Here is a 47,518-nt window from a genome sequence, read left to right as displayed (position 1 = left end):
TAGCTTGCCTTTCAAGAATAATAAGCTCTGATTCGTCAAAAGAACTACCTAATGACTTGACAACTTTATTGATTCTTCCCACTTTTTGGATAATCTGTACACTAAAGCTACCGCTGGAATTCTTTTTGCGTCTTACAAACATAAACTAAAAATAGTCCGAGACACCCAAAAATACAAAATCAAACAATCTAAGGCAATGAAATTCAAACACTTAATTTTAAACTAAAATACACCCGCACAAAACAGGAGCAGTTAGGTGGATTGGTTGGATTTAACCCCAATTGACGCTAGGAATTTTACAAAATTCACGAGAAGATGATTGCGGAAATATTCTTTGTACTACGCACTTCAAAGCGGCAATAGCCCTGTAATCTTCGCAGATAATGAATATGTGACCAATCCTATAGCGGCTTAGCACACATATCTTAATTCCTTAGAAATAATATTCTGCTAAAGCCAATAGGCGTGAATTAATATTTATATGGATGGGCTAAAGCACCATCCCAATTCAAAGAGGGTACTTTTTAGCCCCCCTAATTCTCGGCCTCAAAGAAAGAATGGTGTATTTGATTATTGACGATTTAAGATTGACAATTGGTAGGGATATAAGTTATTGTAATGATGAAAAAAGTTATGTTTTTATCGAAAAAAGTTGATTGGGTGAAAGATTATTTCACCAATCCTAAATTATACTTGTATAGTTAAATAAATTACCAACCAAATAAATTAAATTTGTTATGAGGGAGTTAAGTGTTTAAAAAATTGAGATAGTTAGTTGGGTAGTGTAAATTTCCCAGAAATGTATTTTGGATATTGTTTCAGTTTTTACTGGTGTCACTTTAGCTGGTGCTGTAGGTGCTTCCGCTGTGGTGGAACAATTTGCGGAGGTTTTGGTTTGGTTTGATTTCAAATTTGAAAAATAAATAGGATTGATCATTTTTAATATAATATCAATTCTTTTAACACTAAATATTTGAATCATGTATCTATCATTTGTAATTATTTTAAGTCTCTTTCTGAAAACTGAAATAAATGAACAGGTTTCAGTTAGTATTGATATATCAAAGGTTATGAATATGGAGGGTACTGTTGACTTGGTCGATTTAAAAGGAAATCTATTTAAAGAAATTGAATTATCTAATGAGGGTCTATCATTGGGAAATGTTTCTGTTGGAAAAGATGCTGGGGTTTATGCCACTTTAGATAACTTTCATCAAGGATTCAAATTCAACACCTCTTTGTCCAAACTAGAAAGCACTTCTCAGGGAAAATTGATTTTCAAAAGAAAAAGAAAGCCAAAAAATGGTGTTTTGTGGAAAAACAATAATTCGGAAACCATAGCCGCTACAACCAATATTGGAAAAGGGGAAGTGATTATCATCATCGACAAGTTAGATGACGAAGCTTTGTTAGCAATGATCTTAATGGAAAGAATTCATCATGCAAGATCATTGTTGTTAGCCAATACGACTTTCTTTTGAGCTATAAGGATCTTGTTGTTTTGAATTCGAATTGTCAAGTTTATGAACGCAAATTATTTAAAAATACTTATCCCACTATGGTCTCTAGGGATCATAGCTTTTATTATTTTAAGTCCAACTGAATTAAAAATCCTCCCTATGCTAGCTGTTATTTTTATGGCTACTGGAATAAATTATTCATTATTCAAATACCTCAAAGCTTTTCCTTCAGAAAAAAGTAATCTATATTATATGAATCCATTCAATCAATTTGAGAAAACTGTTAAAATAGCAAAGCCTTTAAGATTGGTTTAGTTTTTTTCATGTTTCAGATGATTCTATGGTTAGATATTATAGAGTTTGAATATGAGAGATATGTTTTTTTCTTTGTAGTTATTCCCTTGCTATGCTATATTTTCTTAGCTATTTACTATTATAATAGTAGGCAGAAATCCGAGGATTGAAATTATAAGGTCATATATTTCTATATTTAATTTCCTGTATTCTAACGATAACTCAAATTCCTTTAAGGCAATTTTATTAGAATTCGAATATTTATGTGTAAAAATTTTTATAATTTTATGTATAAAAAAGATTAAGGATGAGAACCAATATAGAGATAGACCAAAAAGTAATTGATGAAATTCTTGAAAAAACAAGTATCAAAACAAAACGTGAGGCAGTCGATTTGGCATTAAAGGAATTTCTCCGAATGATCAAGTTGAAAGAACTGTCTGAACTGGCTGGTAAAGTCAATTGGTCTGGAGATTTAGATGCCATGAGGACTGATTGAAATGGACAATGTATTGATAGATACTAGTGTGTGGATTAATTTTTTTGGAGGAAAAGACCAAAAGATTATCAGTGCCGTTCAGGAATTACTCTATCGAGATAAAGTGGTGATTTGTCCTCCTGTTTACCAAGAGATTTTGCAGGGAATCAAGTATCCCAAGGAATTTTTGGATATGAAGGATAGGTTTGGTGCATTGAAACAATTACATGCAGATCCATTTCAGGCAGCTGAAGGTGCAGCTCAGATATATTCTGTTTTAAGGTCAAAAGGTGTTACCATAAGAAAGAGCAATGATTGTTTGATTGCTTGGTATGCCATGACTTCCGATGCAGTTCTTTTTCATTTGGATAAGGATTTTGTACCAATTTCTGAATTTTTCAAACTCCGATTCTATCAGGTAAATTAAGGTGGTTTGAAATGTATCTATAATGAAAAATATAGCTTTAGCTATTTACCATTCCATTTGGTCTTTCGGACTCATTGTCTACTTTTGGTTGTAAAGGTTTTTTTATACACAGAAGATTTAAAACACTTGATGGTTGTCGAAAATAAGTTGAAGGTTATTGACCCAGTATTTAACATCTTAAATGTAGTTGAATTTTGACTTTATTTATTTCATCCATATAATCATGTATAAAAACAGCTATATTAAATTCATACCAAGGTTAATCGTATGCTCTATAGGCTTATTCCTTTTTTTCTATGACAAAACTTTAGCCAGATATTTTATTTTCCCAACACTCATAATTATGGGATTAATTGAGCTAGCCATGAAAAAAAGACAAAAAAATCAAGGCTGAATTTCATTGAGAAATTCTTTTTAGGATAGTTTCTTGGATTTTAAACCTGGGAAGGGAAATCTCCGAATGATTTTAATTCGATTATTCCTAAATTAACATCCGTGGTTACTGACCAACATGGTGTTAGACTTCTAACAATATCGGGTATTTAAAAAAAAACAATTACGAAAACAGCAAACTTTAAGTCACAAATGCTTTCTTATTCGATGATTATTACTTAAAAATCGGACCAAGTAGAACATTTCTTGATCTTGTCTATAACTATTGAAGAACACATACCAAGTTGTATTCTTATTTCTCTTGAAAGAAGTATAATGCATTCCCTTTCCATACTTTTCGAAATACTCTGGCGCAAGTTTTTTGGATTTATTCGGTAAATCTTTTTCGATTTCGGCAAAAAGATCATCAGCATAACGGTACGCATCTTCGAAAAAGCCGAAGTACTCCTTTTCATAAAGAATTAATGACAACTCTTCAAAGTATGCCCTGATTTCAGGAAGGAAGAGCACTTTCATTTATGATAGATTTTTTTCAAATCCTCCTCTATACCTTTCATTAGTTCACTTTTTGTGATCCCCCTATGAAAATCTTCAGGTAGGCCATTCTCCTCACCCGACTCCCTCAATCCAAGAACTTGCGCAAGCAAGGTGTCTACTAGGTTGTTCAAGCTTCGATTTTCTTTTTTTGCAAGGTACTCAAGCTTTTCTCTGACTGAGTCACTAAGCCTTAGTGATGTTGTTTTTCTTTTAGATGTGTTCATTTGTGTTTATTTGTATTCATTCGAGTTACAAATATACATTTTTTACTTTAATGGATTAAATCTAAGCTCTATAGGCTTATTCCTTTTTTTCTATGACAAAACTTTAGCCAGATATTTTATTTTCCCAACACTCATAATTATGGGATTAATTGAGCTAGCCATGAAAAAAAGACAAAAAAATCAAGGTTGAATTCCCTCCTGCATCAGCTGGAGGTTTAGGACAATGACAAAGGTTGAAGAAAATCACCCCAATTCTGCAAACCAAAATTTCTTCTCTATCTCCTTGCCTTCATCTGTCTTGAAATGATAAGATTTGCTGATAGTCTGTTTTTTGCTGACAGCAATTGGATGCTGAAAAATTGGACCATCATAACAAAAAGTATGGAATTCACCGTTTTCACCACAAGGGTCTATTTTGTATGGTAAGTTTTTAAGAAATTCCAAATTAAAGATACTCCCAACCCATTTTTCTTCTATCAAATCGGCATCTGCCGCACAGATCAACGTTTGAAAGCCAGCTGCAATAAAATCCCTTGCAGTTTGGGCAGTATCTTTCTTCCAAAGTGGAAAAATGGCTTTGAAGTCTCTTTTGGAAAGTTGTTGTTCTCGATAAGCTTTCAGGTCTTCCAGATAAATGTCCCCATAGGCAATGGTCTCTATTCCCTCTGTTTTGAGGGTGTCTAGATAAGAATTGATGGCTGTTTCATATTCCTTGTTATCACCACTAGCAGGATAGTAGATCTTATCAAGATCCATCCCAATAGATTCTGCTTGTTTCTCTATAAGTGATTCTTGGATGCCATGCATGCCCACTCTTCGGCTTTCTTCGCCGAAGGTGGTATGCAATCTGACTACTTCATATCGAGGGTCATTCATCAGTTTCCAGAGGGCAAAAGCACTGTCTTTGCCCCCTGACCAACTCATGGAAATCTTGATTTTTTTCATTTATCTTCTGAATATAAAACCTGATGGTCCTACCCCCGTCGGGATAGTTTTAACTTCAGCCCCACTTTGGTTGATGACTATGGATGTCCCAGATCCTTGGAAACCATTGTTCTCAGAGAGGTAGATGTTTTTATCAAAATTATCAAAACCAATTCCATAAAAACCATTTCCTTCATAAAAGGAGGCGTCAAGGACTTGGCCTGAAGTGATTGATATTTTTGAAACAGCATCATTGTAATCTGGCCAGCCAGTAGAAGTGATGATGTATGCCTCCCCATTTTCTCCCAAAGTTAACTTTGAAGTTGTGTTTGAAATATTTATCTCGGTAGAATTTGTAATACTGTAATCAGTTTTGTTGATTTCATGGAAAAATATACCACTTGAACTCCTTGAGAAAAGTAGTAGTTTGTTATCATGTTCTATGAATCTGACCGGAGTTCCTTCAACGTCAATACTTCTGTTGACAGTATCAATTCCTATTCTCATTACATCAATTTTTCGAGCAGCAGAGCATACAATCAGCAAATCATTATTGATTTTATGAAAATTTTCGGGGCGACTCGATGTCCTTGATTTTTTAAACACGTCACCTCCTGAAAGATTATTCACAATTGCAACATAAGATTTTGGATTTGCAAAAGTAGCATCATAAGGGCCCCAATCTGCAATGTAGATTTTGTTATCAGCTACAATAGCTGACCTAGGAATGTTTAATTCCGGGTCATTGTCATCTACAGTATTGCCACCTACAGAACCTAGGCTTTGAAATGTGTTCTTATTGACAATTTCAACCTTCCCAGTATTTGAAACCAAATAATAATAATCTTCAAATTCAACAACATCCTGTACCAATCCCGCAAAAGGTCTATTGTTGACTTTTTCAAAAATACTCTGTTGAACGTCTCCTGTGTTGAAGTTGTAATGGCTGATATCTCCGTCACGGGAACTGAAGTTCCCTTCATTGATGATCAATAATCCCTTCTCATACTCGCCCAAAGGACGCTCGTCCCTACTGCTGTCACAAGAGTAGATGAACAATGATAGGGCGAACAAATAGCCTAATAGTCTAAAATTTTTCATAGTGTTAAATTAATATTGATTAGATAATTTCTTCCGGGCATAGCTCTTAGCCTGAGAACTTGGTAATCGTTGTTTGTGATGTTATTTACTTGAAAGCCTATAGCGGCATTTACTTTTGGAATGAATTCAAGTTTTTTGCTAAACCCGACATCCAAAAGCCCATAAGGCGCTACAGCCGACATATTGTCGGTGTTGATAAACCTTTCACCGATCCAATGTCCATTGACAAAAGCGGAATTGGATTTATAGCTAAGGAGGAGATTCCCCTGTGCTTTGTGCTTGGGTGTATAGGGAAGTTGGTTTCCTTGTGACCTGTCATTCTCAGATAAGGTGTTGAGGATCGTGGCCAAGGTATAATTGTAACTTCCATTGAATTCAACTTGGATTTGATCAAAGGACTTCGTCACAGTGGCGAAGTATTCTAGTCCTTGATTTCTCACTTCCCTGATATTTTCAGGACTCCAAAAACCTCCTCTTGGTAGCCAAATGATCCAATTGTCCACCCACATACTGTAAAGATTAATTTGGTTGCTTAACCTGAATCCGTTGCTTGTATATTCTTGTTTGAATCCCAGCTCGGCACTGATACTCTCTTCGGATTCGATGTCTGGATTTCCTCCAGGTACCCAGAACCTATCATTCAGGGTTGGAATTTTGAAACTCCTAGATACAGATGCATGGGTGCTCAAACTGTTTTTATCATTTTTGAAAAATGTCCATTCCGAACCAATACTTGGGGTGAATGGAGCAAGATCACCATCGTAGATCATTTGTCTCAAATTCAAAGAAAATGCAATATTGGAAGCTGGAAGATAATTGATGGATTGATAGAGTTCAATTCTATCCTCAGTCGCTTCGTAGCTGCTTAGGTTCCCTCTTACATGATTGAATCTGATTCCAGATTTTGATTTGACTTTGGAGGAAATATTCCAATCCATATCAGTTGATAGCAGGTACTGGGAGGTTTTGTTGCTTCCACCATTGAAATTCAATTCATCTAGTATGACTCCTGTTTTGATGTTCCAGACAGTAGAAGAGGAGAATCTGTTATAGTCAACTACAGCTCTGAAATTTCTGTCTATCTGATGATCCTTGTCATTGGAACCCATGACAGGTTGGATTTGCCTGTCAGTATGATTCCACCAAATAGATGTACTGAGTTGCTGATGCTCGCTGAGATTCCAAGCCAAATCTTGCATAGCACCGAATTGCTCAATTTCAGCATTTTTTTGTCTCTCCTCCGGACTTCCAGCCCTTGCCAGATTGTTGAATTTGAAATTGTTTTTTGAGAAATTCCTATAAACTCGAGATCTGGTAGAGAAGTATTTGTTTGAATACGCATATTCAACTTGCTGATTCCATCTGCCAAAACTCCCAAGCGTACTGAGGATTTTGGTTTGGTGTCCTTTGCTGAATGTATTTTTGTTGTTGAGGTGAATGGCTCCTCCGATGGCATCTGATCCATACAGTGCACCACTGCTACCATAGTGAATGGTAGCTTCGTCAAATCCACCTACTGGCAAGATCGAAAAATCTGCCTGCCCAAGAGAAGGGCTGTTGATAGGAAGACCATTCCAAAAAACAGCATTGTGTCCAGCGGAAGTACCTCTCATTGTCAGGGATGCCAACATTCCTGGACCGTATTGTCTGAGGAACAAACCTGTTCGTTGTTGTAGCAATTCTGCCAAGGCTTGTCCTTGAAAATCCTCTAAATCTCTTGAATTCAAGGATTGTAGTGTTTGCCCAAAACTATATTTCTCTAGTGGGGCAGAATAAACTTCCACCAACTTTAGCTCCACAGTGTCTTGGGGGGACAATAAAGAAGTTTCTACTCCAATCGAAATTGAAGTAGCACATAAGAGACTAAGAAATAGCAATGCCTTTGAAATTAAATAATGAAAACCGATTATTTAATTCAAGTCATTCGTGGAATAAAATTGAGAGAATGGATCATGTTTTGGATTCTGGGAGTCTTCGCTTGCATACCAAGCGAATAAAGGAAACCAGAATCTATGACATTTTCTTTTCATCTCAGCCTTTCACCCGAAAGCTTTGAATTTGATTTGAAGAGGCAGGTCTCCTGGCTTCCTTGAGCTTTCCGGCCTTCTCGTCCCGAAACTTCGGGGCAATGGCAATGGAGGTGGAAAGCTACTATCTCGATAGTTTTCGAGATGAGGTTACAGTTGCGGGGACAGCTTTGGTATTTCACCAAATTCCCTTTTAATCCCGAGAGCCTGAATAAGGATCGGGAACCAATTCTGAGCGCAAACATAAGCAATCCAAACCTAGAATTTCAAATATTCTTTGGAATATTTATTTGATTCTGGAAATTGGCGCGGAATTATGAAGGTCTATTTAAAAAATCAGCTTTTTATTTCAAATTGCTTAAAAACGAATCCCATTTGTATCTTTGGAGCGAATTATCATTCAATCTTCAAAATAAAATGCGACATTTCACCCTTTTTAAATCACATTTAAATCTCTTCATTTCTTTGTTTTTTCTTTTTTCTTGTACAGAAAGAAATAGTAATGGAATTGTGGATGTTGAAGTTTTGGAAAATTCCTACGCTACAGGTTTTCAGGTTCTTAAAGGAGAAGGTTTTTGGGTTTTGGAAGTGACACAGGCATTTCCCGGGGAGCATGAACCATTCAGGTATTTGGTAATGGAGAATGAAAAAGCCTCTATTCCAGAAGGGGATTTTGATGCAGTAGTTACTTTGCCGATCGAAAAGGTTATTTTGACATCGACAACCCAAATCCCACATCTGGATCTTTTGGGTTGCACAGAAAAACTGGCAGGATTTCCCAATTTAAATTTGATTTCTTCAAAAAAAGCTAGGCAGAGAATTGGTGCTGGATTTGTAGAAGATCTTGGTTCAGGTGCACAGTCCAATGTGGAAATGATGATAGATTTGGCTCCTGATTGGGTGATGATTTCTACCTTGGGAGAGGATCTTAAAAATATAGATTTGCTAAAAGCTGCGAAAATCCCTGCTTTGATCAATGGAGAATATGTAGAACAACATCCACTTGGAAGGGCAGAATGGATCAAGTTTACAGGTGTTTTTTTGGGCAAATATGAGGAATCCAAAGCTGTGTTTGAAGAGATCGAAAATGAATATTTGAAGGCATTGGGTTTGGTAGCTAAAATACCTGAGCACACAAAACCATCAGTAATGGCGGGTGTGATGTATAAAGATATTTGGTATGTTCCCGGGAATGATTCCTGGGGAGCACAATTGCTCCAAGCCGCTGGAGGAAAGTATCTTTTCGAAGAGCAATCAGGCACGGGCAGTGCTCAGCTTAATTATGAATATGTTTTGGATAAGGCTCAGGAAGCTGATTTCTGGCTAGGAGCTTCTGATTTCGTTACTCTGGAAGCAATGAAAGGTGCTGATAGAAGATACTCGGATTTTGCTGCATTTCAGAATGGGAATGTTTATTCTTATACTTCCAAAAAAGGCGAGACTGGAGGGATAGAATATTTTGAATTGGGGTATATGAGACCTGATTTGATCCTGAAGGATTTGATCAAAATCCTTCATCCTAGTGTTTTGCCTGAGTATTCTTTATATTTTTACTCAAAACTGAATGAAAAATAAGCCGAATTATTTCCTTCTGTTTTCTGTGGGGATCATAAGCTGCATAGTGGTTTTTATGGTCAACTTGAGCATTGGGTCAGTAAGTATTCCTGTGTCCGAGATCGGTATGAGTTTTTTCGGAAATGAGTTTAGCAGAAAATCTTGGGAAATAATCGTGTTTGACTACAGGATACCAAAAGCATTTACAGCTGTTTTGGCGGGGATCACATTGTCAGTTAGTGGGCTTCAGATGCAGACTTTTTTCAGAAATCCATTGGCTGGACCATTTGTATTGGGGATTAGTTCTGGGGCAGGATTGGGGGTTGCATTATTGGTGATGGCAGGTTCTGCGTTTGGACTTAGCTTCTTCTCAGGAGGATTTGGGTTATGGGCTGTGGTGTTTGCGGCTTCAATTGGAGCTATTTTGGTGCTTCTGTTGATGAGCTTGACAGCCTGGAGGGTCAAGGATAGCATGACATTGCTGATTGTTGGTTTGATGTTTGGCAGCTTGGCTGGCGCAATAGTATCGGTATTGTCATATTTCAGCGACGCCAATCAGTTGAAGGTATATACTGTTTGGTCAATGGGGAGTTTGGGAAGCACCCATTCAGGGCAATTGGAATTATTTTTCTTTGCAAGCATACTTGGGATCATCCCCGTTCTTATATTCATAAAATCATATAATGCCATGTTACTCGGTGAAGCTTATGCAAAAAGTATGGGTGTCAATATCCATCGTTTAAGGTGGGCGATGATCATCAGTACGGGAATATTGGCAGGTTCGGCAACAGCATTTTGTGGGCCGATTGCCTTTATTGGGATAGCGGTACCGCATATGGCTCGGTTGATTTTCAAAACTGGAGACCATCGCATTCTTTTTCCTGCATCGGCATTGATGGGAGCGATAGTTTTGCTGATGTGTGATGCAATCAGCCAAATCCCTGGTTCTGCCCAGACACTTCCCATCAACGCAGTGACATCTTTGGTAGGTGCACCAATGGTGATTTGGTTGATTTTAAAAAGAAATTTCAGCAAAGAATTTTAATAGAAAGGTTTTGGGAGATAGGAAAATCATATTGAAATCAAACGGTCTGAATCTTGGGTACAAGAAGCAGGGTGAAAGCATAATCATTGCAGAAGATATAGATTTTGAGCTGAAAAAAGGAGCGTTGACTTGTCTCCTTGGACCAAATGGTGTAGGGAAATCAACATTGATAAAGACGATTATGGGGCAGTTGCCTGCACTGCAAGGATCTGTGATTTTGGACGATAGTCCTCTTGGAGATTATTCCCTAAAAGAGTTGTCAAAAAGAATAGCCGTTGTCCTAACAGATAAAGTGAGTTTGGGCAATGTGACAGTATATCAACTTGTTTCACTTGGGAGAATTCCGCATACTACCTGGCTGGGAAGTATGTCAAGTATGGACCATACGAAAGTTGAGAAAGCAATAGAGGTTACCCATATTAGCTATTTGAAGGACAAAGTGTTGAGCGAGTTGAGTGATGGGCAGCTTCAAAAAGTTATGATCGCACGTGCTTTGGCGCAGGATGGTGAGATCTTGATTTTGGACGAGCCTACAGCACATTTGGACTTGATCAATAGATTTGAGATAATGCATCTATTGAGAAAGATTGCAAAGGAAGAGAATAAGGCGGTATTGGTAGTGACTCATGATTTGGAGATTGCTATAGATACAGCAGATGAGTTTTGGTTGATGCAATGTGGTTTGCCTTTGGAGTGTGCCGCTCCAGAGGATTTGATTGTAAGTGGAAAAATAAACTTACTACTCCCGAGTGGAACCCTGAAATTCAATCCAATAACGGGAAAAATTCAAGATTCAACTCCCTATGATTATCCTATAATTCAAGGAGATGTAAAATTGACCAATTGGTTGAAATTGATCATCAGAAAAAACTCCTTAGTCTTCGATGAAGATTTGCAAGTGATTTCTATTTTAGAAAATCCATTTTTGATTAAGGTAAAGGGGGAGAAAAAAGAACAGAACTACAATTCCTTCAAGGCCTTTCTTGAAGATCTCTCTTAATTCAAGTATGTACATAGTACAATGAATGAAGTACCATGTACAAAGAATGCTATCTACCCACTTTCGTGCGTCAGCCAACCTTCCAACCTTCCAACCTTTCAATCCCCCCAATCCCCCAATCTTCCAATCTTCCAATCTTCCAATCTTAAAATCCCCCAACCCCCCCCAATCTTCCAATCTTCCAATCTTAAACCCCCCCAATCCCCAACCTCCTCTCAGTAAAAGGCATCCTCAAATTGCCTAAAATTGATGTTTCCATTTTTGTCCTGATAAACACCTACGATATCAAATCGGATGTCTTTTTGCCAATCTTTCTCGTGGATGTAATGGTCAGCAGCTTTGATGATCAATCTTCTCTTGGTATAATCAACAAATTCTTCAGCATAGCCAAAACCTGTCCCACTTCTGAACTTCACTTCGACAAAAACCAATAAACCTTTGTGTTCAAAAATCAAGTCAATTTCTGCGTGGCTATGTCTGTAATTTGCTTCTCTAAAAGTATATCCTTTTCCAGATAACCAATCTTTTACAAGCTCTTCAGCCCGCTTTCCTTTTTCATTATGCTCTGCCATAATAATATTTGTTTAATTTTGAAAAATCATTTTAAAAATTCCCGAAACTGCCAATAGTTTGTCAGAACTGAATAGAGACAAATGGCGTTTGTCAAAGAAATAGCTGTAAATCGTGAATCAAATTATAAATAAAAAAGTAAAATTTCTAGACCTTGGTCTAAAGGATTATAAAGAAACTTGGGATTTTCAAGAAGAAATTTTTGCAAAAACCGTGGCTTTGAAAATTGAGAACAGAAAATTGGGTGATGTTGGACAGCAAATGACAGAAAATCACCTCTTTTTTGTAGAGCATCCACATGTCTATACTTTGGGAAAGAGCGGTGAGCTATCACACCTTCTTCTAGATGAAAAGGGTTTGGTAGAAAAAGGAGCTACATTCTACAAAATCAATCGTGGAGGAGATATAACCTACCATGGACCGGGACAATTGGTCGGATATCCGATTTTGGATTTGGATAATTTTTTTACTGATATTCATAAGTATTTGAGGTTTCTTGAAGAGGCGGTGATCCTTACCTTGGCGGAATATGGGATTGAGGCAGGGCGAATTGATGGCTTGACAGGTGTGTGGTTAGATCATGTAGAACAGCAGAACCCGAGAAAAATTTGTGCACTTGGAGTGAAGTCCAGTAGATGGGTAACCATGCATGGTTTTGCATTCAATGTAAATGCTGATTTGGATTATTTCCGAAATATCGTTCCTTGTGGAATAGCTGATAAGGCAGTTACATCCATGCATTTGGAACTCGGAAAGAAAGTCGATGAAAAGGAAGTCAAGGAAAAGTTGAAAGGACATATCGCTTCATTGTTTGAAATGGAGCTTATTGGTTAGTTTGGTAATTTATTTTATAGAAAATGAAAAAGGATATTGATTTTCATCCAGTCACAGGGGTGAAATTAGCCATTGCAAAAGAAGAAGTAAATGGACAAACTGAATGGTCAGTTTATATCATCAATTTGAACTTGATAGAATTGAATACTGTCATGATCACTTCCAAAGGTTACGGAATAATTGATGGAGAAAAAAAGAAAACCTCGACTTTGCGTCACATGATTCAAGAACTAGGATCAGAGTCAGTAGCGAAAATAGAACCTATCGACCCAGCAGTGTTTGTATTGAACAATGAGTTTTGGGTTAGTTATTATATTTTAGATCAGATTTTCGACAAAAAGTTTATATTTACAGAAGGCAGCATGGATCCTTCGAATATCCGCATGATTCCTGAGCTTGGTCTCGAAGGTGTATTGCATAGATGATATGAACATGAATAATTTTTTGAGTGACTTGAGTGATATCCTGTTTTTGGATATAGAAACAGCTTCTTCTGAACCTTCTTTTGATGCACTACCTGAGAGAATTCAAGAAGAATGGATCAAAAAGGAAAAGATCATCAAAAAATCAGATGAAGAAATCGAATCTGGGAGTCTATTTTTTGAGAAGGCAGGAATATACGCTGAGTTCGGAAAGGTCATTTGCGTAGGTGTAGGATATTTCAAATTTGATAAGGAAACTGAAGGGCTGAGCTTCAGGACAAAAAGTTTTGCGTCGGACTCCGAATATGATGCTTTATTTGAATTTTCTGAGTTGTTGCGAAAAAAGCAATGGATTCTTTGCGCACATAATGGAAAGGAATTTGATTTTCCTTACCTCTCCAGAAGGATTTTGATTAATAGAATTCCATTGCCTGAACCACTTCAGATGGCCGGCAAAAAGCCTTGGGAAATTCGTCATTTGGATACTTTGGAATTGTGGAAGTTCGGTGATTATAAGCATTACACACGTTTGGAGCTTTTGGCAGCTGTTTTTGATATTCCCACTTCCAAAGAAGGGATTGATGGTTCCCAAGTGAATGATGCTTATTACAACCAAAATGACCTCCAAGCTATTCGTGAATATTGTCTCAGAGATGTCTTGGTGACAGCACAGATTTATTTGGCTTTCCAAGGTTTACCACCTGAAATTGAGTTTGAAATTATCAATTTGGATCTTGAGCAGGAGTGATTTGATATTCATTTTTTACCATTCTATCCGCAAAAAAGATCCATGTTATTTCAAAATTGTGTTCATGTTATTTCAAAATTCATTTCGTGTTATTTCAAAATTTAATCTTTTAAATCTCGAAGTTTGGAGTCTATTAATGTGATAATTCTCCTTAGGATTTTTTAAGATTGAGGATAGTCAATTTTGTGCCTTACGAGGTGTGAATTCAAAATTGTTATTCTGTAATCGCAAGATTTAAGCTATGTTAATTCAAAATAAATATCATGTAAATTCAAAATTCAGATTGTGTAATTTCAAAATTTAAGTCATGTAATTTCAAAATTAAACTTGTGTTATTTCAAAATAGATGTTAATTTTGAAATAAAAACAATGCTGATTAACAGGAGGATATATGATGCAGTAAAGGCAATGATACCAAAGTATCCCATCATCGCTTTGACTGGTCCAAGGCAGTCGGGCAAGACCACTTTGTTGAAAGATTTGTTTAAAGGGTATCGGTATATTAGTCTTGAGAATCCTGACTATAGAAATTTTGCTGAGAAAGATCCAAATGGTTTTTTGGAAGAATATGATCATCAAGTGATTTTTGATGAAGTTCAAAGAGTGCCAGCACTTTTTTCATACATCCAAACAAAAGTCGATGATCATCCAGACAGGATGGGTTCTTATGTGCTTTCGGGGTCGCAGAATTTTCATTTAATGCAAAATATTACCCAAAGTCTTGCAGGGAGGGTTGCTATTTTCAAACTATTTCCCTTGGATCATTCTGAGCTAAGTTCCGCAGGTTTATTGCAAGATGAGTTTTTGGATAATTTGGTCAAAGGATATTACCCGGCTATCTACCATAGAGACATTCCTACCAAAATATTTTATTCCAATTACATTCAGACTTATATCAATCGGGATGTGAGTGAATTGATTGCGATAAGGGAAATGCGCTTGTTTCAGAATTTCCTATCCCTTTGCGCAGCAAGGGCGGGTCAGTTACTCAACTTAAATGCCTTGGCAAATGAGTGTGGCATCACACAGCCGACAGCTAAAGCATGGCTTTCGGCTTTAGAGCAAAGCTTCATTACGTTTCAGTTGTATCCTTACTATAAGAATTTCAGCAAAAGAACATTGAAAACTCCAAAGCTGTACTTCTATGATACAGGATTGTTATGTCATCTGCTTAAGATTTCATCTGTTGAGAAGCTTTTGATTCATCCAATCAAAGGAGCATTATTCGAAAATATGATGATTGCAGAATATGTAAAGAAAATGCATCATTCCAATAATTTGGAAGATATTTGGTTTTGGAGAGATTCTGGGGGCAATGAAGTTGATTTATTGATTGATGATGGATTGGATTTTAGTGTTTTTGAATTTAAAGCATCAAAAACGATCACCACAGATATGTTTGATGGTTTAAACAAGTTTGAGGAGATTTCAAAAATAGAAAGGATCAAGAAATCATTGGTATATGGAGGTAAAGACAGCCAAAATCGCTCTGCTGGGAAATTAGTTTCTTGGAGGGATTTTCCTGAATGGTAAATCCCTCGTGAGCGATGTTATTAAAATTTTAAATAATCCTAAATGAACCATTTTCACGCATTTTTTTTTATTAACTTTATAGAATTGAAAGAAGAAGAGATGTTTTGAGAATAAAGCAGGAAATTAAGATAAATAATCCCCATTTTTCAGAAGGCAGAATCATCCACTGCCTCGAATGCTATAAGCACCCCCATTTTCATATCAATCAACCAAAAAAGTCTGGAAGTCCTGAATTCCAGAAATCATTATTAACAAATTAAGAAAAATATTAAAAACTCATTTTTATGGGAAGAAAATCAAATAATAGAGCCGGAAAAGGCAAAGCTAAAGGAGGAAAGGTAATGGATGCCGCCCAGTTAGCTAGAAAAGTATTGAACTTTTTGGATAATCATTTTGGAGAGGAATTCAACTCCAAGCAAATTGTAAAGAAGTTAGAAATCAGAGATTCAGTGGTCAAAGGCGGTGTAGAACCTATCCTACATAAGCTAGCTGCTGGAGGATCTATATCAAAATCACCAAGAAATTACTTTTCGTCAAACAAAGAGCCTGAATTTATAGAGGGCGTCGTGGATTTTGTAAACCCTCGGTTTGCTTATATTGTGGCGGATGCCAAGTATAAAGTGGAAGAGGATATCCTGATCAAAGAGGCAGATTTGAAAAACGCACTTGACGGAGACAGAGTCAGAATCATGGTTTACCCTCTAAAGGGAAATACTGGACGCATGGAAGGCAAAGTCCTCGAACTCTTGGAAAGAAGCAGGGATGAATTTGTCGGAAGAGTTGAAATATCTCCAAGATTTGCTTTTGTAGTGCCAGATTTCAAGAAAATGCACCATGATATTTTTGTGCATAAAGGAGACCTTGGAGGAGCAGAGCACAATCAGAAAGTTGTGATCAAATTGACAGAATGGAGAGATGGAGATAAGAATCCCACTGGAAAGGTAACTCGGGTATTAGGAAAAGCAGGAGAACACGAAGTGGAAATCCATTCGATCATGGCGGAATTTGGACTGCCATTCGAGTACCCAGAAGATGTTACTGCAGAAGCGGAAGCAATCTCTGAGGAGATTTCTCAAAAAGAAATCAACAACAGAAAGGATTTTAGAGGGATTACCACCTTTACCATAGATCCAGCAGATGCTAAGGATTTTGATGATGCTATTTCTTATAGAAAATTGGACAATGGAAACTTTGAAATTGGTGTGCATATCGCAGATGTCACGCATTATGTAAAGCCAAAAACAGGGTTGGAAAAAGAAGCTTACGACAGAGCCACTTCCGTGTATTTGGTAGATCGAACAATCCCAATGCTTCCAGAGCGCTTGAGTAATGGTCTCTGTTCCCTTCGTCCAAATGAAGATAAGCTTACATTTTCATGTGTTTTTGAAATGGATGAAAATGCTGATGTTGTCAAACATTGGATAGGAAGAACTGTCATTCATTCCGATAGAAGGTTTGCTTATGAACAAGCGCAAGAGAATATTGACAATCAAGAAGGAGATTTCTTTGAAGAGTTGACTTTTTTGAATGAAATGGCAAAGAAACTTCGAAAAAGAAGATTTGATAAAGGAGCTGTCAATTTTGAAACAGTGGAAGTAAAATTCAAATTGGATGAAAAAGGAACTCCTTTGGGACTGTTTGTCAAAGAAAGGAAGGATATTCACAAGATGATTGAAGAATTTATGCTTTTGGCGAATAGGACAGTGGCAGAATTTATCTTTGACAAAAACAAAGGGGCTGATACTTTTGTATATAGAGTCCATGATCATCCTGATTTGGAGAGATTGGAGACGTTTTCCAACTTTGCAAAGAAATTTGGTCATGAAATCAAAATTGGAGAGGGGAACAGGATTTCCAAAGCATTGAATCAACTCATGGATGAGATCCAAGGAAAACCGGAGCAAAATGTTTTGGAACAGCTTGCGATTCGAAGCATGGCCAAAGCGATCTACACAGTAGAGCCACGCGGTCATTTCGGTTTGGCATTTAAACATTATACTCACTTTACTTCCCCTATCAGGAGATATCCGGACATGATGGTTCACAGGTTGCTTCAGCATTATCTTGATGAAGGGAAGTCTCCTGATGCAGAAGCCTGGGAAGACAAATGTCTCCATTCTTCTGATAGAGAGAAAAGAGCTTCCAATGCAGAGCGAGCTTCTATCAAGTACAAGCAGGTCGAGTTTATGGCACTTGCTGAAGACAAAGATTATGAAGGTATCGTAGTTGGGGTGACTGAATGGGGTGTTTTCGTAGAAATTACTGAAACCAAATGTGAGGGTATGATCAGAGTTCAGGATATGAATGATGATTATTATGAATTTGATGAAAAAAATATGCGCCTCATTGGCTCAAAAAATAAAAAAATGATCACTTTAGGTGATAAAGTGAATGTCAGAGTTGTTGCTACTGACATAGATAAAAGAACAATAGATTTGGAATTTGCAGATAATGAATCAAACGACAAACCCCGTAAGCGTAAATAAGCTTTTACAAGATTTAGAGAACCATATTCAGGGATTCCAATATGGGAATTCCCCAACTGAGTTATACGAGCCTATTAGCTACATCATGAGTCTCGGTGGAAAAAGAATCCGACCTTTGTTGACTTTGATGGCATATTCTCTTTATAAAGACGACTATGAATCGATATTGACACCAGCATCTGCTGTGGAGGTTTTTCATAATTTCACTTTGATGCATGATGACATCATGGATGATGCGCCCCTAAGAAGAGGGAAAGCCACAGTTCATGAGAAGTGGAATGCCAACACAGCAATCCTCTCTGGTGATGTAATGCTGGTCAAAGCTTATGAGATGTTGGTGAAAGTGTCTCCGGAAAAACTCCCAGAGATCTTGAGTTTGTTCAATCAGACTGCCGCTGAAGTTTGCGAAGGACAACAACATGATATGAATTTTGAGAAAATTGATGTGGTTTCCGAAGAAGATTACATTGATATGATCAGACAAAAAACAGCAGTTTTGCTGGGTTTTGCCTTGCAGTTTGGTGCTTTATTAGCGGATGCTTCAAAAGAAGAGGCACAAAAGCTCTATGACTTCGGTGTCAATATTGGCATAGGCTTTCAGCTGAAAGATGATCTTTTGGATGTGTATGCAGATCAAGCCAAGTTTGGGAAGCAAGTAGGAGGAGATATCATTTCCAACAAAAAAACCTTTCTACTTATTAAAGCAAAAGAGCTTGCCCAAGGAGAAGAGAAAAATGAATTGGAAAAGTGGATTGCAAGAGAGGATTTTGATAAAGTTGAAAAAGTGAGAGCTGTCACTGAGATTTATGATAAAGTGGGTATTAAAACCCTTACAGAGTCAAAAATGCAAGATTATTTTAAGAAAGGATTTGATCAATACAACTCGCTAAATGTCCCAAATCTACCAAGTTTCAAGATGCTTTTGGAATTGACACAGGATCTTATTCATAGAGAGAAATAAATAGAATAACATGATAGAATTATCAACGACGGTGGTCATTATAGTGATCACCGTTTTGACTTCCTACTGGGGGTTCAGAAATCCACAAATCTTGGAAAGATGGATGTTTACCCCATACCTAATCAAAAATAGAAATCAGTATGATCGTTTTGTCCTGTCAGGATTTATTCACAAAGACAGCATGCATCTATTGTTCAATATGTTTACCTTTTTTTTCTTTGGAGGAGCAGTAGAGCAATTTTTACTTTACCGATTGGGATTTATCCCTGGGACTTTGGTTTTTGTACTATTCTATATTGTGGGAATTATTGTGTCTGATATTCCTACATTCTTGAAGCATCAGGATCATAGTTTTTACCGAGCTCTTGGAGCGAGTGGGGGAGTAGCGGCGACGGTTTTTGCAAGTATTATTCTGATGCCCCTTTCTGACATTTGTCTATTTGGGATTATCTGTTTGCCTGGTTTTGCCCTTGGTGTGCTATTTTTGATCTATTCTGTGGTACAAGCCAAAAAAGGGAATGATGGAATCAATCACGATGCCCATTTGTACGGCGCATTGTTTGGGATTGCTTTTATCTTAATCATAAGCCCAAGCAGTGCCCTCAATTTTCTAAATGAAATAAAAAGCTTCAGGTTGTTTTGACCTGAAGCTTTCTGATTTTTTTGATAATAATAGCAGGTTTATCACTTGCCTTTTTGAATCTGTCGGATATTTTTATCAGTTACAGACTTTAACATTCCTATCCAGTTTTCTCCCTTTTCTTCTGCAAATACATCTGGTCCTGGAATTCCTACACGCATTCCGATCGTTGTAGTAGCCGTGCCACCTTGTCCTTCGGATTTGAAATAGACATCTAAAGCATTAATATCTTGGGTGAATCTGGATAGCTTTTCAATACTAGCTCTTATCTCCTCTTGGACTTCTTGACTCACATCTAGATTTGGAGATTGAACATCAATTTTCACACCTTTATAATTTTCTGTGTAGTTCATGGTTATAAAATTTAGATTTGTTTTGAAAATATACCCTATTGTACGGATACTTGAGATCAAAAGTCATAAAAAAGCCACTCAATTTGAGTGGCTTTTTTAAATTTTTCTTAATCTGCTTTGTTATAGAGCTTTTTGAGTTGAGGGATTCCTTTATCCATCCATTCTGGAGCAGGCTTGGCCATAAGGTGGTAATCAAAATACTCCTTCATCCTTCTTTGGAAATCTTTCTGGTTTGCCTCATTTGCCAAATGATGCCCTTCATTTGGATAAGATAGGAATATTACTTCTTTGCCCATTCTTCTTGCCGCATTGTAAAGTTCTAGACCTTGCGACCAATCTACAGCGCCATCAGCAGTACCATGGAGAATCAAGAAAGGCGTTTTGATATTTGGTATATGGTGCATTGGATTTTCCCTTTGATATATCTCTCTATGTGTCCAAGGAGTCACTCCGTAGCCCATTCGTACTTGGCCTATCTCCATGATGCCATGGTGCACAGTTCCTGAACTTCCATAGATGTTGTTATAGAAACTCTCCAGGTTTGTAGGCGGAGCACCTGTTACGATGCATTTAAACATGTCTGTTTGGGTCAAGATAAATGATGTTTGATAGCCACTCCAGCTATGACCTTGAAGCCCTATATTATCCTTGTCAGCATATCCTAACTTGATCAATTCCTTGGCTGCAGATGTTATTACATCTAGAGAACTTGTCCCTGGCTTGCCTTCTTCGAATACAATATCAGGCATGAATATCACATAGCCATTGCTTGCATACGTGGAGAAATGAGGTCTATCATCATACACAGGCATTGAGTACTGATGATGGCGCTCTGACATGGTTTCATAGAAATAGATAATGGTTGGATAAGCTTTACCTTCTTCATAATCGGCAGGAAGTGTCATAGTCCCTTGTAATTTATTTCCCCTTCCATCTGTGAAATCCACCAATTTTCTTTTACCCCAAGCATACTCGCTTTGTTGTGGATTGGCATCTGTTATTTTTCTTTGGTTGGAAAAATCTGTATTTGACACATAATAATCTGGAAAATCAACAAAAGTCTGTTTTGTGAAAAACAATTTATCGGCACTTTCAGCCTTCACAGGCCTTCCATAGCTATAATCTTCATAGAGAATCGCTTTAGGCTGAGAGCCTATTGATAATGAGTAGAACCCTTCTTTTTTGGTCCATTCTCCATATGCAGTTAGCAACAATGGTTTTTTGGTATCTATCCAATCTTCTTCAGGATCCAAACTAACATGCCTAAACCTAATTTCTTGATCATTTCCAATTTTGGTTATATTCTCAGCTTTGCTTCCATCCAAAGCCAGCATCCATAGATCATATTTATGGTTTACTATTACACTTTTCCCATCTTTTGACCATCCTGCTAATCCAAAAGGGGGATTTTCATGTGGATAGGGGTGCTCCATATCCATAAAGATTACAGAGGCATTTTTAGAAATATTGATTCGTTTATCAGTATCTACATCATAGACAATCAATGCAGTATCTTTTTGATATAAATAATACTTCCCATCAGGAGAGTCTCCCAAAGTTCGGATAACCAAATCTTCAATTTTCTTTTTTTCTCCAGTAGAGATATCTACTCTATACAAATCTGCTGGAGAAATACCCCAATTAACATCACTTAAGTATGGGCTATCATCTCTTCCAATTCTGTATTTAGGATGCTTGGACTCACTGACATATTTAATTGACTCATCAGCTAACCTTACAAACTTATCTTCTTTGATGTGATAGGAAGCACTGTAAGTGAAGTTCTTGTCTCTGTTTGCTCTTATGATCTGTACAGATTGTATGTTGTCATCTTTCCAATGCCATACATCTACATTGGCAATTGTATCTTTACTCATCTTCAATTTAGCCTCTTGCTCTTTGATAGCTAGGTTAACTGTTTTTCCATCTTGGCTAAAGCTCAAGCGGCCTTTCTCGCTGATTATGAAATCAGAAGGAAACCCAGTGCTTGAGTCTGTAAGAACTTGTTTTTTCATTGAGTTATCCAGCTCTGAAAAAATCAACAAAGAATTAGGTTGTTGCAAAAGTGTATCAACTTTATTGCCTTTCAAGACAGCCAATTGATTGCCTTTACTTGCCCATTCAGATTTTTTTGATTGCGCGTCATCCCATGTGAGACTTTGGTACATTGCTTTGTCACTATCTAGATTTTTAGTAGACATATTTTTCAAGTCTAACAAAAACACACCATTACCAATTTGATCTTCTGCATCTACAATGTAAGCTAGATGAGAGCTCTTTTTGTTAAAAGAATATTCAACCACATTTCCTAAAGTAGTTACGGTTTTATTACTTAGGTCATATAGGACGAGGTCAGCACCTCTAACATCTGATTTGGCATTTTCAGGTTTATTTTTCAAAACTGTCCAATATTTTCCATCATTTGAAAAAGCCATTCTACTTGCTCTTTCTACTTCAAATTGCTCTTCGGAACTCAAGTTCATAACATGAGCTGTTTGAGTAACAGGTTTTTTGGCTTTCTTTAATTTTTCTGCCTCTACTTTGTTAGGACTTGTGAAGTAAGCTATGAAATTGCTGTTTTTAGTAAATGACGGTGAAGATCCGTATGGGATTTTTTTAATTTCTCCTGATTGAATAGCCTTAACATGAAGTGTATCATCACCACCATTTGGCCTGAGTCCGTAAGCGAACCAATTGCCATTAGCCGAAGCTGTAGTTGAGGTGATTCTGGACCATTTTCCATAGTCTTCAAGTTGTAGCGGCTTCTTTTGAGCCTGTAAGGTTCCGATGGTTAGAATCAGAATTACTGATAGAATATAATTTTTTTGTTTCATAAAGGGTATTTAAATGAGAAAATCCCAATGAAAATATGTTTGTAGAACAGGACTTATTATCATTGAAGATCTAGGTGTAAATGATCAGTTTAAATTTGAAAATTCGAAATCTGCAATTTTTGGATTGGAATCTGAAACAATATGTATTCCCTGCCTGAAAAAACAAAAAGGTATTACATTGATGGTGATATCAATATTTAGAGCAAAAAAAAATAGGACTTTCGTTTGAAAGTCCTATTTGAATATTGTTGAAGAATAAAATCTTAAGCTGTAGCAGGTACTACATGTACATAAGATCTACCGTCGAATTTCTTTTTGAATTCAACTTTTCCATCAGCAGTTGCGAAAAGTGTATGGTCTTTACCCAAACCTACATTTTCTCCTGGATGATGTTTTGTACCTCTTTGTCTTACGATGATGTTACCAGCGATAACAGCTTCACCGCCGAATTTTTTTACACCTAGTCTTTTGCTATGTGATTCTCTACCGTTTCTGGAACTACCGACACCTTTCTTGTGAGCCATGATATTTAATGTTTATGATTCCTAATAGGATATCTTATAATACAATACTTTCAATCAATACTTTAGTGAAATCTTGTCTGTGACCGTTTTTCTTTTTGTAACCTTTTCTTCTTTTCTTTTTGAAGACAATTACTTTGTCACCTTTCACATGATCAAGGATTTTACCTGATACCTTTGCTCCGGATAATAATGGAGCACCAATTGACACTGAACCGTTGTCTTCCGCCAACAGTACCTGGTCAAATTCCACGGAAGCGCCAGCTTCGCCTTGCAACTTAGGTGCATAAACGTACTGATCTTTTGTTACTTTGAACTGCTTTCCTGCGATGTTAACTATTGCGTACATAGATTTTCGTTGGATACTTTTTATCAAATTGAGGTGCAAATATAGCAACTCCCTTTGATACAAAAAAATAAGTTTATAAATATCATCATAAATTTAACGTTTCCCGTTTCTTCTGTTTAAAAGCAATTCATTTTTTGAAGTAGTTTCAACCGTATTCAAAGGAAGTCCAATAATAAGTTTGATGTGAAATGTGGCCTGATTTTGCTGTCTTCAAATCTGTATAAGAGGGGTTTTTTGTAAGTGGTTTTGTGCCATGCTTTTATACAAATATCAATATTTCTTAAATTGGGTTAATCTTATGTAAATGATTGTATACTAGATTCTTTATTGCTGTTGTATGAAAATTTCATTCTTCTTGCATTATTGACCGAAGGTCAAAAAAATGGTGATTTTCGGGCTAAAAAATTTTTTCATTTTTTTTTATAAATCTTGACTGTTCACTTTATAGCCTATTTAGGAGAACAAAAGATTTAAATTAATGTGTGTAAATAACAGTAAATAAGATATATAAGATGAAATGACCATAAGTCAAAAAACTAAGTAAATAGACACATTGAGGGTTTTATTTTTGAAAATTGTTAGTCATATTTGTTGAGAGGATCTGATCACTACTTGCCTCAAAAAACCTAGTCTTCGAAGTAAAATACCTATTAAAGTCTTTTTATTAAGGACTTTCATAAACTTAACTCTTTATAATAATGCAACAGTACGAACCAATTCTCCAAGAAAACAAAAATCGTTTTGTTTTATTTCCTATACAACATGATGACATTTGGCAATATTACAAAAAGGCAGAGGCAAGTTTTTGGACTGCAGAGGAGATAGACTTGAGTCAAGATTTGAATGATTGGAAAAATCTCAATGATGGCGAAAGGCATTTTATTTCTCATGTTTTGGCATTTTTTGCTGCTAGTGATGGCATTGTAAATGAAAATCTTGCGGAGCATTTTGTTTCAGAAGTTCAGTATACAGAGGCAAAGTTCTTTTATGGGTTCCAGATTGCTATGGAAAATATCCATTCAGAGACATACAGTTTATTGATTGATACTTATATAAAAGATAATCAGGAGAGAGACAAGCTACTAAATGCTATAGAACACATTGATTGTGTTAAGAAAAAAGCTGAATGGGCTCTAAGATGGATTGACAATGGCTCATTTCAGGAGCGATTGATAGCATTTGCTGCAGTTGAAGGGATATTCTTTTCAGGTTCTTTTTGCTCAATTTTCTGGTTGAAGAAAAGAGGATTAATGCCAGGACTTACATTTTCCAATGAATTGATTTCTAGGGATGAGGGACTTCACTGTGATTTTGCTTGTCATCTATATACAGAGCATGTGAAAAATCAGTTGCCAAAAGAAACTGTGACAATGATTATAAAGGACGCTGTTGAGATTGAGAAAGAATTTGTAACAGATGCATTACCGGTAAGATTAATTGGTATGAACTCTGACTTGATGTGTCAATATATAGAGTTTGTGGCTGATAGGTTGTTGCTTGAATTGGGTTGTGCAAAAGTATGGAACAGTACAAATCCATTCGACTTCATGGATATGATTTCTCTTCAAGGTAAAACCAATTTCTTTGAGAAGAGAGTTGGGGATTACCAAAAAGCAGGAGTCATGAAATCCAACGAAATAAATGAATCTCCAAAATTCTCTATTGGAGAGGATTTTTAATTTCACTTTTCTAACACCCCAAATACAATAACATTATGTTAGTAATAAAAAGAGACGGAAGAAGAGAATCTGTACGATTCGATAAAATTACAGCGAGGATAGAAAACCTCTGTTATGGATTAGATAGCAGATACATACAGCCAATAGAGGTTGCCAAAAAAGTCATTGATGGTCTGTATGATGGAGTAACAACCACAGAACTTGACAACCTCGCTGCTGAGATTTGTGCTTCTTTGACAGTTAGACATCCTGAATATGCAACTCTTGCTGCTAGGATCGCGGTATCTAACCTTCACAAAACTACAAGTCAGTCTTTTTCAAATACCATGAAAAGGCTTTATACATACATCAATCCAAAAACAGAAGAAAATGCAGCATTGATTGCTTCTGATGTATATGGTATAGTAAAAAAATATGCGGCAAAACTTGACGAAGCTATCGATTATGATAGGGATTTTGCATACGACTATTTTGGTTTCAAAACTTTGGAAAGAAGTTATCTGATCAGGTTAGATGGAAAAGTAGTAGAAAGACCACAACATATGTTGATGAGAGTTTCTATTGGTATCCACAAAGAAGACATTGATGCAGCTATTGAAACTTACAATCTGCTATCCCAAAAATGGTTTACACATGCGACTCCAACACTTTTCAACGCAGGTACACCAAAACCGCAGCTCTCATCTTGCTTCCTCTTGACAATGAAGGATGATAGTATTGATGGAATTTATGATACTCTAAAGCAGACTGCCAAGATTTCACAATCTGCAGGTGGGATAGGCCTTTCAATCCATAATGTAAGAGCTAAAGGCTCTTATATCAAAGGAACAAATGGTGTCTCCAACGGTATTGTTCCGATGTTGAGAAACTTTGACATGACAGCAAGATATGTTGATCAAGGAGGAGGGAAACGAAAAGGGAGTTTTGCAATTTACCTAGAGCCTTGGCATGCAGATGTGAAGGATTTCTTGGAACTGAAAAGGAATCATGGAAAAGAGGAAATGCGTGCAAGAGATCTGTTCTATGCAATGTGGATTCCTGATTTGTTCATGAGAAGGGTAGAGCAAAACGAATCTTGGTCTTTGTTCTGTCCTAATGAAGCTCCGGGATTGGCAGATTGCCATAGTGAGGAGTTTGATAAATTATACGAAAAGTATGAAAGAGAAGGCCGAGCAAGAGAAACTATCAAAGCCCAAGATCTTTGGTTTGAAATTCTTGAGTCTCAAATTGAGACTGGTACTCCTTACATGCTGTATAAAGATTCTGCAAACAAAAAATCAAATCAGCAAAATCTAGGTACTATCAAGTCTTCAAATTTGTGTACTGAGATTATAGAATACACTTCTCCTGATGAGGTAGCTGTTTGTAATCTAGCGTCTATCGCTTTGCCAAAATTCGTAGTAGAAGGTAGAGATGGAGTGAAGACTTTTGATCACCAAAAGTTGTACGAAATCACCAAAGTAGCAACAAGAAACTTGAATAAAGTAATTGATGTGAATTACTACCCTGTTGAGGAAGCTAAAAGGTCTAATTTCAGACATAGACCGATTGGTTTGGGAGTTCAAGGTTTGGCGGATGCATTTATCTTGTTGAGAATGCCTTTTGATTCTGATGAAGCAAGAAGACTCAATGAAGATATCGCAGAGACGATGTATTTTGCGGCGATGGAAACATCCATGGAGTTAGCCAAAGTTGAAGGTACATACGAAACTTACGAAGGTTCGCCAGTATCCAAAGGGCAATTCCAATTTGATCATTGGGGTGTAGCACCAAAGTCAGGAAGATGGGCTTGGGATGAATTGAAAGAGAAAGTAAAAAAGTATGGTGTGAGAAATTCACTTTTGATTGCACCTATGCCTACAGCTTCTACTTCTCAGATCCTTGGAAACAACGAGTGTTTTGAACCATATACTTCTAATATCTATACAAGAAGAACGCTTTCGGGAGAGTTTATCGTTGTCAATAAGCATTTGATGAGAGATCTGATAAATCTAGGAATGTGGAATGACAATATGAAAAACAGACTAATTGCTGCCAATGGTTCTGTACAGAATATTCCGGGTGTCCCACAAAACATCAAGGATCTTTATAAAACAGTTTGGGAGATTTCTCAGAAAACAATCATTGACATGGCGGCTGAAAGAGGGGCATATATCTGTCAATCTCAGAGTATGAATGTGTTCTTGCAAGATCCTAATTTTGGAAAATTGACATCAATGCATTTTTACGCTTGGAAAAAAGGTTTGAAAACAGGTATGTATTATTTGCGTTCGCAAGCAGCCACAAGCGCTATCCAATTCACTGTTGATAAAGCTGCATTGAAAACTGATGCTCCAAATCACCAAGTATCAATAGATACATCTGTAGCTCAACAAAAACAAGATGCTATCGCATGTTCATTGGATAATCCTGATGAATGCGAAATGTGCGGGAGTTAATAAATTTTAGAGTTCGTTTATGGGAAAAAGCGTCTGATTTTGTCAGACGCTTTTTTTATTTTGAAATATTTTCAGGTCAATCTTCTTTTTCGGGGTCAAACAATGCTCCATTTACAGCTATTTTTGTTATAAAAAACACATCACGAGAACTTTGCCTTTTCTCTTCATCTTGAAATCTTATAGTTTGTTTTCCTGAAAGAATATAGAAGTTATCATACCACCAATAGAGCATGAGACTGCTTTTGTCATTTTCCTTAATCCTCTCATTTTCATTAATAAGACCAATTTCAAAAGTTTCATTTTCAAAAATCAACTCGCCATCATATAGATAGCTCATAGAGAGTTTGTCATCCTCTATGTACAAGAAATGTAATTTTTCATCTACATAGCTGATTTCGCCAAACTTCCCTGGGTTGCTTGTCGTCCTTCCAGGAAGCTTTAGAGAGTTGTCCCAAATAATATTCCCGTTCATATCGATAAGCAATAAGTGAGCAGCGTGGAATTTATACTCACCTTCCCTGTAGTTATTCATACTCGGCCCATAAGGCATGCCTCTAAGAAAATAGGGGTCATTGAACATCATTGAGTTGTACATTGGGCTGAACTGTCCCATTCGATACATATTGTTGGCATAGACTCCATCTCTAGGATAGTATCTTGGATTGTTGGCTGTGAAAAGGTCGCTGTAAATCAAGTGCCCATTTCCCAAAGTGACTACTTCTCTTGTCGAAAATGTCGGTTTGATGTCAGGGGTTTTTCCTTTTTCTAAGGATTTTTCGAGAGCTTTGATTTTCTTCTCCTGCTGCTTTTCTGTTAGGTAATTGAAAAAATTTGGAAAATCTTCAAGTGTATAATATCTTTTTGTAGACTCGCCAAATTCATTGATATCAATTAAATAAATACCCTGATAAGCTTCCTGTCTTTGCTTTCCAAATGTACCGACAAGGGATTGGGAGTATTCTTGAAATGGAGTCAAAATCCCTTCGATTATTTCGAGTTTAGGATCATCTAATCGATCAATATTTACCTCCCTAAGTTTATTACCCTCCATATCAAAAGTCAGTACTGATACTTCTTTTACTTTATATTGGTTTCTTTTACTGATCAATACATCCAAAACCCCAAGTTGGTGATCTTTTCTCAATTGCAATATTTCTGTGTTTTTTGAGTAAATTCCTTGGGCTGTAAAAATATTGCTGGTCTTAAGATCAAAAAGCTGGACTACAGGTAAGGACTCTGAGATTCCCATAAAAATCACTTTCTCTTCCATTACATAAAACTCCTTGAGCTCCATGTCTAATACATTTGAAAGGTTATATTCCTTTAATTGATCATTTTCGAGGTTGATTTCCACAATGTATTTATCCTCACCGGATGTGGAGTTACGTTTTTGAAAAAGGACATAGAAGACCCCGTCATCCAGATCAAATCCAGCCATATCATGATTGTCACGAACAGCGATCTTTTTTAGAGGGCCTCGGTTCAGGTCAAAATCAGCTTGGAACATCTCGAAATTCAATTTCGAACTAAACGCTTTTTCTTTTGTCGTTCTGAAACCAATTATCCCATCCTTGTAAAAAGAAGTCATGAAATTGTTTGCACCAAATTCAGCTTCGAATTCCAACCTATTGGTGAACTGAACTTGACCAAAAAGACTTGGGTAGATAATGATGAAAAAACAAAATGAAAGTAAGTGCTTCATGGCTTATTTCTGATAATTTACTTGACTTGGCATTCAATCATTGTTGCCAAACTATAGAGACTTAGGAAAAGGAGTGTATAGTGTTTTTATTACTATCATTTGCTTAAGTTAAGCGTTATGATTTTATTTTGAAACAATTAATTAGGACATTTGTCTATATAGTGAATTAAGCCCATCAAAACATTGGATCAGAAAAGCATAATCAAAAAACTCAAGCTCATCATTAAGTTGATGGAGCTTCATGACGAAAATACATTCAAGATCCGCAGCTACCAAACAGCTGTCAATACCTTGGAAAGAGGTGAGGATATTTTTATAGAGGGAAAAAGCTTTGAAGCGCTCCAAAAAATCCCCGGAATAGGAAAAAGTATTGCAGAAGTGATTTTTCATTTGGATACAACTGAAACGCATGCCTATCTAGAAGAATTGCTGGCAAAGACTCCGAAGGGTATTTTGGAAGTGTTGGAAGTGAAAGGCCTTGGTCCAAAAAAAGTGAAAGTACTTTGGGAAGAAATGAATATCACATCTACCCATGAACTTTTGGAAGCTTGCCAAGCTGGTCAAGTGGCCAAAATCAAAGGTTTTGGAGAGAAAACACAGGAAAGTATTATCCAAGCGCTTGAGTTTAAAGCATCCAACCAGGGGAAATGGCTCTTTGCTGATATAGAGGAAGCTGTGCTTGCTTTGGATAATGAGTTTAAGGTTTTGAAGGGTGTAAAGACTAAGGCTATTGTTGGTGAATTTGCCAGGAAAATGGAAATCATTACCGAGGTAGAATGGCTTTTTGCAGTAGAGGATAAGGATACAGTCATCAAAGCACTAAGTTCAATAATGAACATTGAGCAAGATTATAAGCGAAGCAGTCCATTCAAATGGAGAGGAAGGAACACTGATCCTGAAGTGCAAATAATTATTCATTTCACAGATAGTGAAAAATTCATCAAAGAGAAAATCTTGAGAACTGGTAGCAAGGCACATTTGCTTTTTCCAATGGAAGGGAATGTGCCATTTATCGATATTCTGAATTCTGAAGCTTTTATGACCGAAGAGGAAGTTTATAAAAAAGCTGGTTTTAGGTGGATTCCAGAAGAATTGAGGGAAGGTTTTTTCGAATTTGACTGGGCAAAAGATGAAGAAAAGGCATTACTGGAAGAAAAAGATTTAAAAGGGATCTTGCACAATCATTCGACATACAGTGATGGAAAGCATACTTTGCGACAAATGGCTGAGCATTGCAAGTCCTTGGGATATGAGTATTTGGGGATCTCTGACCATAGCCGGACTGCAAGTTATGCTGGCGGATTGGATATCGAAAAAGTACAAAAGCAACAAAGGGAAATCGATGAGTTGAATCAAGAGTTGGCTCCATTCAAAATCTTCAAGGGAATAGAAAGTGATATTTTGACTGACGGTAGTTTGGATTATCCAGAAGATGTATTGGCAAGTTTTGATTTTATCGTGTCATCGATCCATTCAGGGTTGAGTATGGATCGAAAAAAAGCAACAGCAAGATTGCTTAAAGCCATAGAAAATCCACATACAACCATTCTTGGACATCCTACGGGCAGACTTTTACTGAGAAGGGAAGGTTATCCTGTTGATCATAAAGTGATCATAGATGCCTGCGCGACAAACGGTGTAGTCATTGAAATCAATGCAAATCCTTGGAGATTGGACTTGGATTGGAGATGGATTCAATATGCATTGGAGCAGGGAGTTATGCTTTCTGTCAATCCTGATGCGCATGCTATGGAAGGATATGCGGATATGCGTTATGGTGTTTTGGTAGGGAGAAAAGGTGGCTTGACTGCCGATATGACTTTCAATGCATTGAATCTTGCGGAGATTGAAAAGTATTTTTCCAAAAGGAAAAAGTCCAGATAACTTGATTTACATGGCTAAAGATTCGTTGAAAATAGCCTGTGTTCATAGATGATAAAAGTGAAAAAATGAAAACTACAGTAGTATTACTCTTTGTCTTATTGTTATCTAGTAATTTATTTGCTCAAAATGAAAGATATGGGCGAGTATCAGCACTTTTTGTTGAAAACTTTAATGCAGAAGAGTTTGAAGATATTTTCCAGTTGTTTTCTGTTGAAATGAAGGAGGCATTACCAATAGGGAAAACTGCAGAATTTCTGTCTGGTTTGAAATCTCAAATGGGAAATATAAACGAAACAGAGTTTTTGCAATTTCAAAATGGTTCTTATGCGTCCTATATAAGCACTTTTGAGAGAGGTGTTTTGCTTTTGAATATTTCTTTAAATGAAGAAAATGAGATCAATGGATTGTTGGTTCAGCCATTTCAAGAAAAGCAAGCTGTCAAAGAAGATCCGGTGGTGAATTCATTATCTGGATTTCCAAAAAAAGAAATTGATTTAATTTTTAATAACTCCAAAGATTTTCCTAACAATTCCCAATTGTCAATTGCTATGATAAAAAATGGGGAAGTACAATACTTTGGGTTGTTGATTGAAAATGACTCTGTGAAAAACATTGTGAATGAAAATAAAATATTCGAAATAGGATCGATTACGAAGGTTTTTACAGCGACATTATTGGCAGAGGCATTGGAAAAGGGTGAAGTAGAAATTGATGATACAATCAATCCTATTTTTCCTTTTTTCTTCAGGGATTCAATAGAAATCACCTTTGGCAGCTTGGCAAACCACACTTCTGGATTGCCAAGATTACCTTCTAATTTAAATTCTTCCAGTTTTAATCCACAAAACCCATATAGAAATTATGGTGAAGAGGAAATAGAAGCATATTTACAAAATGAGTTAAGACTTAGCCATGCCCCTGGAAGTGTATATGATTACTCCAATTTGGGGATGGGTTTGCTGGGTTATGCTTTGGGCAAAAAATATGGAAAAACATATCAAGAGCTTTTGGAGGAGAAAATATTTGATAAATATAAAATGACAAAATCTACTATTATCAATGATTTTGATGATGAAGAAATGGTCAAAGGATTGGATGCATCTGGAAATGAAACTCAAAATTGGGAGTTTGATGTATTGGCAGGTTTAGGAGGGATTCTTTCCACAACTAATGAAATGTCAAATTTTGTGATTGCACAATTTGATCCAAATAATAGAGAGTTGAAAAGATCTCGAATCCCCACATTTACCGCAAGCGATCAAATGAAATTAGCATTGGGTTGGCATTTGATGAAGTTGGACGCACAAAAGGAAGTGTATTGGCATAACGGCGGCACAGGAGGTTATTCATCCTCTCTTGTGATGGATGTAGAAAAAGAGCATGCCGTTATTATACTTTCAAATGTCTCTGCTTTCAATGCCAATAAGCAGAATATTGACAATCTAGCTTTTGGCCTTTTAAAAAGTTTTGAGACAAATTGAATTATAGCCAAAGCATTTTGGTTGCATTATTTATTAAATAAAGAAATATGAATTGGATGGAAAAAGACGAGGATTTGCTATTGCAAAGATCGTTTTTATTTGGCGCTACAGGGATCGTTTTATGTCTTTTAGCATTGGCAAACACATATTATCAAGTTTTGGAAGCACCCATGGGGCCATTGAATGGTGTCGGGATAGCCTTACAGTTTTTTGGACTCAGCATTGCAGTTCTGGTGCTTCGCAAAAGAAAAATCACAGAAACAGTCAAGGATAAATCAAAAAAGATGATTTTGGTGTTGGGTGTAGCTCTTTTCTTTTTCTTCTTGGTGATTTGAAAGGAGGATTGCAAGGTTGGAAAGTTATCTGATGCACGAGAGTGGATAAATAGCATTCTTTGTGCCTTATAAGTCTCGTCCGCCGTGGTCGATGCTACTATTTTCAACTGATAGTTAAATTGAAAGATTGAAAAATTTTAAGATTATGTTAAGTGAAGTGCAAAAGTGAACAGATAGCATTATTTGTACTTCATACATTGTTTTATTTCTCTTTGGTTGTCAAATTCTAAATATTTATTCAAATGAGATTAAAGTTTTCTCTAGTACTATATTTCCTAGTAATAATCAGCTTTTCCTGTTCCACAGAATTTCAATTTCAAGAAGGAGACATCCTTTTTCAAGATGGAGATTGTGGTGATTTTTGTGACGCTATTAGGAAAGTTACCCAAGGGTATGATGGTAGGGATTTTTCACATAATGGATTATTGATGAAGGAATCCGGAGATTGGGTTGTTTTGGAAGCCATTGGTAAAGGTGTGAGTAAAACGCCACTTCAAAGTTTTTTGGATAAGCATGTTGACTCAAATGGAAATCCTAAAGTGATGGTAGGTAGATTGAATCAGGAGTATAGACATTTGATTCCAGCAGCCATTGAAGAAGCACAAAAGCATTTGGGAAAGCCCTATGATTCAGTTTTTGATTTTGAAAATGATGCTTTCTATTGCTCCGAATTGATACATTTTTCCTTTAAGGCGGCAAATGGGGGAGAGGATTTCTTTACTCCCAAACCAATGACCTACAAAGATCCTGATACAGGAGAACTCTTTCCCATCTGGGGAAAGTATTTTGATAAATTGGGTGTAGAAATACCAGAAGGTAAGCCAGGGTTGAATCCAGGAGGAATGTCTTTAGAGCCTGTCTTGGAGATGATTGAGTTGTAATTGTAGATTTAAGAGGGTAGATTTTAGATTTGAGGAATCTGTGAAAAGAGAAGCGAGAGACTAGAAGCGAGAGACTAGAAGCGAGCGACAGAGTGGCAAGAAACGAGAAGCTAAAAATAAGATATAAGAATCAGGGCTTCTATGATTATGTCACCTCGACGGCAGGAGAGGTCTCTTTACTTCGATAAAGAAGCGTGTCCAAGGATTGAAAACGATAAGAAAAAATGCCAAGTAAACTCAGGACATGATATTAAATTTATTCTTAGAGTTCTCTGCCCATCAGTAATCTTAGCGAGAGGAAGTGATTTCGGTTGCGATGGTCTGCGCCATGATTCCCAGCCCTTCCTTATTCGGATGCACACCATCAGGGAGAAGGTCTGGGTGTTCTTTTAAAGGGCTATGCAAATCAATGATTTTGGAACCGGTTTCATTTGCAATTTCCAGCAAAAGAGGTCTGATTTCTTCTGACATTACTTTTTCATTGATCCCCCAATTATCCTCTGCGACAGGTACAGGAATGCAGATATAGACTTGGCTATTTTGTGGCATAGCCGTTTTGAATGCTGATATTAAATCTAGGTAATCTTGTTTGAAATCCTTTTTATGTATCCAATTTTGAGGCTTGGAATCATTCGTTCCCAATTTGATAATTAGGATGTCTGGGGAAAATCTCTTCACTTGCTTGAACTGTGGTTCGTTCCAATAAGGTTTGTCCCCTTTTTTTAGTAGGGTCCTACCGCTTACACCAAAGTTTTTGACCAAGTAGTCATCGCCAATTATCTCCTGCAACTGAAGTGGGTAGCTTTCTTGATGATCTCTGCCAGGGCCTTGCGTAATGCTATTTCCCACACATGCGATTTTGATTTTGCTTTGTGAATAGGCTTGGCTAAAAGAAAAAATGGCAATAGCCAGTAAGAGGATTTTGGTTTTCATAGAGGGTTGGTTTTTTAATGTTTGAAGTTAAAGAAAATTTCTTTCTTTTTTACGGAAAAATAAGTGTCTGATTAATAGGTTGAAAAATGATTGATGGCTGATAAGCTGATTTTTTTTAATGTTAGTGTTTGGAAAAAATCAAACATCCTGTTATGTTTGCATCACGTTAACGGAAAGCGTTGACAAAACAAACAAAATTCCTCCTTAGCTCAGTTGGTTAGAGCACATGACTGTTAATCATGGGGTCCTAGGTTCAAGCCCTAGAGGGGGAGCAATTCTTAACAAGCCATTCGCAGCGAAGAATGGCTTGTTTTTTTTTACTCTTTTCTTTTTAAAAAAAAGAGTAATCTCCTGATTTTAAGTTTTCCTGACTTTCTAAACTTTTACAAGCAACTTTAAAACTATCTCACTGATTTTTAAAACCAATTTTTGATTCGCATTTCATAGAGATATTATTTTTTGTAATATGATTATCCGCAATCATGCCACTAATCAATTAAACGATTGTTTTTTGGGAAACTGATACTAATAGATATTGGATGTTTATTGATATTGGTTTGAAATCACAGGTTAATTCAATTATTTAGATTCTACTGGTATGAAAACGGATATACATATTTTGTAATTTACCAAACCAAAATATAACATATGGGATGCTGTCAGTAGCCAAATATATAATTAGTAACTTGAATACATTTTTTTAAAGCTTTGATTTTCAGATCAGCAAATCGCACTAGTTTGCTCTAATTTTCATTTTGACTTTGGGATGCGCAATCAGCTTTGTCTAAATATCCCTAAAAAGAATACAAACAACCTGAATTTGTATAACCAACAAAGCTTTAGTAAGATACAATTTTGTACCATAATTATAAATTCGCAATAATGAAAAAGACAATTTTAATTACAGGTGCAAGCAGTGGCATAGGAAAAGAAACTGCAAAGCTTTTTCAATCAAAAGGTTGGAATGTAATTGCTACAATGAGAACCCCCGAAAATGAAGCAGATTTAAGTCAATTAGAAAATGTCTTAGTTGCCAGACTTGATGTTTTAGATTTAGATTCTATTCAAAACGCGTTTAAAGAAGGGCTTCAAAGATTTGGCGGTGTTGACGTGTTATTAAATAATGCAGGTTATGGTGCATATGGGCCTTTGGAAGCATTTAGTAGGGATAAAATTCTAAGACAGTTTAATACTAATGTTATTGGGCTTTTAGATGTTACTAAAGTTGTTTTACCTCATTTTAGACAAAATAAAAAGGGTATTATCATCAATATTTCTTCGATAGGAGGGAAGATGACTTTTCCTTTGGGTACATTGTACCATGGGACAAAATTTGCAGTAGAGGGAATTTCCGAATCACTTTACTATGAAGTAGGGCAATTTGGAGGACAGGTGAAAATTGTTGAACCAGGTATGATAGCAACGGATTTTAGTGGAAGATCTTTTGATTTTAGTAATGATGAAAGTATGACAGAATATCAAAATATTGTCGGTGCTTTGATGACAGCTATGCCATCAATGGCTCAAAATGCTTCTCCAGCAAGTATAGTGGCGGAAATAATCTTTGAAGCTGCAACAGATGGCAAAAATCAACTGCGGTATACTGCTGGTGAAGATGCTAAAACCCTTTTGGAAAACCGTCAACAATATGATGATGCTACATTTATAGGAGGAATTAAATCACAATTTAGACTTTAAAATAAGAGAGAGATGAATCTAATTGAGAAGTATTTCAATGCTGAAAAAACAGAAAGCTTATTATTTATAGGTTTCGGTATTCTCGCCGTAATTCTATCCATTTATTTCTTCTTTGTTATAAAAGAGAGCTTTTGGAAAGGTATAGCGATTCCTCTAGTCTTTTTTTCTATAGTTCAAATAGTTATCGGGGCAACAATTTTTACAAGAAGTCCTGTAGATAATGCGAGAGTAGAAAACATATTAAAGCAAGAATTTCATAAAATTCAATCAGAAGAAATTCCAAGGATGGAAAAGGTGATGAATAACTTTGTTTATTATCGCTATTTTGAAATAGCCATGATGTTTTTTGGGATTGTTTTAATGTATGCCTTGTCAAATTATGGATTTTGGAAAGGCTTCGGTTTGGGGCTTTTTATTCAATGTGCGGTCTTATTATCTTTAGATTTCTTTGCAGAAAAACGGGGTCATTTTTACGTTGAACATTTAAAAGAATTAGTTGAAAGGAAATGAGAGAAATAATTCATCTTCGTAGCGTTGCGGACTTATATAAATTATTCAATCTGGGGAACAGTCATCACCCATTAGTAGCTGTTTTAGATTTCAGTAAAGTAAGCGAACAGGTGGAGGGGAATTCTAAAATTTCTACTGACTTCTATTCTGTTATGTTCAAAAACTATTGTAAGAATAATGTCAAATATGGCAGAAAACCAATTGACTTTCAAGACGGTAATTTAATATGTATTGCACCCAATCAAACTATTGAAATAGATAATGAAATTGAACAGCATGAGAAGATGATGGGTTGGGGTTTGTTTTTTCATCCTGACTTAATCAGGGCAACTTCATTGAATGATAAATTAAAAAGTCACAGCTTTTTTCATTACGAGGTTTCAGAAGCACTTCATCTTTCTGACAAAGAAAAAACTATTTTATTTGAATGTGTTCAAAAAATTCAAGCTGAACTTCAAGAAAATATTGATGTTCATAGCCAATATATTATTGTATCTACTATTGAACTATTACTGAACTATTGTTCACGGTTTTATGGTAGGCAGATGATTACAAGAAGCTACACTAACAAGTCAATAATTGCTCAAATAGAGACTGTTTTAAATAACTATTTTTCCGATTCAAAATTAAAAGAACAAGGATTGCCAAGCGTTAAGTTTTTAGCAGACAAAGTTCATTTATCTCCCAGTTATTTGAGTGATTTATTAAAAAAGGAAACGGGAAAAAATGCACAAGAACACATTCATTTTTATCTTATTGAAGAAGCAAAAAGATGTTTGATAAATACAGAAAAAAACATCAATGCAATAGCCTACAGCTTAGGGTTTGAATATCCACAATATTTTAATAAACTGTTTAAACAAAAAACCGGAAAAACGCCAATGGAATTTAGACACGGAAAATAATAAATTGATCTTTTTAAGACCTCAAATAAATTTTAAAATTTTCTGATCCAGTAATTGCTCACAAGAAACCTCCTCAAAATCTCAAGTTACTTGGAAATTATTATCACTATCTGTTTTAGATTATAGTATATGAGAGAGTGACAAAAATCCCCTATGAATTTCAAATCAAAATTTCATTGATAAACTGCTGCTTTTGTCAAAAGGAGGAGCAAAACCTCAGAGAAATCTGAGGTTTTTTTATTTCAAATTTTCCCACACTTCTATGAATCTATCTTCTGGGAAAAAAATTTTCCCTTTATTGAAATAGGGTATCTTTCAAACATTATTTCAAAATCTTCTGGAAGTTTCATTTGATTTCCTTCTGATTTTCGGTACGCTTTTGAATAGTTTAGATCCTCTTTTACCCTATTAAGAAAAGCAGTTGCTCCTTTGTCGGGTTTTTCTAGGTATCCAATATCTTCAACCTTTTCAAAATAATTTTCTGGATCAGCAAAGAATTTTGAAAGGTGTTTTTTTAGCTGATCGTGAAATATATTCATAAAATGAATTTTATTATCAACTTGATAAGGACCAATCATAAAAATGACACGTGTTTTGGCATTACAGAAAATCAAATATTTTTTCCGGTCTAAGTAATAAATGTCTCCAAACCAACAATATAAAGGATTGATTTTTTCGGCAACTACCTTTGGGGTTGTTTTATGAAAATTTTTCCCCAATAAAGGAGTCAATTTTTTGGATGAATAAATTGATAAAATAGCATTTATATTTTTCACTTTTAAGTATCATATATATCCGCTTTCTTACCAGTAACCATACAAATTGATTTTCAAAAAATCAATTTGTGCACTGATAACAAATCAGCTGTTGACTTATAACGATTACCCTCGTGATTCCATGTGAAAACTTACTTTCTGGTGTCATTACGGAAAATCATATTGTCAAATCAGCCTACTCTCAGAATACAAGTCATATGCCGCCACCAAGAGTTGATGGTCGGGTGCTTGCCCATATCGAGCAAAGCGAAAGAGTTCACTTCTCTCTTCTGCATAAATGGGTTTGTAAATATCATCCAACTCATCCCAAATAACCATCAAGTAAGCGTAAGGGATCTTACTTTCTCGGCCTTTTTCCAGCCATTCGTCAAAAAGCGATTCATCAAGTGATTTGGGATAGTCCGAACCGTCAAACATATATTGTCTATTTTGGATGTGGTTGTCAAAGATAGGATATTTTTTAAATAGCAAAATTCAAGATTTGTTTGACTATTGGATCTGCTCCAATATTAATTTGTTGAACAAATTATTTTTTCTTCAAGAATAGAGGTGAAAACTATATTACCCAATTTGTGTACCGATCTGATTACCTACCACTTCCATTTTTTATTTTGATTAGTCATTTATTTTATCAATTCACAATAGAAAATAACGATTTCTAACTCAAAACATAAGACTATACTTTTGTCTTCATAAATCACTCACCGGTTAAACATTATATATAAGTATATGAAAAAAATAATTCTAGTATTCGCCTTGTTGGCAAGTTCTGTACTGACAGCAGTGGCACAAGAAAAAACACCAGTGGACGGGTGGTCTGGGGCAACCAAAAAGAGTCCAAGTGTAGCCAAAGTAACGCAAAATGCTGAATGGTGGCCAAATCAACTCAATTTGTCTATTCTGAGGCAAAACTCTGAGTTGTCAAATCCACAAGGAAAAGATTTTAATTACATAGAAGAGTTCAACAGCTTGGATTATGAAGCCTTGAAGTCTGATTTGCGCACATTAATGACAGATTCACAAGATTGGTGGCCAGCAGATTTTGGGCATTATGGTGGGTTGTTTATCAGAATGGCTTGGCATAGTGCAGGGACATACAGATCAGGTGATGGTCGTGGAGGTTCTCGCTCTGGGCAACAGCGATTTGCTCCTCTGAATAGTTGGCCGGATAATGGGAACTTGGATAAGGCTAGAAGGCTTCTTTGGCCTATCAAGCAGAAGTATGGAAACAAAATTTCTTGGGCGGACTTGATGGTGCTTACGGGAAATGTCGCCTTGGAGTCCATGGGCTTTGAGACTTTTGGTTTTGCAGGAGGTAGAGAGGATGTGTACGAGCCAGAATTGGATGTTTATTGGGGCAAGGAGTCAAAATGGCTAGATGATAGTGAGCGTTATTCTGGAGATCGTAAATTAGAAAATCCTTTGGCAGCTGTTCAGATGGGTTTAATATATGTCAATCCAGAAGGGCCAAATGGTAATCCTGATCCTGTTTTGGCAGCCAAGGATATCAGAGAGACTTTTGGAAGAATGGGGATGAATGATGAGGAGACAGTTGCACTGATAGCTGGAGGGCATACTTTGGGTAAAACACACGGTGCTGGACCTGCAGACCATGTTGGTGCAGATCCTGAGTCTGCTCCGATAGAAGAGCAGGGATTTGGATGGAAGAGTTCTTACAAATCAGGAAAGGGTGCTGATGCAATTACATCAGGACTTGAAGTGACTTGGACGTCTACTCCTGCACAATGGAGTCATGATTACCTTACTTTTTTGTTTAAGTACGAATGGGAATTGACAAAAAGTCCAGCTGGAGCACATCAGTGGGTAGCAAAAGACGCAGGGAATATTATTCCTGACGCATTTGATGCAGAGAAAAAACAACCTCCATATATGTTGACGACTGATTTATCCTTAAGATATGATCCGATCTATGAAGAGATCTCTAGAAGGTTCTTGGATGATCAGGATGCTTTCAATGATGCTTTTGCTCGTGCTTGGTTCAAATTGACACACAGGGACATGGGACCAAATACAACCTATTTAGGACCGGAGGCACCTATTGAAGATCTGATTTGGCAAGATCCAATTCCTGCAGTAAACCATCCTCTGATGAGCTCAAGTGATATTTCAAATTTGAAAAACCAGATTTTGAATAGTGGTCTGTCGATTTCTGAGATGGTTTCTACAGCTTGGGCGTCTGCATCCACCTACAGAGGATCTGACAGAAGAGGAGGTGCTAACGGAGCTAGAATTCGCTTAGAGCCAATGAGAAATTGGGAAGTGAACAATCCTTCTCAATTGAAAAAAGTATTGACTACTTTAGAGAAAATTCAGTCTGACTTCAATGCAAAATCAGGAGATAAAAAAGTTTCTTTGGCTGATTTGATTGTGCTTGCTGGAAATACGGGAGTTGAGAAGGCAGCTGAAAATGCTGGCTATAATCTTGAGATTCCTTTTGCACCAGGAAGAATGGATGCATCTGCTGAGCAAACTGATGTAGAGTCTTTTGAATTGCTAGAGCCTATGGCGGATGGATTTAGAAATTATCTAAAAACACAATACACAATAGCAACAGAAGAATTGTTGGTGGACAAAGCACAACTATTGACATTGACTGCGCCTGAGATGACTGTTTTGGTAGGAGGGATGCGCTCTTTGCATGCTAACTTTGATGGATCCAAGCACGGGATTTTCACTGAAAAGAAAGATCTATTGACAAATGATTTCTTCGTAAATCTTCTAGACATGGCTACCGAATGGAAAGCTGCTGACGATACAAAAGAAGTATTTGAAGGGCGAGATAGAAAAACCGGAACTTTGAAATATACTGCTACAAGAGCCGATTTGATTTTCGGTTCCAATTCAGAATTGAGAGCTTTGGCGGAAGTATATGCACAAGAAGACTACAAAGAAAAATTTGTAAATGACTTTGCTGCAGCTTGGAACAAAGTTATGAATTTGGATAGGTTCGATTTGGTTTACAAAAAGTAACTGATCTAATTTAGGAATTAAAAAGCCAGTTTTTTATGAAAACTGGCTTTTTAATTTTTATTTCAAATCTACACTTGTAGATTTAAGTTATTTGTTTACATTTGTAGATGTAAATATCAATTTGTAGATCATGAAACTATCTCCCGCAGAAGAAGAATTGATGAATCATTTGTGGATTCTCAAAAAAGCATTTATGAAAGATCTTTTGGATGCATATCCAGAGCCTAAGCCGGCATCGACAACTTTATCTACGCTTTTGAAAAGAATGCAGGATAAAAATTATGTTGGCTACAAAGTTTTTGGAAGCTCTCGACAATATTTCCCTCTTGAGTCAAAAGAGTCATATTTCACTAAGCATGTCAATAATCTGATCAAGAATTTTTTTAATGATTCTCCTGCTCAATTTGCATCATTTTTCACCCAAAAATCAAAGTTTAGTGAAGATGAATTGAGACAAATTAAAGCAAGTATTGATGATCAGCTAAATAAGAAAAAATGATAACTTACATTCTAAATTCAGGGCTTTGTTTGTTGATTCTTCTATTGATTCACAGATTCTTTCTTCAGAAAGAGTCAATGTATCACTTCAATAGATATTATCTACTTTTCTCGATATGCTTTTCCTTTTTGATTCCATTTTTTACAATTGAGATATTAGAAGTTGAGGGGGTAATTAATAGTGGTAATCAGCCAGTATATTCTTCAGTGATTACAAATGGAGATCAGTCACAGCAAGATCTTTCAATATCGTCTTCTATACCAACATTTGACTGGCAAGTTCTGATTTATGCGATTTACTTTTTTGTCACAGGGCTTCTTTTATTTCGATTTGTAAGGAGTATAATGTTGATTTTCAATAATATCAGAAAAAATAGTGTGATTAATTACAAAGGAGAAACACTCGTTTTATTGGAAGAGGAATGTCTCCCTTATTCTTTTTTGAAATATATATTTGTCTCCAAGTCAGATTTTGAAAACGGGAGATTTTCAGATCCAATTTTGAAACATGAAGTTACTCATGTGAGAGAATGTCATAGTATTGATAATATTTTTGTTGAATTGCTTTTGGTTTTTATTTGGTTTCATCCAGGGCTTTATTGGGCAAGGAACGCGATCAAACTCAATCATGAATTTTTGGCAGATCAAGCAGTTTTGAAAAACGTGCCGATCGATGACTATAGAAATGTTCTTTTATCGATGATTTTTCCAGATCAAGGCTTAACCATGATAAGTAGTTTAAAATTTTCCTTAACCAAAAAAAGAATGAGTATGATGAAGCGCAACACAACAGAGCGTACAAAATTGGTGAAAATTTTGGCTCTTATTCCGTTTTTTGGAGTGATGATTTACTTCTCTAGTGAAAAAGTGCCAGCACAAAATCAACAAATAAGAACTATCAATTTCAATGCAGAAGTAGTAGAAACACAAATGAGTGATCTGGACATCTCTCTAATAGCAGAGGGCAAAATTTTAATTGATGAGAAAATCTACCAAAAAGCTGAAGTTAATGATGTTTTGGACAAGGTTATTTTGGGAAATGATCTATCTACCATCAATCTGAATGTGCATAATGGCACACCAATGGGGGATATCTCAGACATACAAAAGTTATTGGTTGAAAAAGGTGTAAGTCACATAGAAGTCAACATGTCGAGCGAAAGTAGAAATGTTCCAAATCTGCTTCAGGATAAAGATAAAGCTACTTTTTACAAGGATGCGATTTTCAAAGTTATCGGAAAAGATGGATCGGAAAAAACCAAGAGTTATGAAGAGCTCACTGAAAAACAAAAAACTGAATTAATGCCTCCTTTTACAGCTCCTGAAAAGAAAACTCCTTCGGCTGCTTTGTTTTTTGATTGGCAAAATCCAGAAAAATATGCAGTGTGGGTTGATGGGAAATATACTCCAGCTGAGCAGTTAAAGAAAATATACAGGATTCATATCGTGTATTTTGTAAAGAGCTTTGTTCATTTGAATGGGAGAAGTTTGAAATTTCCACAAGAGCATCAAGTAAGCATCTACACCGAAGAGGGGTTTGAACAAGCATTTGGAGAGAGCTCGGATTTTTCCAAACCAAAAAAATGGACAATTACATTGAAGGAGGAGGGATGAAGATCAGGTTTTGTTTCAAGTCTCCCTTCTAAGCTTTTTTCTAGCAAAATACTGGGTTCTTTTGAAAAATTGACGAAAGCTGATAACGGAAAGAACCGAAATACAAGCTGAAGTGCCTAAAGCTCCACCAAAACCTTCAAAAAATGTACTTGAACGCAGATAGATTAAGCTAAAAATCAAGCCAGCAATTAGGATATATTTTGCCTGCTTGACTTTTTTTCTGGAACTCATCCCTATAAATGTTCCCCCAATGCAGAGGTAAGGGATGTGTTGAAAAATATCTGGGAGATCATCAGCGAAAAGTTGATAAAGTCCTGTAACTACAAAAGTTAAAGCAGAAGAAATCAACACTGGATTCTCTGAATACTTTGTATGAAGCAAGTATGTAGCTAATGCGGAGAAAGTTCCGACGAAAACTGTAAGTAACAAAAGCATCATAGGAAATTCAGACCAAAGTAAACACTGTAAGTAAGCACAACACCAATAAAAGCCAAAGTGCCAAGTTTGCCTCCGATCCCCACAAGGATAGGTTTGCTCAAAAAGTATAAAAGACAAGTAAATGTGGCTGCAATCAGAATGAAAATAGGATCATTAGTGAAGTTCGTCATTCCTATAAATGCACCGCAATAAATCGGTGCTGGAAGAAGTTGGAAAAGAGGGTTTGACTTTTGGAATTTGGGAATAATAGCTCCGATCAATCCTATTCCTGCTGCCGAAAGCACAGGGTCAAATCCTACCAACTGTAACCCATAAGTTCCCAAAGCTCCAAGATAGATAAAGGTACAATCCCACCATTTGGTAAAATCTATGTGATAATCTTTGGGGTAGGCTTGAAAAGAAGCTGCGATCAACAAAGCAAATAGGACTACAAATATCCATACTTCCAACTCTTGGGCTTGCTCATAGACGATCATTCCCATAAAAAAACACTGAATGGAAAAGATCAGGAGGATGATGCTATATAATGCGGTAGTTCTCGACTTCATAATTGAAGTCGGCAAAGCTAATACATAAAAAAAGGTTTCACCAAAGTTTTTCGCTTCCAATAATCCAATCTGTGAAAAATCAACAGTTTGTTTTGTGATTTTTTGGAAGAAAATTAAATTGATGAAACCTAAAGGTGAATACCAAAAGTTAATTTCTAAAGCTTAATCGATTGGCTCTACTTTGTAAAGTGCACCATCACTTTCATCTGTCAAGAGGTATAAGTTTCCATCTGGCCCTTGTCTGACATCACGAATTCTTCCAAGCTTTTTGGAGAAAAGAGCTTCTACAGATTTTACCTCGTCATTTTCTATTTCGATTCTATATACTTCCTCTTTGAGTAATGAGCCTGCAAATAGCGAATTATTCCATTCAGTGATTTTACCGTCTTTAAAGAATTCCAATCCTGAAGGAGCCATGTTTTCCTCCCAAATATGTTTCGGAGCCGTTACCCCAGGAGCTTCTTTTCCAAGTCCAATTTTTTCGTCTGTATCATATTCGGTCCCGAAAGTAACTTGTGGCCATCCATAATTTTTCCCCTTTTCTACCAAGTGCAAAAGGTCCCCTCCGTTTGGTCCATGCTCTGTAGCCCAGATTTTGCCAGTATTCGGATCTTGTGCCATTCCTTGGTTATTTCTATGACCAAAAGAGTAGATTTCCGGTCTTAAATTTCCAGGTGCTAAACCGATTAATGGATTTCCATCAGGGATTCCACCATCTTCTTTGATTCGGATGATTGAACCTGCCGGGTCAGTCAAGTCTTGTGAATTCCATCTCAAACCACGATCGCCTATAGAAAACAATACGGTGCCGTCACCGGGAAAGACGATCCTAGAGCCATAATGTCTTCCAGGGTTCGTTCGTGGTACTTGAGCATAGAGTGTTTCCACATCTGTCAATTTGTTGTTTGCAAGATCTATTTTTGCCCTTCCCAAAGCTGTTCCAGTTCCATATTCAGAACCATCAGTCACTGAATCATCATCACCAGGACTTGAATAAGTGAAATAAATCCATCCATTTTGGGCATATTCAGGATGTACTACCAAGTCCAATAAGCCTCCTTGATTGCCTCCTTGCGGAGCAGTCAATTGGTCTTCATCGGTGTCAATTTTTGGTAATCCGGTTAGTTCTGTGATTTTTTTTCCATCGACGAGATAGAGCTTACCTGGTCTTTCTGTGATAAGCATTTTTCCATCTGGAAGCCAGTATAATGCCCAAGGATGTTCCAATCCTGCCACTATTTTTGTGATTTTTACTTTTGCCTTTTCGGTCTGAACTTGACTTTCTACGACTTCTTCCACTGATTTGACTTGGGCAAAAAGAGACGAACTGATGCCTAATAATGCGGATAAAAGCAGCAATTTTAAATTTTGAAAATTGGAGTGATTGTTCATAATAGTTGGTTTTGTGGTGTTAAAAGATAAGTGGTATTTTGGGCTTGAAATGAATAAAAACAACAATTATATTTGATGTTATTAATTTGATGATTTATTCAAAAAGAGTCGTACTATTTCAATAATAGTATTTTACGTATAAAAAGTTGAATTGTTTGAAATTGATTTAGATAGCAATGTCATTGGAAATAATCATATAGACCTTACTAGTTTTTATAAAAGCCTATGAAAAAGGAATTGTCTCAGCAAGAAAGTGAAGAGCTTTTCAAAATTTTGAAATCTCGTTTTGAAAAAAATATGCATCGTCATGAAGGTATAGATTGGGATCAAGTCCAGAAAAGACTTGAAATAAACCCGGAAAAATCTTGGTCAATCTATCAAATGGAGCTTACTGGGGGAGAGCCAGATGTGGTTGGTCATGATGAAGATGGTATTTATGTTTTTTGTGATTGTGTAGCAGAAACACCAAAAGGCAGAAGAAGCGTTTGCTATGACCATGAAGCTTTGGAGTCAAGAAAAGCCCATAAGCCCAAGAATAGTGCTATGGGGATGGCAGAAGAAATGGGGATTGAACTTATGACTGAAGATCAGTATTTGAAGCTGCAGCAGTACGGGAAGCTTGATACAAAAACATCCAGTTGGTTGGCTACCCCGTCTGAAATTCGGAAATTGGGAGGTGCTATATTCGGAGATTGGAGATTTGGCCGTGTATTCATCTATCACAATGGGGCAGACTCTTATTATGGAGTAAGAGGATTTCGAGGTATTGTTAGCGTGTGAAAAATTTCATGCTTTTCAATTTCCTGAAAATTCTGTCATGCAAATTCATATAAAAAACCTCTGAAAACTCGGTGAATAGCTTTCCAGAGGTTTATAAGGATTTTAAATTTGGATTATCTGATTAATCTTTTAGCTCTTTTTTTACAAGTTTCAATTCGTACAAAGTAACCATATCAGGCTCGTATTCGAGCGCATTGACATTTTGATGTGCCCAAATTCTCCCTTTTTTGTCAACAAAAGATATCCTCCAAGCGTCAGGGAGAAGGAATGGCTTACTATAAGCGCCATTTTCTTCTCTGACAATTAACTTTGCTTTATCT

Annotated in this window: 45 protein-coding genes, 1 tRNA gene and 1 riboswitch; of the genes, 28 read left to right on the top strand and 18 right to left on the bottom strand. The window is 36.4% G+C overall.

Annotated features, from left to right (window positions below; genetic code table 11):
- Nucleotides 1-980: 980 nt before the first annotated feature.
- From MM213_RS19200 to vapC, 4 genes are all read left to right on the top strand, one after another.
- On the top strand, nt 981-1,481 hold the full coding sequence (locus tag MM213_RS19200; RefSeq protein ID WP_241414508.1) for a hypothetical protein: 501 nt from the start codon (nt 981-983) through the stop codon (nt 1,479-1,481).
- 42 nt (nt 1,482-1,523) lie between these two features.
- Nucleotides 1,524-1,775: a hypothetical protein gene (locus MM213_RS19195; protein WP_241414507.1), complete on the top strand. Its 252-nt coding sequence runs from the start codon at nt 1,524-1,526 to the stop codon at nt 1,773-1,775.
- A gap of 286 nt (nt 1,776-2,061) precedes the next feature.
- Complete coding sequence (locus MM213_RS19190; RefSeq protein ID WP_241276060.1) at nt 2,062-2,253, top strand: type II toxin-antitoxin system VapB family antitoxin; 192 nt, start codon at nt 2,062-2,064, stop codon at nt 2,251-2,253.
- A gap of 13 nt (nt 2,254-2,266) precedes the next feature.
- Nucleotides 2,267-2,659 carry a type II toxin-antitoxin system VapC family toxin gene (gene vapC, locus MM213_RS19185; RefSeq protein ID WP_241414506.1) on the top strand — a complete coding sequence of 131 codons (393 nt, stop codon included), beginning with the start codon at nt 2,267-2,269 and terminating at the stop codon, nt 2,657-2,659.
- 579 nt (nt 2,660-3,238) lie between these two features.
- On the opposite strand, the gene MM213_RS19180 is transcribed toward vapC, so the two are convergent.
- The 5 genes from MM213_RS19180 to MM213_RS19160 all read right to left on the bottom strand — a co-directional run bounded on the left by MM213_RS19180 (nt 3,239) and on the right by MM213_RS19160 (nt 7,715).
- Nucleotides 3,239-3,568, bottom strand: a complete 330-nt coding sequence (locus MM213_RS19180) for a hypothetical protein (RefSeq protein WP_241414505.1) — start codon at nt 3,566-3,568, stop codon at nt 3,239-3,241.
- The gene (locus tag MM213_RS19175) at nt 3,565-3,813 is read right to left on the bottom strand and encodes a hypothetical protein (protein ID WP_241276063.1); all 249 of its coding nucleotides are present in this window, start codon (nt 3,811-3,813) and stop codon (nt 3,565-3,567) included. The genes MM213_RS19180 and MM213_RS19175 overlap by 4 nt, the downstream gene beginning before the upstream one ends.
- 243 nt (nt 3,814-4,056) lie before the next feature.
- Nucleotides 4,057-4,758: a Dph6-related ATP pyrophosphatase gene (locus MM213_RS19170; RefSeq protein WP_241414504.1), complete on the bottom strand. Its 702-nt coding sequence runs from the start codon at nt 4,756-4,758 to the stop codon at nt 4,057-4,059.
- Nucleotides 4,759-5,838 (bottom strand): YncE family protein, encoded by a 1,080-nt coding sequence (locus MM213_RS19165; RefSeq protein ID WP_241414503.1) that lies wholly within the window; start codon nt 5,836-5,838, stop codon nt 4,759-4,761.
- Entirely contained in the window at nt 5,835-7,715 is a 1,881-nt protein-coding gene (locus tag MM213_RS19160; protein WP_241414502.1) for a TonB-dependent receptor, read from the bottom strand. The genes MM213_RS19165 and MM213_RS19160 overlap by 4 nt, the downstream gene beginning before the upstream one ends.
- 176 nt (nt 7,716-7,891) lie before the next feature.
- Nucleotides 7,892-8,110: riboswitch (cobalamin riboswitch) on the bottom strand.
- A 172-nt stretch (nt 8,111-8,282) separates the two neighbouring features.
- Between MM213_RS19160 and MM213_RS19155 the strand changes: the two genes are divergently transcribed.
- From MM213_RS19155 to MM213_RS19145, 3 genes are read left to right on the top strand one after another with little or no spacing between them, the layout of a single operon-like run.
- Nucleotides 8,283-9,440, top strand: a complete 1,158-nt coding sequence (locus MM213_RS19155; RefSeq protein ID WP_241414501.1) for an ABC transporter substrate-binding protein — start codon at nt 8,283-8,285, stop codon at nt 9,438-9,440.
- Entirely contained in the window at nt 9,430-10,464 is a 1,035-nt protein-coding gene (locus MM213_RS19150) for a FecCD family ABC transporter permease (protein ID WP_241414500.1), read from the top strand. The genes MM213_RS19155 and MM213_RS19150 overlap by 11 nt, the downstream gene beginning before the upstream one ends.
- Nucleotides 10,465-10,474: 10 nt before the next feature.
- Nucleotides 10,475-11,464 carry an ABC transporter ATP-binding protein gene (locus tag MM213_RS19145; protein ID WP_241414499.1) on the top strand — a complete coding sequence of 330 codons (990 nt, stop codon included), beginning with the start codon at nt 10,475-10,477 and terminating at the stop codon, nt 11,462-11,464.
- Between the two features lie 215 nt (nt 11,465-11,679).
- On the opposite strand, the gene MM213_RS19140 is transcribed toward MM213_RS19145, so the two are convergent.
- On the bottom strand, nt 11,680-12,036 hold the full coding sequence (locus tag MM213_RS19140; RefSeq protein WP_241414498.1) for a YraN family protein: 357 nt from the start codon (nt 12,034-12,036) through the stop codon (nt 11,680-11,682).
- Between the two features lie 112 nt (nt 12,037-12,148).
- On the opposite strand from MM213_RS19140, the gene lipB reads away from it, so the two are divergent.
- From lipB to MM213_RS19105, 7 genes are all read left to right on the top strand, one after another.
- Nucleotides 12,149-12,868 carry a lipoyl(octanoyl) transferase LipB gene (gene lipB / locus MM213_RS19135; protein ID WP_241414497.1) on the top strand — a complete coding sequence of 240 codons (720 nt, stop codon included), beginning with the start codon at nt 12,149-12,151 and terminating at the stop codon, nt 12,866-12,868.
- Nucleotides 12,869-12,891: 23 nt separating this feature from the next.
- The gene (locus MM213_RS19130; RefSeq protein WP_241414496.1) at nt 12,892-13,293 is read left to right on the top strand and encodes a hypothetical protein; all 402 of its coding nucleotides are present in this window, start codon (nt 12,892-12,894) and stop codon (nt 13,291-13,293) included.
- A 7-nt stretch (nt 13,294-13,300) separates the two neighbouring features.
- Nucleotides 13,301-14,038: a 3'-5' exonuclease gene (locus MM213_RS19125; RefSeq protein WP_241414495.1), complete on the top strand. Its 738-nt coding sequence runs from the start codon at nt 13,301-13,303 to the stop codon at nt 14,036-14,038.
- A 369-nt stretch (nt 14,039-14,407) separates the two neighbouring features.
- A complete protein-coding gene (locus MM213_RS19120; RefSeq protein ID WP_241414494.1) occupies nt 14,408-15,571 on the top strand; it encodes an ATP-binding protein in 1,164 nt (387 codons plus the stop codon).
- A gap of 284 nt (nt 15,572-15,855) precedes the next feature.
- On the top strand, nt 15,856-18,057 hold the full coding sequence (gene rnr / locus MM213_RS19115) for a ribonuclease R (protein WP_241414493.1): 2,202 nt from the start codon (nt 15,856-15,858) through the stop codon (nt 18,055-18,057).
- The gene (locus MM213_RS19110; RefSeq protein ID WP_241414492.1) at nt 18,023-19,018 is read left to right on the top strand and encodes a polyprenyl synthetase family protein; all 996 of its coding nucleotides are present in this window, start codon (nt 18,023-18,025) and stop codon (nt 19,016-19,018) included. The genes rnr and MM213_RS19110 overlap by 35 nt, the downstream gene beginning before the upstream one ends.
- A gap of 13 nt (nt 19,019-19,031) precedes the next feature.
- On the top strand, nt 19,032-19,661 hold the full coding sequence (locus tag MM213_RS19105) for a rhomboid family intramembrane serine protease (RefSeq protein ID WP_241276102.1): 630 nt from the start codon (nt 19,032-19,034) through the stop codon (nt 19,659-19,661).
- Between the two features lie 41 nt (nt 19,662-19,702).
- On the opposite strand, the gene MM213_RS19100 is transcribed toward MM213_RS19105, so the two are convergent.
- From MM213_RS19100 to rplU, 4 genes are all read right to left on the bottom strand, one after another.
- A complete protein-coding gene (locus tag MM213_RS19100) occupies nt 19,703-20,011 on the bottom strand; it encodes an HPF/RaiA family ribosome-associated protein (protein WP_241414491.1) in 309 nt (102 codons plus the stop codon).
- 107 nt (nt 20,012-20,118) lie between these two features.
- Complete coding sequence (locus MM213_RS19095) at nt 20,119-22,845, bottom strand: S9 family peptidase (RefSeq protein WP_241414490.1); 2,727 nt, start codon at nt 22,843-22,845, stop codon at nt 20,119-20,121.
- A gap of 263 nt (nt 22,846-23,108) precedes the next feature.
- Nucleotides 23,109-23,369: a 50S ribosomal protein L27 gene (rpmA, locus tag MM213_RS19090; RefSeq protein ID WP_241276079.1), complete on the bottom strand. Its 261-nt coding sequence runs from the start codon at nt 23,367-23,369 to the stop codon at nt 23,109-23,111.
- A gap of 34 nt (nt 23,370-23,403) precedes the next feature.
- Entirely contained in the window at nt 23,404-23,715 is a 312-nt protein-coding gene (gene rplU / locus MM213_RS19085) for a 50S ribosomal protein L21 (protein ID WP_241276080.1), read from the bottom strand.
- Nucleotides 23,716-24,413: 698 nt separating this feature from the next.
- On the opposite strand from rplU, the gene MM213_RS19080 reads away from it, so the two are divergent.
- Together MM213_RS19080 and MM213_RS19075 are read left to right on the top strand one after the other, a co-directional pair.
- The gene (locus MM213_RS19080) at nt 24,414-25,394 is read left to right on the top strand and encodes a ribonucleoside-diphosphate reductase small subunit (protein ID WP_241414489.1); all 981 of its coding nucleotides are present in this window, start codon (nt 24,414-24,416) and stop codon (nt 25,392-25,394) included.
- Nucleotides 25,395-25,429: 35 nt separating this feature from the next.
- Nucleotides 25,430-27,832 carry a ribonucleoside-diphosphate reductase subunit alpha gene (locus tag MM213_RS19075; RefSeq protein ID WP_241414488.1) on the top strand — a complete coding sequence of 801 codons (2,403 nt, stop codon included), beginning with the start codon at nt 25,430-25,432 and terminating at the stop codon, nt 27,830-27,832.
- A 76-nt stretch (nt 27,833-27,908) separates the two neighbouring features.
- Here MM213_RS19075 and MM213_RS19070 read toward each other — a convergent pair whose 3' ends face one another.
- Nucleotides 27,909-29,534, bottom strand: a complete 1,626-nt coding sequence (locus MM213_RS19070; protein WP_241414487.1) for a transcriptional regulator — start codon at nt 29,532-29,534, stop codon at nt 27,909-27,911.
- 231 nt (nt 29,535-29,765) lie between these two features.
- Here MM213_RS19070 and MM213_RS19065 point away from each other — a divergent pair, with 231 nt between their 5' ends.
- The 4 genes from MM213_RS19065 (at nt 29,766) to MM213_RS19050 (ending at nt 34,115) form a co-directional block, all read left to right on the top strand.
- Nucleotides 29,766-31,418 carry a DNA polymerase/3'-5' exonuclease PolX gene (locus MM213_RS19065; RefSeq protein WP_241414510.1) on the top strand — a complete coding sequence of 551 codons (1,653 nt, stop codon included), beginning with the start codon at nt 29,766-29,768 and terminating at the stop codon, nt 31,416-31,418.
- A gap of 65 nt (nt 31,419-31,483) precedes the next feature.
- Nucleotides 31,484-32,899 (top strand): serine hydrolase domain-containing protein, encoded by a 1,416-nt coding sequence (locus tag MM213_RS19060; RefSeq protein WP_241414486.1) that lies wholly within the window; start codon nt 31,484-31,486, stop codon nt 32,897-32,899.
- A gap of 47 nt (nt 32,900-32,946) precedes the next feature.
- The gene (locus MM213_RS19055; protein ID WP_241414485.1) at nt 32,947-33,234 is read left to right on the top strand and encodes a hypothetical protein; all 288 of its coding nucleotides are present in this window, start codon (nt 32,947-32,949) and stop codon (nt 33,232-33,234) included.
- 242 nt (nt 33,235-33,476) lie between these two features.
- A complete protein-coding gene (locus tag MM213_RS19050) occupies nt 33,477-34,115 on the top strand; it encodes a YiiX/YebB-like N1pC/P60 family cysteine hydrolase (protein WP_241414484.1) in 639 nt (212 codons plus the stop codon).
- Nucleotides 34,116-34,403: 288 nt separating this feature from the next.
- Here MM213_RS19050 and MM213_RS19045 read toward each other — a convergent pair whose 3' ends face one another.
- Nucleotides 34,404-35,048 carry a GDSL-type esterase/lipase family protein gene (locus tag MM213_RS19045; RefSeq protein WP_241414483.1) on the bottom strand — a complete coding sequence of 215 codons (645 nt, stop codon included), beginning with the start codon at nt 35,046-35,048 and terminating at the stop codon, nt 34,404-34,406.
- A gap of 198 nt (nt 35,049-35,246) precedes the next feature.
- Here MM213_RS19045 and MM213_RS19040 point away from each other — a divergent pair.
- The 4 genes from MM213_RS19040 to MM213_RS19025 all read left to right on the top strand — a co-directional run bounded on the left by MM213_RS19040 (nt 35,247) and on the right by MM213_RS19025 (nt 38,161).
- Nucleotides 35,247-35,320, top strand: a tRNA-Asn gene (locus MM213_RS19040).
- Between the two features lie 610 nt (nt 35,321-35,930).
- A complete protein-coding gene (locus tag MM213_RS19035) occupies nt 35,931-36,746 on the top strand; it encodes an SDR family oxidoreductase (RefSeq protein ID WP_241414482.1) in 816 nt (271 codons plus the stop codon).
- A 12-nt stretch (nt 36,747-36,758) separates the two neighbouring features.
- Nucleotides 36,759-37,256, top strand: a complete 498-nt coding sequence (locus tag MM213_RS19030) for a hypothetical protein (RefSeq protein WP_241414481.1) — start codon at nt 36,759-36,761, stop codon at nt 37,254-37,256.
- Nucleotides 37,253-38,161 (top strand): helix-turn-helix domain-containing protein, encoded by a 909-nt coding sequence (locus tag MM213_RS19025; protein ID WP_241414480.1) that lies wholly within the window; start codon nt 37,253-37,255, stop codon nt 38,159-38,161. The genes MM213_RS19030 and MM213_RS19025 overlap by 4 nt, the downstream gene beginning before the upstream one ends.
- Nucleotides 38,162-38,421: 260 nt before the next feature.
- On the opposite strand, the gene MM213_RS19020 is transcribed toward MM213_RS19025, so the two are convergent.
- The gene (locus MM213_RS19020; RefSeq protein WP_241414479.1) at nt 38,422-38,937 is read right to left on the bottom strand and encodes a DUF6933 domain-containing protein; all 516 of its coding nucleotides are present in this window, start codon (nt 38,935-38,937) and stop codon (nt 38,422-38,424) included.
- Between the two features lie 165 nt (nt 38,938-39,102).
- Nucleotides 39,103-39,354 carry a hypothetical protein gene (locus MM213_RS19015; RefSeq protein WP_241414509.1) on the bottom strand — a complete coding sequence of 84 codons (252 nt, stop codon included), beginning with the start codon at nt 39,352-39,354 and terminating at the stop codon, nt 39,103-39,105.
- 312 nt (nt 39,355-39,666) lie between these two features.
- On the opposite strand from MM213_RS19015, the gene katG reads away from it, so the two are divergent.
- The 3 genes from katG (at nt 39,667) to MM213_RS19000 (ending at nt 44,040) form a co-directional block, all read left to right on the top strand.
- Nucleotides 39,667-41,928, top strand: a complete 2,262-nt coding sequence (gene katG / locus MM213_RS19010) for a catalase/peroxidase HPI (RefSeq protein ID WP_241414478.1) — start codon at nt 39,667-39,669, stop codon at nt 41,926-41,928.
- A 130-nt stretch (nt 41,929-42,058) separates the two neighbouring features.
- A complete protein-coding gene (locus tag MM213_RS19005; protein ID WP_241414477.1) occupies nt 42,059-42,427 on the top strand; it encodes a BlaI/MecI/CopY family transcriptional regulator in 369 nt (122 codons plus the stop codon).
- Complete coding sequence (locus MM213_RS19000; protein ID WP_241414476.1) at nt 42,424-44,040, top strand: M56 family metallopeptidase; 1,617 nt, start codon at nt 42,424-42,426, stop codon at nt 44,038-44,040. Before MM213_RS19005 ends, MM213_RS19000 begins: the two co-directional genes overlap by 4 nt.
- 15 nt (nt 44,041-44,055) lie before the next feature.
- On the opposite strand, the gene MM213_RS18995 is transcribed toward MM213_RS19000, so the two are convergent.
- The 3 genes from MM213_RS18995 to MM213_RS18985 all read right to left on the bottom strand — a co-directional run bounded on the left by MM213_RS18995 (nt 44,056) and on the right by MM213_RS18985 (nt 46,418).
- Nucleotides 44,056-44,478 (bottom strand): hypothetical protein, encoded by a 423-nt coding sequence (locus MM213_RS18995; protein WP_241414475.1) that lies wholly within the window; start codon nt 44,476-44,478, stop codon nt 44,056-44,058.
- Nucleotides 44,475-45,026 (bottom strand): hypothetical protein, encoded by a 552-nt coding sequence (locus MM213_RS18990; protein ID WP_241414474.1) that lies wholly within the window; start codon nt 45,024-45,026, stop codon nt 44,475-44,477. The genes MM213_RS18995 and MM213_RS18990 overlap by 4 nt, the downstream gene beginning before the upstream one ends.
- 162 nt (nt 45,027-45,188) lie before the next feature.
- The gene (locus MM213_RS18985; protein ID WP_241414473.1) at nt 45,189-46,418 is read right to left on the bottom strand and encodes a PQQ-dependent sugar dehydrogenase; all 1,230 of its coding nucleotides are present in this window, start codon (nt 46,416-46,418) and stop codon (nt 45,189-45,191) included.
- Between the two features lie 225 nt (nt 46,419-46,643).
- Here MM213_RS18985 and MM213_RS18980 point away from each other — a divergent pair, with 225 nt between their 5' ends.
- Entirely contained in the window at nt 46,644-47,198 is a 555-nt protein-coding gene (locus MM213_RS18980; protein ID WP_241414472.1) for a DUF4256 domain-containing protein, read from the top strand.
- A 121-nt stretch (nt 47,199-47,319) separates the two neighbouring features.
- Here MM213_RS18980 and MM213_RS18975 read toward each other — a convergent pair.
- On the bottom strand, nt 47,320-47,518 hold a 199-nt coding region (locus MM213_RS18975; RefSeq protein WP_241414471.1), incomplete at its 5' end, for a hypothetical protein.

Source organism: Belliella alkalica (genome assembly GCF_022549785.1).
Taxonomy (GTDB): domain Bacteria; phylum Bacteroidota; class Bacteroidia; order Cytophagales; family Cyclobacteriaceae; genus Belliella; species Belliella alkalica.
Note: the sequence above shows the minus strand (reverse complement) of the source record. Positions and strands in the feature narration are given on the sequence as shown.

Coding starts and splice junctions, on each gene's coding strand:
- MM213_RS19195 (WP_241414507.1), top strand. CDS start 1,524: ATGAACGCAAATTATTTAAAAATACTTATCCCACTATGGTCTCTAGGG.
- MM213_RS19200 (WP_241414508.1), top strand. CDS start 981: ATGTATCTATCATTTGTAATTATTTTAAGTCTCTTTCTGAAAACTGAA.
- MM213_RS19165 (WP_241414503.1), bottom strand. CDS start 5,838: ATGAAAAATTTTAGACTATTAGGCTATTTGTTCGCCCTATCATTGTTC.
- MM213_RS19035 (WP_241414482.1), top strand. CDS start 35,931: ATGAAAAAGACAATTTTAATTACAGGTGCAAGCAGTGGCATAGGAAAA.
- MM213_RS19045 (WP_241414483.1), bottom strand. CDS start 35,048: ATGAAAACCAAAATCCTCTTACTGGCTATTGCCATTTTTTCTTTTAGC.
- MM213_RS19095 (WP_241414490.1), bottom strand. CDS start 22,845: ATGAAACAAAAAAATTATATTCTATCAGTAATTCTGATTCTAACCATC.
- MM213_RS19190 (WP_241276060.1), top strand. CDS start 2,062: ATGAGAACCAATATAGAGATAGACCAAAAAGTAATTGATGAAATTCTT.
- MM213_RS19110 (WP_241414492.1), top strand. CDS start 18,023: ATGAATCAAACGACAAACCCCGTAAGCGTAAATAAGCTTTTACAAGAT.
- MM213_RS19170 (WP_241414504.1), bottom strand. CDS start 4,758: ATGAAAAAAATCAAGATTTCCATGAGTTGGTCAGGGGGCAAAGACAGT.
- MM213_RS18995 (WP_241414475.1), bottom strand. CDS start 44,478: ATGATGCTTTTGTTACTTACAGTTTTCGTCGGAACTTTCTCCGCATTA.
- rnr (WP_241414493.1), top strand. CDS start 15,856: ATGGGAAGAAAATCAAATAATAGAGCCGGAAAAGGCAAAGCTAAAGGA.
- MM213_RS19030 (WP_241414481.1), top strand. CDS start 36,759: ATGAATCTAATTGAGAAGTATTTCAATGCTGAAAAAACAGAAAGCTTA.
- MM213_RS19080 (WP_241414489.1), top strand. CDS start 24,414: ATGCAACAGTACGAACCAATTCTCCAAGAAAACAAAAATCGTTTTGTT.
- MM213_RS18990 (WP_241414474.1), bottom strand. CDS start 45,026: ATGAAGTCGAGAACTACCGCATTATATAGCATCATCCTCCTGATCTTT.
- MM213_RS18985 (WP_241414473.1), bottom strand. CDS start 46,418: ATGAACAATCACTCCAATTTTCAAAATTTAAAATTGCTGCTTTTATCC.
- MM213_RS19000 (WP_241414476.1), top strand. CDS start 42,424: ATGATAACTTACATTCTAAATTCAGGGCTTTGTTTGTTGATTCTTCTA.
- MM213_RS19125 (WP_241414495.1), top strand. CDS start 13,301: ATGAATAATTTTTTGAGTGACTTGAGTGATATCCTGTTTTTGGATATA.
- MM213_RS19050 (WP_241414484.1), top strand. CDS start 33,477: ATGAGATTAAAGTTTTCTCTAGTACTATATTTCCTAGTAATAATCAGC.
- rplU (WP_241276080.1), bottom strand. CDS start 23,715: ATGTACGCAATAGTTAACATCGCAGGAAAGCAGTTCAAAGTAACAAAA.
- MM213_RS19060 (WP_241414486.1), top strand. CDS start 31,484: ATGAAAACTACAGTAGTATTACTCTTTGTCTTATTGTTATCTAGTAAT.
- MM213_RS19005 (WP_241414477.1), top strand. CDS start 42,059: ATGAAACTATCTCCCGCAGAAGAAGAATTGATGAATCATTTGTGGATT.
- MM213_RS19180 (WP_241414505.1), bottom strand. CDS start 3,568: ATGAAAGTGCTCTTCCTTCCTGAAATCAGGGCATACTTTGAAGAGTTG.
- MM213_RS19025 (WP_241414480.1), top strand. CDS start 37,253: ATGAGAGAAATAATTCATCTTCGTAGCGTTGCGGACTTATATAAATTA.
- MM213_RS19015 (WP_241414509.1), bottom strand. CDS start 39,354: ATGTTTGACGGTTCGGACTATCCCAAATCACTTGATGAATCGCTTTTT.
- MM213_RS19070 (WP_241414487.1), bottom strand. CDS start 29,534: ATGAAGCACTTACTTTCATTTTGTTTTTTCATCATTATCTACCCAAGT.
- MM213_RS18980 (WP_241414472.1), top strand. CDS start 46,644: ATGAAAAAGGAATTGTCTCAGCAAGAAAGTGAAGAGCTTTTCAAAATT.
- MM213_RS19100 (WP_241414491.1), bottom strand. CDS start 20,011: ATGAACTACACAGAAAATTATAAAGGTGTGAAAATTGATGTTCAATCT.
- MM213_RS19120 (WP_241414494.1), top strand. CDS start 14,408: ATGCTGATTAACAGGAGGATATATGATGCAGTAAAGGCAATGATACCA.
- MM213_RS19175 (WP_241276063.1), bottom strand. CDS start 3,813: ATGAACACATCTAAAAGAAAAACAACATCACTAAGGCTTAGTGACTCA.
- MM213_RS19055 (WP_241414485.1), top strand. CDS start 32,947: ATGAATTGGATGGAAAAAGACGAGGATTTGCTATTGCAAAGATCGTTT.
- katG (WP_241414478.1), top strand. CDS start 39,667: ATGAAAAAAATAATTCTAGTATTCGCCTTGTTGGCAAGTTCTGTACTG.
- MM213_RS19155 (WP_241414501.1), top strand. CDS start 8,283: ATGCGACATTTCACCCTTTTTAAATCACATTTAAATCTCTTCATTTCT.
- MM213_RS19130 (WP_241414496.1), top strand. CDS start 12,892: ATGAAAAAGGATATTGATTTTCATCCAGTCACAGGGGTGAAATTAGCC.
- MM213_RS19150 (WP_241414500.1), top strand. CDS start 9,430: ATGAAAAATAAGCCGAATTATTTCCTTCTGTTTTCTGTGGGGATCATA.
- MM213_RS19065 (WP_241414510.1), top strand. CDS start 29,766: ATGGAGCTTCATGACGAAAATACATTCAAGATCCGCAGCTACCAAACA.
- MM213_RS19140 (WP_241414498.1), bottom strand. CDS start 12,036: ATGGCAGAGCATAATGAAAAAGGAAAGCGGGCTGAAGAGCTTGTAAAA.
- rpmA (WP_241276079.1), bottom strand. CDS start 23,369: ATGGCTCACAAGAAAGGTGTCGGTAGTTCCAGAAACGGTAGAGAATCA.
- MM213_RS19075 (WP_241414488.1), top strand. CDS start 25,430: ATGTTAGTAATAAAAAGAGACGGAAGAAGAGAATCTGTACGATTCGAT.